The organism is Pseudoalteromonas sp. J2K-J031 (assembly GCF_058197095.2).
Map to the genome: position 1 here is coordinate 3,742,843 of NZ_CM200279.1, position 57,671 is coordinate 3,800,513.

A 57,671-nucleotide genomic window follows, 5' to 3' on the forward strand; every position below is an offset into this window, starting at 1 on the left:
CGCGTAGTGGCAATCCAAATTCTGTCCTGTGGGTCAGCCATAAAACCACGAACATCAGGGTTCTGTAATGGCGCATTCGGGTAATTAAACCGGCTAACATAACCGAGTTGTTTGATGTGAGCTTTTAAAAAGTTAACCCCGCCCGACTCTGAACCAATCCAAAGATTATCTCTGTCGTCAAACGCTAATGATAAAACCATATCGTCTGCCAAACTATCACCTAGCTGGTCATTATGATAATAATGTGACGTTTGTTTACCATCAAGATTAAAGCTTTTTACTCCATCGTTCGACCCAGTCCAAATACGATTATCATTAAACGCGAGGCTATGAATGATATTACTTTCTTTATGTGAAATGGCGCGCTGCCACAATAACTCAAACTCTGTATTATTTTGGTAAACTTGCAATACCCCATCTTGGCGACCAATCACTAACTTTTGATCTGCCGCTAATAAGCTCACAGCAGCTTCGGTGGTCAATTGCATAACATGCTTGTCACTTAAACGATAAACATAGACACCTTGGTATGTCGCAAAAAATAAATTATCTCCATTGAGGGCTAGTTGATTAATCTTATTATTTTTTTCAATATCTATTGGCTCAATGGCCAAGGTGCTGACGTTTAAATAATACCCCCCATCGCTTTGGGTACCGACAAACACAGCCTCTGCGTTGCAAGCTAAGGTAGTAACCTGATCGGATGGAATTTCTTGTTGATAACGCTTGAGATAAGACTTAAATAGTCCGGTGTCAAAATTATAAAAACTTAATCCTGTGCTTGTACCTATCCACAGCCCCTGATGCGGAACCACGCATAACGCATTGATAAAATTACCAGCAAGGAAATCTTTGCGCTCAGGCACCGCAAAAAATTGTTTAAACTCATAACCATCAAACCGATTTAAACCAGCTTGAGTGCCTAACCAAATAAACCCAGTTTGATCTTGTGCAATGGCGGTAACAGAAACCTGACTCAAACCTTCAGTATGACTGTAATGAGACATAGTTTGATGCACCTGCTCAAACACAGGCAGCTTTGCCAAAGCCCCCAAACTAAAAAATAGCAAAAATAAGTAAGCTAATCTCAAGCGTTAAAAGCCAAAAAAATGAACAGTTTTATAAGTGTAGTAGAAAAGATTTAGCGGATTGGAAAAATATTAACCCTGTTTTTATGCGTTAAAGACCCTCCAGATAACTCACTGTTGTGCTAATCGCCACCACCTGAGTCACCACTACCATCGCAACTGTTATCGCTTAACGAAGAATGACTACTCCATAGACTGCCATCTGCATCAGCGTGCTTATTTGCAGTGGCTTTGCTAGCCGTTTTAAAAATAGCTAAATACATCAAACCAATGATAAATATGATAAACAAGCTCACAACCCAACGACCAGATTGAACCCCAGCGGCTATCGCTATAATAATAAAAACAACCATTAAAAACTTAAGTAATGTTTTCATACTATTTCCTAAAAAACTCAGTCAAACTCAAGATTAGATCTTATTAGTTAAATAGATTATTTTTTTATAACAGAACAAGCTTAATCGACTACGCTCAAAATACGTTAACAATGTAAAAAATACTGACAAAAGCAACGATCCGATAGCAACAAATACCAAACCATGAAGTAAAAAATTAATCGCAATCACAATAAATAACAGCGTAAATAATACATAGATATTCAGCTCTGTTGACATAACCACTCCTACAACCTGAGTTAAAAAATGCTGATACAGTGAGCCTAACACCGAGCGATAGTGAAAATTACACTTAGTGTTTAAAGGTTAATAACGGTGATACAAGGCGAGAAAATATGTGGGCTATGCATAAGATAATCTTAAACATAACCCTTTGAGCGGGCAAAATTGTGAATAATTTTTTATTTTATAACGTTGAAACGCATCGCTTTATATGATTTGAAAGATCAATAAAATCAAAACATAAACTCATAAAGTATCAATTGATCAACTTAACCATAATCTTTTATGGCTGCTACTTTCTAAATCAGCCCACGATTAGGTAATGAAAAATATATTGTATTTATAACTTAATCTTCTTTACCGCAAGTGCCGCTTTACCACCTTGCTCATCGGTTAAAGAAGGCACTAAATAAATTGCAGAGATATTAGCTAGTTTTAAGCCTTTATCTAACGAACTTGCTGGTGTCCATGAAGGGCGCTTAAACTGCTCGAATGTTAACGTTTGCGTTTGCCATTGCTCTGCTTTTGGCAAAACAGCTTGGTAGTGGGCGTAACTATTATCACCTTCTTTACCGTAATCCGATTGTGAAAGCTTCACTATGAGTGGTTGATCACTTTGATAATGAATTTCAATGGTTTCTGTTGCTGTTAAATTGCCATGCGGCAAAGTATAAATCAGCTCAACCCATGAGTTATTTTGTTTATCAACACGCGGCACGCGCTCAAACTCAATGCTAATAGCCCCATCTTTTAAACCATGAAAATGTGCAGCACTCCCATGAGGATCAACTGCATAGCTCCAATCGTTTATATCTAATGCTGAATGTGCCGCAACTGCTGCACCAAAAAGCAGAATCCCTGCCAAAACAGCCTGTTTTATAGTCATCTCATTTACCTTTTTTATTCTATTTTCAGCACGATATCATGATTTCTTTCAGGCTAGAATGAGCGGTTTGTCTTAAAAGGCGCACAATAAATAACGTTAAGCCTGAACAGCCAGTTTATTTTAAAGAACGAAGTTTAAATACAAATAAAAAACCCGCTGGGAGGCGGGTTTGATACTTCAGATATTTTTTACTTCATAATCTTATAGCTTGGCAGTCACTGTTTTAACATTCAGTGGACGCTCCACTTTAGCAAGCTGCTTACTAATGTCACTTGCGCCGTGATCAGCGGCAAACTGCGATAAACTTAAACCATTACATTTAACACTTTGTGAGATAAAACGCATATTTTGCTGGCTTTGGCGTACAATGCGATGAAGTTTACCTTTACTGCCCGATGCTACTGCAAGGCAAATTTGGGTTTCTATACTCTCATCAGTGCCTGAAAACTCAGCAGCGTTTACATTAAAAGCACCGAGTGCTGCGATGGTTAATACTGCTATGGTTAATTTTTTCACTTTCATTCCCTCGTTCAAAAAACATTAATATTTCAATATTTTGAAGCGTTGTGCTTCGTGGTTGAGGTAAGAATAGAGCAGCGTTTGCAATCGTTTTTAACTTAAGTGAGCAGTGGTGAATTTCGGTGATTGAGGGTCAATTTTAGTGATTTAGTGACATCCTTCGCTCATTATCTAAAGTAGTTGCCATTTTTTAGGCTGTAACCACCCCTATAAACGCTTTTAAATGACGCTACGCCTGCACTACATACACGAAAAAAGTGACTAAACAGACTCATATTTAAAGTTCAAGTAAGTGGGCTTTTATGGCTTTATGTTTGGTCATAACGCTGTAGAAAGTTATAAATATCAATGAAATAATTACTTCCATAAGTAAAATCTATCGTATGCACACTTTCATCGTTGCCAATCAGCTCACAGGTATTACCCGATGAGGTAATAAAGCGCTGTGTTGGCAGCGCATGTTGTTGCCAGCTTAATCCGGTAAGCGGATCTTGTAATACATTAAAAAACATTAATACCGGAGCGTCGGAGCTATCCGAGGTTAAATTTTGTCTTTGCCACTGTTCTAACGCAGCTCCTGTCGAAATAACCGCTGCAACACTTGCTGATACACCAAAAAACTCTGGATTTTCAGACCACGTATCGGCTTCAAGCGCTGCAATTAGCGCCATTACGCCACCCGCCGATTTCCCCATTAACATCACTCGATTTGTATCAATACCATATTTTTCACTGTGATATTTTAAAAACCGTATTGCATTACTTAAATCTTCGGTCGCGTGATCGATAGCTAACCTTTGGTACTCAAAAGCAAGGTCTTGCAATACTTGGCTGGTTAAGCGGTAATTAATCGTCGCAGTAGCAAAACCTAGTTGAGCGTATTGCTGAGCATTTTCTTGCAGTGTTTCTTTATTACCAGAATAAAAATTACCGCCATGAATAAAAATAATTAAGGGCCGAGGCTCTGCTTTGGGAGGTAGATACAAATCTAAGGTTAAATTTAGCGTATTACTGCCACGTTCAGACACAATATTCAGCGCCGAACTATATTGCTCACCTTGGTAATTGTCTTGTTGGCTATAGGTTAAATCTAAATAAGATGTCAGCTCACTTTGCTGATATTTAAGCGGTATTTGCTCATTACCCGCTGTCACATTTGGCGAGATCACTGGGGCGCTGGCGCCTGAACCGCCGCACCCCACTAATAAAACAATACAAACAACTAACCACCAGCGACAAACACGCATGCTGCGCTCCTTTTGCTTAATCTTTAAAGATACGCAAACATGAGGCAAAAAGATTCATCGCAGGCTTTATAACCAGTTTTTATCGCTAGACTCGGCTTGATACAAAGCAATATTCATAAACTGGTTCACTAAACACGCTGGTAAATAAGGTACTTTTAACTTGCCGCAGGCCAGCTGTATCTGCAAACTGGCAAGACCCAAACGCTTCATCATAGGGGTTTGTGTTTTTTGTACTTGTTGAATTTTATATAACGAAAATGCCGTTATTTGCGAACCTATTAATCCGGTACGAACAAATGCGCGCTCACCATCACTATAAATACCATAGCGCTTATAACGCAGCCAACATAATACTAATCCAACAGCTAAAAATTCGAGTAGCAAAATCCAATGCAATCCAGCCCCTATAAAATAGACTAACGTCGTGAGCAATAAACCCGGTAACAACCAAAACAGCGTAAAGTTTTTACGCAAATATTGACTGTGGATAGGCACAAAAGGGATCGCTTTTAAATCACATGGCTGCCAACATAAATCAAAGGCTTGCTGCAACTGCAGCCTATCAAGCACAGGTATAATAAATAATTGGCCTTTTTTAGTCTGACCGTATTGGCTATTTTCGACTTGTTTACAACTAAGCGTAAAACGCTTTAAAAACAATCCCATCCAATTCTGTTTTACTTCAATGGCTTGAATTTTATTGGTATTAAGCGACATTTGATGACGCTCAAGCAACCCTGCAACACGTTTAAGTTTGCCAGCACTAAAGTAAAGTTGGTAATTATAAAAACGCAGTAGGGAGCCTAAAATAGATACACTTAAAAAGAATGCCACCAGCGCTAATACTACCGTTGTAATTGCAAGCGCGCCCGCGGCAGCAGCATTGGGCACAAACTGCTCATAAATTACCACTAGGGGTTTAACAAATTCTTGCTTAGTAAAGCGCACAATATGCTCACTAAATGGCGCAGCAACCACCAACACCACCGCCATCATTGATGACATTAAACCAAACTTTGCCACTTCTTTATTTTTTAAACTAAAAATCGGCTGTTCATCGACTTCAATCGCCACAGGCTCAGCAGCTGACACTAAAGGCGATTGCTGTTGTTTATAACTAAATACGCTTTCACGCATTAATATCGCAGCCGTTTCGCCAATTCCCGGCAAGCCCACCTCTTGTTTTGATGATCCTGCGGCATCAAAGGTGCAGTTAACCAATTTAAAAGGCTTAAAATAAAAAGGCACTGCAATATTAATATTCTGAATTTTGGCAAAATTCAGCGTAATACGTTCCTTTTTAAAGACACCTTTTTTTAAGATGACTTCGTGATCACTCACTTTAAAGCGAAAGTTTAAGTAATAAAGCACCGAATAAATCACTAATAAAGCGCCCAATACAGCAGCCCCAATTAATCCCCAAAAGAGTTTACGCTCCACCTGAGTAATAAACACCACAGCGACAGGAGCGATGTTCATAAGGCCATCTTTCACGAATCGCACTACAAAATGCAGCACAAAATACACCATGGCTACGGGCGATAACTTTTGCCATGCATGTAAAGATGCACCGTTATTCATCTGCATGCTCTTGTTTTAAAATAAACTGGCGAATTTGGCTGGCGCGTTCAACATTGAGCCCATTAATTTCAAGATCTGCGCCCATGCCACCTGCGGTAAATAATTTTAAACTCGATAGCCCTAACTTGCGCTCAACTGGATTACGATGAGTTTCAATATGTTGTACTCGGTTAAAGGGCACAATAATCACTTTTTGCCAAAACACCCCTTTTTTTAATAAAAAGTCATGTTCTCGCAACGCAATGCCGGTGCGTTTTACCGCAAGCCCAATAAACCAAAAAATATAGCAATTAATCACGATCAGTAAGCTACCAAGCCCGATTGCAAGCTCTAAGTTCGCTTGCCCTAAAAAGAACAACCCAACGCCAAGCAGTAATGAAAAAGGCAACAAAAACAAAAAAGTACTGATTCTGTATTCCTTTGTAGCATCATGATCTAATGGCGCAAATTCAACCTGTTCAATATCAGGTAATTGCGCAAGAGAAATGGGGAAATTACTAAACATATTTTATTTTCTTAATTATTTTGCTTTGTTATAGCGCGAGTTATAAAAATAGTAACGAAAAATTTGTGCCTAGAAATAAAAATAGCCCTTTGTTTTGTACGCTCAGTATCCATTTTGAACTACCTACTGCATCAGTCTCGTTTAAAAAAATACAGAGGCAAACCTGTAATAAGCACTACTTTTGAGCAATAACTTGCAGCTCAAACTGCTGATCTAAATAACTTTCTTGTAATGCCTGTGGCCACAAACCTTTAGTTTGACCATTAGCTCGCGCAATTTCGCCAATTCGCCCAGGGTTATAGGGTAAGACTTCGGCTGTTTGAAAAGCAGCGATGTCATCTTCATAAGCAACAAGCGGTGAAATAATGTGCCAACCTTTGCGTTTAAGCTCAGCAATTAAATCACCAATAAACAACGCGGTTATATCCATTTCATGCAGCAATAAAACATGTTTAGGTGAGCGACCTAATTGCTTCATTGCCAGCTCATCATACGCCTCAATGCTTTGCATCATCATGTCGACGTAATACCTGCTCATGCGAGCCAAATCGACTTTAACGCCATCTTTTATCGCATTTTGAAACTGATTTTCGATATACCAATCATATGTATTGACCGTCACATAGCCATTTTTATAACCTGTAGCTGCAAGGGCGGCACGCATTCCATCACGCTTTTCAACCGTATCGCCCTCGCGTAAATAAGGAAAACGAAATAGCTTAATCATGGTGTTAAATTGCAAGAGTTCGCGGTCAGCTTGCTGAAAATTAGCGATATATTGCGCAAGCGTTACAGCATTAAAATCAGGGTGATCATGAGTATGATTCGCAATTAAATGACCCGCATCACTATATGCTTTTAAACGTGCCGTGCCTTCTTGAGTTAAATTCGCACTGACACTAAAAAAAGCAACTTGTGCCACATCATAAGCTTTAAGTGCTGCAACTAACCGACTTGCCCGTGTTGGACCATCTAAATAACCCGATGCTGCGCGCGGAGAGTCATCCAAGGTCAATGCGATGTATTTAGTGGAACTGTTAGCAGGTGTACTTGTACTGTGTGCAAAAAAGGCCACGAACAATAGGCAAGTGAAGATTAAATTTTTCATAGTATTAAGCCGACTGAGGTATCTAAAAATAAAAGCTAAACGAGCTTAGCTGCTCATTTTTATTAGAGGAATTAAGGTGAAGCTGTTATTGTAAATTAACACTTTCAAGTACCGTCATTATGATACCAACGCCTAACATAGCCAATTGCTGACTCAAATAAGCAGCGATAAACAGCCACAGCGCTTTGTATAAAAAGATAACCCACCTTATTTTTCATCTTACTGCCTTTATTTTTAATTTTATTTAACAATAGATTAGCTCAACAAAGTAAGCGTAAAAGCAATAAAATACAATCGATTTAAAACGATTATGGCCACTTAACATTTGGTAAGGTTTCAAAACCTGGTTTGGCAAAATAGTAGCCTTGCATTAATTCAATGCCAGCCTCTTTAAGCCAGAGCATTTCGGCTTGGGTTTCAATACCTTCAGCCAAAGGCGTGATATTTAAATCGCGGAAAATATTTAAGCAGTTACGAACGATTGATTGGCGGATCCAGTCGCTATCGATATTGCGAATAAGCTCCATATCTAGTTTAACGATATTAGTTTGAAAATTAGCCAATAAATCTAACCCCGAATAACCTGCCCCAAAATCGTCAATTGCAGTAATAAAACCAAGCGCACGGTAATATTCAACGATTCGTTGAACGTGCTTACTGTCGACTATTTTTTCAACTTCGGTGAATTCAAACATAATTTTATCGGTTGGAAAATTATATTTTTTGGCGGCCATAAGGGTGGTTTTAATGCAGCGCTCGGGTTGATAAATTGCATTAGGTAAAAAGTTAATGCTAAGCATTGAATCAAGCTCAAGCTCTGCAGCCAATGCAATGGCTTTAATACGGCATTGTTGATCAAAACTATAGCGATTTTCATCATTAACTTGCTCAATCACTGAAAAGGCCGATTCATTATTTAAGCCACGTACTAAAGCTTCGTAACCAAAAATAGTGTTTGTTTGGCAATTTACAATCGGCTGAAACGCCATGGTAAAATCAAAATCAAGCTTGTCGACCTCAGCACATTTGCTACAGCCTAAGGTATTGTGTATCGGTAAACTATCTTGCATATTGCGCCATTCCTAAATAAGCAACTTCGCTTTAAAGCTAGTCGCAAATACACAAATAAACAAACCTGTTTATTGTTATTCACCGTTCAGTATCTAACGAGTTTCAAATAGTAAAAAACACAAACTTAACCTTCCAATACATTGAATTTAAATAATTAAAAAATTTGTTATTATAAAAACACATCTTACTCAGTAGTTAGAGCGCGCTTAATTAATGACAATGCCGGCTTAAGAGGTGGATATTGCTGACTAAACTCCGTTGTTTGCATGCCAATCACCGGAAATTCATACAAACTTTGGGTATACGTTTTTTGTGTTGCGCTGGTTAAAAGAAACTGCACAAATTGGTTAGCGTATTTTACATTAGGCGCATAACGCGTAATTGCTACGGTTGTTGTTGATACCGGAGTAAACCCTTGCGCTGTGACTAGCCAATGTAATTGCAGCTTATTTGTTACTTCGCGGTCTTTTTTATTATCTGAGGCTTTGAGCATCTCAAAATAATAATGGTTCGCTAACGCAAATTGGCACTTTCCTTCAGCCAATGCTTTTAGCTGATCTCGATCACCACCGGATGGCCGTTTAGCTAATAATTTATCCTTACTTTGTAACCAGTTAATATCCGACTGATTCGCTGTTGCACTTAATGTGCTAATTAACGTTGTATTGTAACTATGGCGCCAATCACGAATACAAAACTGACCATGATAAATAGGATTGCTTAACTCACTAAACGAGGTGGGGATGGGCAATTGTGTTTGGGTATGAGTGAATAACGCGCGCGCGCGAATTGAAACACTTACCCAATGACGTTTGTCATCATATAAATCAGGATTAAGCTTAGCCAGCCCAGCAAAATCATCAAATGGCTGCAGCAAGTCTTGAGCATGATTGAGCTGCGCCAAATCAGAAGTTAATAACACATCAGCCTGGCTAGTCTCACCGTCTTCAGCTAAACGACGCAGTAAATAATCTGATTTACCGTGCACTAAATTAACTCGGATCCCCGTTTCCTTTTCAAATGCTTGAATCACTGGCGCAATGATTTCCTGCTGACGAAACGAATAAATGTTTAATTCTTGTACCGGTTTGCTTAATACTTCAGCGGTTGGAAGTAAAAAGAGGGCTAAAAAAAATAAATGACTTTTCTTCATTGCAAATAGTAATTATTATCAATTGCAACAAGCATACTGATGAAATTAAATAAGTCTAGATCATGGCAGCATTTTATTTAAAGGTAAAAAATTTTGCTTTAGCGATAAGTTGCTATTGTGGATTTGCAGCTGTTGTTATCTTTTGCGCCAACGCATTGAATCAACATTATAAAAAAATAGAACAGCAAACATTACACAATCAACTTTCAGCGCATGCTCAAGTATTCTCAAATACGTTACAGCACGCAGCCAATCAACTGTATTCATTCGATAGTTATTTATTAGGTAAAGAAACCGAAATAAAAACCAACCGCCAGTTTAACCATTTAGCAGAATCATACTTGCAAGGGCTTAATTTTGCTGCCAGCTTTGAAATGTTAGTGGTTTTTTCTGAACAACACGCAGCGCAAGTATCGCAATTGGCGCAGCAAAGTGGCCAATTTGATTTCCGATTGTCGCTCCCAGACACCCTTAATGAACCACTGTTAGCCGTACTAAAAGCTGCACCAATGACGGATTATGGCCATAACATTGGCCAAGTTGTCTCGATTGATCCTAATTTATGGCTAAAGTTGTCAACAAAACAACAGGTTAGAGCGCTGCGCTGGCCAGCAGAACAAGCGCAATGGAGTTTATTACTCAATCATACTAAAACCGATAATATGCAAATAATGCTCGGCATAAGGCTAGAGCTGGCAAAATTACTTGAGGATTTGTATCAACAAGTATTCGCCGATCACCACCACCACATCCGCGTCATTGAAAAAAACAAAGAAGTGTTTAACTCCGATTGGAATGCCCAATTTAACCTTGCTCATTTACCCGCAGCAGCACAGCTTAATCTCAATTTTTTTGGTCAAGAGCTAGAGCTACTGCTTTATACCGAAGCTAGTTTAACTCCACCCTTTATCACTAATCGGATGCTCACTATTTTATTGGTGAGCTTTATTGCCATGATCACGGGATTGATGGTACTGCTTTACCTAATATCTTTACATGGTCGCCATGAAAAAATAAACCGCTTAGTAATTGAGCGCACCGCTTCGCTCAAACAAGCCAATAATCAGCTGGTCCAGTCGTCTAATCAGAGGGTACAAGCGCTTGAGTTAAAATTAACGGCAGAGCAAAAATATAAAAAATTGTTTTTAAACACCCAAGAAGGTCTATTTGTCCTAAACGAAGCCGACCAAATAATCGACTACAACCCCGCCTTTGCCGAGTTGCTGTCATTACCCTCAGCCCAACAAACGCATACATTAAGTACGTTTATTTATTGCTCTGAAAAATATCAGCTTTGGCAAACAAGCTTAAAACAAAAAAGCCAACCGAGCTTAATCGAATGGCTTGCTAAAAAAGGAGACGGCGACACTGTATGGTTAAGACAAAGCGGGAGCTGGATGCAACAAGATAATCATTGGTATTATGAAGGTCGCCTCACCGACATCACGCAAATTAAGCTTTTTAATGAACAACTAAAATACAAAGCAGAGCACGACAACCTCACTGACTTACTCAATCGCCATCGCTTTTTAGATGAGATCAATCACACCAGAAGCCAAGTAAAAGCCGTGTATTACCTAATTTATATCGACCTAGATCGCTTTAAACTGATTAATGACACGTTAGGCCATTTGGCAGGTGATAAATTACTGATCGAATTTTCGCGCCGCATGACATTGTTAATGGGTCATTATGCAGAAATTGCTCGCTTGGGTGGCGATGAATTTGCGGTACTATTTAATGCCAACAAGCTTACAAGCCCCATCGAAATATTATGCGAAGATATTTTGATGCAAATTAGAAGGCCATTTATTTACCAACAGCACAGTTTAACGGTAAGCGGTAGCTTGGGTATTCGTCGCTATTCAGTACCTTGTCAAACTCTCGATGCCGAAAAATTACTTCATGATGCCGATATTGCCATGTATGAGGCAAAACGGGCGGGTAAAGATTGCTTTAGTATTTTCTCAACAAAAATAGCACGCACAGTAACCCGAAAGCTCACCATAGAACGGGCGCTGCAACACATTGATTTAAACACTGAGTTATTATTGTTATTTCAGCCATTATTTTGCACCCACAACAACAAAAAAGTCATTGGTTATGAAGCCTTATTACGCTGGCAACACTCGGTATTAGGTGCAATTAGCCCTGCTGAATTTATTCCGATCGCTGAAGAGTCGGGCAAAATAATCCCCCTTGGTTTATGGGTGTGTGAGCAAGCTTTATCGTTTTTTCATCAGATTAAGCAAAATGCCCCGCATCAAGATGTATTTATAAATATTAATGTATCTCCCATTCAATTAGAGCACGAAGGATTTGTCGGACAACTCATTAAAAAAGTCGCCTCATTTGGGCTTTCACCTCACAACATCAACATTGAAATCACTGAATCAGCCATGATGACCGAAGAAGACCGCCTCATCACGCCCTTAAGTTACTTATATGAGCAAGGGTTTGGCATTCATATTGATGATTTTGGTACAGGATACAGTTCACTCGCCCGCTTAAAAGCACTACCTTTGAGTGGCATAAAAATAGATCGCAGCTTTATTCAAGATATTGCGCAGTGCAATGAATCCTTGCAGCTTGTACAAGCTATTTGTGCGATTGCAGATACCTTCAACTTAAAAGTGACTGCTGAAGGGGTCGAAACAATTGAACAAATTCATATTTTACAATCACTTTATTGCCAACAGATCCAAGGGTTTTATCTTGCCAAACCATTAAACTCTCTTGATGCTCAATTACTCATATTAAACAATCATCGCAAAACGGCATAACCCCAAGCCAAGGACGGCAGCCACTTTTTTAAAACCACCTGCTTACCCACCCAAAAAAACTATCACTCACTAAACCAATTGATTAAAGCAGGTTTCGGATCATCACTCTTGAGCAAACAGGCCGTATTGCCTACAATAGCGCATGTTTTATTCACTAAAGACCAAGACAATGACTGATACAACAAAACCAGCTTTACCCGATCGCCTTTCAATCAACCCGCGCAGCCCGCATTATGTCGCTGAAGTTATCGAACACGACATCGGTATTCGTCTAAATGGCAAAGAACGTAATGATGTTGAAGAATATTGCATCAGCGAAGGCTGGGTAAAAGTGGCATCACCAAAGGCGTTAGACCGTCGTGGCCAACCACTTTTATTAACAGCTAAAGGCACAGTTGAAGCCTTTTACCGTTAATACTGAGCGCGCTTATTGCACTCATTAGGTTAGGCGATGTTACATCCTGTGTCTCATCGCCATTAGCGACAAACCGCTGCGTTTGTCGCTAATAACCCTGCATCTTGCTGCTATTTGTTACAAAATAAACACTCCAAAATCAATTACAACCACCCTTTTTGCCTTGCTATTCGGGCAGCATCAATTCGGTTCATGGCATTGAGTTTGCTAATGGCTTCGGATAGGTAATTTCGCGCTGTGCCTTCGGCAATATAAAGTGCAGCTGCAATATCATGAGTATTTTTACCCTCTGCGGCTAGGCGTAATGCTTGGCGCTCTTTATCGCTGAGCGGATCTTGGTCGCCCAATGAATTGAGCAATAATTCGCTGTCAATCACCCGCTTGCCAGCCATCACTTGGTTAATGGCATGAATGAGCTCTTCAACTGGCGCATCTTTTAGTAAAAATCCACCAACACCGGCATCTATTGCACGCTTTACGTAACCGGCACGGCCAAACGTGGTGATCATCACCACCTTGGTGGCTAATTTTTGTTGTTGAATATACTGCGCGAGCTCAATACCTGTTTGCCCTGGCATTTCAATGTCGCTCAGCAATAAGTCAAAAGGTGTTTGCTTTAATAATTTAAGCGCGGCTTGTCCATCTGCCGCTTCTGTTACAGTAAAATCCCCTTCTAAACGCAATAAACACGCCAGCGCGGTGCGCACCATAGCTTGATCTTCAGCCAGTAAAATATTCATGGGTTATTCCTGTAATGTGAGGGTTATGGTGGCGCAAAAGCCGTTTTTTTGGGTGAGCACCAGTTGGCCGCCAATTGCGGCTAATCGCTCACGCATACCGGTCACACCATTTCCTTCGTTGATGCTGCTGCTGTGGCCATTATCATTAAAACGTATTTGAAACTCTTTATTGCTGCGGCTAAAGTGCAGCTGGCACACATCACCTTTGCTGTGGCGAATGACATTGGTGACTAACTCCGTTAATACCAAAATTAGGGTGGTTTCTTGGCGCGGTTGCAAACTTGGGACTTCACCAACTAATTCACTCGAAAAACCCGCATCGCGCAATAAGTTAAATAGTTTTGCGACCTCAGCGGTTAAACCTAAATGCTTATACCCAGACACACTGTGCCTTACTTGGCTAAGCGCAGCACGGGCAATATCGCTTAATTCCTGCAGTTGCTGCTGCGCAACTTCTACCTGATTATGCCCAAGTAATTTATTTGCTAAATCCGCCTTTAATACAATGCTCGACAAGGTATGGCCTAAAATATCGTGCAAATCACGGGCGATGCGCTCTCGCTCTACCATCGCGGCAAGCTGTTTAATTTCGTCTTCACTTTGCTGCTGCGCTAAGCGCTGTTTTAGCCTTGCTTGCTCAACCCAACCAAGCGCACTGACTCCCAAGATAATCGGAATACCAAAGGTTAAAAACTCAGTCCACGCAACAGTAAAAACATGATTGAGCGCAAAAATCAATGCAACTAAAGCAACCATTAAGGTTAAGTAACGCCTTAACGAATAAGCAAAACCGATAAAAAATCCGGCATAGGCAAACATTGAAATAGTGCCCGGATTAATCGGAGTAAGTGCACTTGCTACCACTACAATACCAATAATAGGCAGCACCATTTGCTCTCGTGTGCAGCGATATGCCCAAAAATAACAATATAAAAAAGCACTTAAACCGCCCGCCATAGCCAACCATTGCCACTGCGTAAAGGTGACAAAAAACAAAGGCGCAAAGAAAAAGATCAGATTACCTAAGTAGATCCAGCTCATTTTTTGTTGGAGTTTATCGTTATTTTTCATGGTGTTTCTAATTAATCGACATACCAGCAGTCTACTGCGCTTTACAAAAAAAGCACAGTGACAAACGTCATATCGAGACCTGACTTATGTCACCGCGTAATGCTGACATCTGTGACCTGTGCGCGCGTTTTTTTGTAACTAATATGGCGGCATACCGTTTCAAAACCCTTTAATTATTTCGGAGCACTTATTATGAATCATTTAACATCTTCAATTAAAACCGCACTTTTTGCCATCAGTATCACAAGCGCCGCTTTTACACTGCCAGCATGGGCAAACACCCATTTGCCACAACAAACAAGCAGCGAATTATCAGCTCAAGCAACAACACAATGTGCTTGTTTTAACGTTGAAGTATTTGGCCAAGGTCCTGCACTTATTTTGATACCCGGACTCACGTCAACCGGTGAGGTATGGCAACACACTGTTGACGCACTCAAGGGCGATTATCAACTGCACGTATTAACACTGGCTGGTTTTGGCGGGGTAAAAGCGCTGCCAGCCCAAAGTTGGGGCGAGGGTTACTTAGCTAAACAACAGCAAGCCATCATCAACTATATTGATGCGCAAAAGTTAGATAAACCAATTATTATTGGCCATTCGTTAGGAGGGTATCTTGCGCTAAATTTAGCTGTTTTTGCGCCCGATTTAATCGGTGGAGCAATTAATGTCGATGGCCTACCGGCGCTAGGTGCTTTATTTGCAGAGCACATACCAGCCAATGGCGACGGGCAAAAAGCAGCATCGCCACGCAATTTTGACCCAGTGGAAATGGCAAAAGGCATGGCCAGTGAGCCACAGTGGCAACAACGCATTGCCAATGACATGCGCCGCGCCGATGGCATGACCAGCGGCCGTGTGATGGGTGAGCTAATGCAAGCTGATTTGCGACCCGCACTTGCAACAATGCGTGTGCCAGTTTTAACCTTGGGCGCACTGCAAAATGGCGCACCTTATTCAACACCTGAGCAAGTAGAAGCGAGCTATAAAAGCCAATTAGCCAACGCTCCTGCGCAATATCACAGCTTTGCTTTTGCCCGAGAGTCCAAGCACTTTATTATGGCCGACGCCCCAACATGGCTAAATCAGCAAATTGAAACCTTTGTGCAACAGCATGCCAAAAAAGGCTAGCAGATTAAATACTCAAACGAACGGCGTTAAAAGCAAATTGTCGCGATAAAACACGACCTACAACACCCGTTCCATCAAGCCATTTTATCGCCGTAAACGCATGGTAGGTCGTCGTTTACGGCGACGAAAACCACAAAATGCTTATAGACAATGCATTATGTTCAAAAGTAATACTAACAGTGATATATTCAAACAAATCAATATGTTTGGAAATACATCATGTCGTCAATCGCATCTAACACTTCTCTTAAAACAGCCATAACAACTGGCAAACTGATCCCTTTAGTTGGCGCTGGGGTATCGATGTCGATTAAAGATAACAATGGCAACAGCGTTTTCCCGAGCTGGGTAAAATTACTACAGAACGCGGCAATGCTATTAAATACTGAAGATGCCGAACTCGTAAACCAAGCAATTGACGCTGGCATGCTTTTAGAAGCTGCTCAAGAAGCAAAAAAGCATCTCATAGGAAATCGTTGGTATCTATTCCTTGAATCACAATTTAATCCAGACCTAATCAAGTGTGACTCAAGCAGCTTTGAGCTACCAAAAGCGTTGTGGCAACTCAGCAATCGGTTTATCACTTTGAATTATGACAACTTGCTAAAACATACCTCAGGGGCTTCAAATACCAAAATCATTACAAACTCTTCAGATGCAACACTAAACACATTTCGCTCAACAACTGAATCAAAAATGATTTGGCACCTACACGGTCATATTGATACACCTGAGGAACTGATCCTAACCTTTGATAGTTATAAGCATTTTTATGTCGAAGAAAAATACAAAGCTGCAATGGATGTTCTTAAATCTGTTCTAGCAACACAAAGTCTATTGTTTATTGGTTGTAGCCTAAAGGATGCTGAGTTACTGGCTGAATTAAGCAAACAGTTTGAGCTCTTTGCTGGTAATACTCCGGCGCATTTTGCGCTAGTGCATCAAAAAGAAGAACCGCTAATTAAACTGAAACTTAAAGACATACCAAACATAAAAATTCTGACGTTTTCTGATTTTGGCCAGCCTTTAGTCGATACCATCAATGAAATCTCATCGTTAAAAGCCGCCATACCTCAGCTTGAAAATACCCCCATATCTCAACCGCCAGCTAAAATAGTAAACCAACCAAACCAACAGCAAATAGCCTATTTAAGTGCTAAACCCTTTGGCGAAACGTTAGGTGATTTTACCGCAGTTGAAAAAGCACTTAAAAATAAGCCGCCTTATGATATTTCAAGCTTTGCACTTTCATTGGCAAACTTACAATCCTTAAGTGACGTGAACTACCTGGTGTTGGCGTGCCAGTTTAAAAATGACAAACTCATTATTGAAAACGACCACTGTGGTAGTGAGCGCATCACGCTAAACGAGTTAGAAAACAACCTCGCACTCGATGCACTTCATGGCATTATCGTTATTTGTGATCAACTCCCTTCACGCGTAGCTTTAAGTGATATCATACTGCCTATCATTTTTATTCCTGAACTGTTAGCAGTAAAAAACCTCAACAACTTGTGGTTTCAGCTGTTTAAAAAGCAGTCGTTTTCACAATTTGAACAACATGGCTTGTTATGGAATCCCAGCCAATTTATTTTGGGCGACACACTTAAATCACTTAACGGTCAGTGGCTGTCAGCAACCAACAAACTGCCTGCAGAATTATCCAAAGATGAAATAGCCAAGTTCATTGGCCGCAAACAAGACCTTGAGGAAGTTAGCCGAAGATTATTTCAAGCCCAGTTACATCATGAACACTTAACCATTTTGGGTACAGGTGGTTTGGGGAAAACCTCTTTAGTCAAAAAACTGGCCTACGAATATAACGAACGAAAGCTGTTTGCAGGTGGTATCTTTTTTATTGATTGTGAGCATGCAACCAGTTATCAGCAGTTTCACCGCCATATTGCCGAGGCATTTGACTTAGCCGATGCTGTTGACGTGATTGGGCATCTCACTCAAAATCCAGAATTAGGCCAAGGTCAACGCCTGATTATTATCGATAACGCCGAAAGCTTATTGCTACTGGCAGAAAAAAACAAAATCCTTGCATTGATTGGACAAATCAATCAACTCGCTACCTTGCTTATTACCAGCAGAGAAAACCTCAATATAGCGTCAGAAACAACCTATCAGTTGCGTGATTTTGTAGCGGATGAAGCGCTACAGTTATTTGCTAGTAAAGCGAAAAGAAAATTTACCGCTGAAGAAAGCGTATTTTTAAAAGAGCATATTTTAAAAGAGTATTTAGATCATAACCCACTGGCGATTGCCTTGGTGGCCAGTTCCATGATTCAAGGTAAAAAACTTGAAACCTTAAGGGATGATTTAAAAACAAATTTTTTTGAATTAACACAACAAAACTCGAATTATGAAATAGGCGCCACTGAGAGCAACATTGACCGTCGAGATTCTATTTATAACAGCATTGATTACTCATATCGGCAGCTAACCGATTCAGCAAAAGAAGCGCTGATTAAGTTGTCGTACTTTCCCGATGGTATTAATTTAGAAGCATTTAAAAAACTCACCGCGCAAGATGCAAAAGCTAGGGGCAAAAACCCAATTAAAGATTTCACCATTAAAGCGTTACAAGATAAATCTTTAATCCAAACCAACCAGCAGCATATTCGCCTACACCCATTAGTGACACGTTTTGCAAAAAATAAAATAAATCCAACAGAAGAATTCACATACTTGCAGGCTATTTTTGACTTTCAGCTTAGTTTTGTAAGAGCGTTGCTCGAGCTAAATCGTAATTATGATTTAACAAAGCGAATGGTTGCCCTTAAGTTCAGCCAAACACAAGTAAATAACTTTTGTTTTATGTTAGAAAAGCTCAATCCAGCGTTTAATCATCAAGATATTGTGAGTTTTGTCGATGGCGTAGATAGATTACTGTCGGGACTTGAGATATTCCAAATACCTCATGACGCACTTAAACACTCGATAAATTTATTTTCAAACAATGCTGAATTACATCGATGCCTAAAAACTGCCCTCTTAACATGGCAATACTACTTAGGCGACTTTTCTGCCGCCTATAGCGAGCTACAAGATATATTACCTGTTGAACAATGGTTAACACTCGACAGTAACAAGCCGATTGAAAACGTTACTTTTAACTCTGCCGCAGCCATATACGGCAATGAAGGCATGGCTTACGAGGAGGCTGTTTATGACAACAATCAGTCTTACACTATGCTGCAATATCCAGACTCACTATCATCTCTAGGTGTATTTAATCTAAAACTGGTACAGGTTTGTTTAGAAAACGTCACTTCACTGTATGTAAAATGGGCAAACAATACGCTAGAGCTGCCAGAGCTAAACCGATATTTATCGACTTTACCACCTAAAGTACATATCGAAATAGCAAAGATACTGAGCTTAAAAGCCAAATTAACCCCGCTTGATGCAGATGAAGTAAGTAAACTTGTGGTGGTCAACCCGTATACGCAAGGCGTAAAACAGTTATTACAAGCCCTGCATAACGAAAATAACACCGATGCAAAATCGCTTTTTCAACAAGCGTTATCGCACCTTAAACACATCAAATTTGCTTATACTGAAGCGCTACTCGATTATGCCACTTGGTTAAATGCACAAGGTGATGCTGATTTTGCGGTTATTTATCAACAAGGTTTAAACTTAGCCAAGCAATACCATTATCGCTTTTTACAACACGGCTTTTTACAACTCACATCGGCAATAAAAACACCCTATAACGAAACAGACTACCCACTACCCAACGGTGAAGATTTTAGTGCCTATATTGAGTTATCTATAAAGTATTGTAAAAAAGAAAATAAGCTTAAGTAACTAACGTATCGCGATAAATCACGACCTACAACACCCGTTCCATCAAGCCCTTTTGCTTAAGTGAACACATAGTAGGTCGTCGTTTACGGCGACAAAAACCACTAAACAGCGTGATTTTAACGCTCATTTAAAAACACATTGTCGCGATAAATCACGACCTACAGCACAAATTCCATCAAGCCCTTTTGCTTATGAGAACCCATTGTAGGTCGTCGTTTACGGCGACAAAAACCACTTATTCGGCTTTGAGAGTAAACGTTACCGCGCAATGATCGCTCAGCATCGCAGTTTCACTTTTATCGGCAAAATAACGCATCTGCACATTTGTCGGTATTGCTTGGCTAAAACCACCCGCAAACAGGTGATCGATCGGCGCTGGGTAACGCGGGTGACAACCCACCACATCTTGCGTAATGTGTTTCAGCGTTGATGCTGCGCCATTGCTGTTATTGGCTAACTCTTGCATCAAACGGTTGTTGTCGGTCGCTAAACGATGATTAAAATCACCCATTACGATATACGGTTGTTTGCTGGCTTCTTTGCGCTCAAACCACTTATCAAGCCACACGGCTTGTTTAGCAAACGTTGGGCATGCTTTACGATCGCTTTTTTCGTAGTCATCAACAAAACAGCCACTTTTAAGGTGCACATTCAGCACTTCGGTTGCGCCATCGGCGGTATCAACCGTCACCGACAAACCATAGCGTAAGCCATTTAAGCCAAGCGCCAATTCATCGTAATGATGGGTATTAAGGACTGAAATTGATTTACGAACTGCAAACGCTACTTTTTGCTGCGTTGAGGTATTACCATTTTCACGGCAGCTGTACACGTCACTGTCGGCACGCTTAGAAATAATAATTTGCCATTGGTCTTCAGGGAAAACTTGCGCAACAGCTTTAACTGATGCGACTTCTTGCAACGCAACAATATCGGCATCAAGGCTTGCAGCATAGGCTTGCATTGCCGCTATTTCGGCTTTGCTGCGTGGCTTGCAACCCGTATCAGCAGGATAAGCTAAATGCTCAACATTCCAAGTAGCAAAGCTTAACGTGTTAATTGATGGTGTAATACTTGATGATGTGGCATTACTGGCTGCTTCTTTTGGCCCAAAACACGCGGTTAATTGGGTAAGTGCCAAAGCGGCAAATAATGCACGAACACATTTAGAGTTGATATTTTGCATGGTGTTTTCCGTTAGTGTGTTGCTTAATGCGAACAATGACTACAATGTACAAACTTTTCGGCGCAAACTCTCACTTTTGCGACCAAGTGATACCAATCACGATAAGTAAGTGATCAAAAATAGCGTAGGAAAAACGCTTGAGAACAAGGCAGATTTTTTAGATAAGTAGTTATTCTACAATCAAAAAATCTAACGAAGTTATCGAGTGTTTTAACAAGCTAGGGTGATCAGTTATTTATTACGATTGGTATGATACTGCACTACAAAAATAGGCATCACATAACAAAAAAGGAGCTATCGCTCCTTTTATTCATGTTTACCTATAGCGGATTAATTATTTCGCCAGCCTGCCCATACATCATCTTCGGGGTTTATTTTGTTTTTATTTTTTTTCTTTTTACCAGTGCCTTCAGGTTTGGCCATTGGTTTTTCAACCATGTTTTCTGCGCTTGGTTCATCTACTAAAAAGCCAGGTACTAACTCACGTTCAAGGCGAATTTTGTTTTTCTTTTCAATAACGCTGAAATGATGATAATCATCCTGATCAATCAGTGATAACGCCAAACCAACCTCACCTGCACGACCGCTTCGGCCAATGCGGTGCATATAATCAGCTGGGCTGCGCGGTAAATTATAATTAATCACCACAGGTAGCTTTTCAATATCCAAGCCACGGGCAGCAATATCGGTGGCAATTAAAATATCAATTTCGCCGGCTTTAAACTCTTCAAGCACGCGCGTACGCGCCGATTGGCCTTTATCACCATGAAATACCTTAGCGCTAATGCCACGTTTTTCGAGTTTTTGGGCTAAGTGCTCACAATGGTTTTTAGCATTTACAAAAATGAGGGCTTGCCGCCATTTGTGCTCGCTAATTAAATGCGCTAATAATTCGGTTTTTGCACCCTTGTTAACAGTAAAAACGCGCTGCACTACAGTGCTGGCATCGCTGCTTTGCACTTGAATTTCAACCGGATTGGTCAGCAAGGTTTGCGTTAAGCTTTGCACTTGTTCAGGAAACGTTGCCGAAAACAATAAGGTTTGTTTTTTTGCTGGCATTAACGCCAATAATTGGCTGAGCTCTTCGGTAAAACCAAGGCCCAACATACGGTCTGCTTCATCAAGCACTAAGGTGCTGACCTTATCAAGCTTAATGGCATTGCTTGCAATAAGGTCGAGTAATCGACCGGGCGTTGCCACTAAAATATCGCTACCACCACGTAATGCTTGCATTTGTGCATTAACCGACACACCACCAAACACCGCCACCGTTTTAATTGCACCATTAAAATGCGCGGCATACGACTTAATGCTATTGGCTACTTGGGTCGCCAGTTCGCGTGTTGGCACTAATATCAGCCCTGCAACATAATTACCTTTATTGCTCGCAACCGATGTTTTGCCCAGCTGTTGTAAATAAAGCTGCTGCAACATTGGCAATGCAAATGTTGCCGTTTTACCCGAGCCCGTATTTGCCCCAGCAATTAAGTCACGCCCCGCCAATACACTTGGGATCGCCTGCGCTTGAATAGGGGTTGGCTGTTGGTATTCCAGCTCAATCAGTCGCGCTAATAAAGGAGGTATAAGACCAAGTTCGGTAAAGTTGCTGGGCGGTGTGGCTGAGGTCATGAAAGGTAAGTACTCATTGCTGAAAAATAGCCGCTAATTTTAGCGTATTTAAGGTAAGTTTGGTTAGTATTATTAAATAAAAACACTGTGAGGCTTAAACTTTCAATCACGCTCAATAAGAGGTTTGTTAACTCATGAGATTAATATAAAGATGAAAACTATTATCTCACTTGTAGTATTTAGCGGGGTTCGAAGATGTATATACAGGCTGATTTAGCCTCTTTTGTTTCGCTTTTAGGTCATCAACGATTAATGCTCATCCACCAATTTCTTTTGCATCTGCGCATCAAGTAGCGCTTGCTCGCGCTGCATAAAAGAATGAGTCAATTCAGTTTGCAACTTAATCGTATCAGGGTGGATTAATGCTTGCTGTAAGGCATTTAAAACTTCGGGTTCTGTACCCAGTGTTAGTGCTAAATGCAGGCCTTGACTGGCAAATTCACCCTCATTAAATACGGCAAGTTGCTCTAAGATATTAAGACTGTAACCTAACGAAGCAAGCTTACCAGATACCGCAAAGGTTGTGCCGACAAACCTGTGAACCCGCCCTTTAATTAATGCATTTAGCGCTTGAGTTGAATTTAAAGCTTCTAAAACATTTTCGCGATGAAAATGAGCATAAATACTCGGTATTTTATGAGAATCACGTTCAATAGCCACTTGTATTGGTTTGCCTTCTGGGTCAATACCACCTCGCAGCTTCCAAACATATTGTTGCCCCGTATAAACCGAGGTTAACCAAATAAATTGTGCGCTGCGCTGTGGTGTTTTTGAAATAGATAAAATTAAGATGTTAGGCTGCTGCGCATCTTTTTCGATAATGCGCGCCCAAGGTTTAGGGGTAAATTGCGCACTGAGACCCGCTTGTTTAACGAGCGCCTGTGCAAAGTCATACACAGGGCCATAGCCAAAACCGCTGTCGTTGATCATCTGAAAAGGTGGGTTATGTTCAAAGACCACACTTAAAGGCTTTGCTTGTATTGATATTGCTACCAAGCACAAGGCCAGAAGACATTTTTTCATGCGTCGCCTTTTATAAACCTCTGGGTAAAAAGAGAATAGACAGTTTTAAATAGCTGTGAATTCTCAGCTCCTATTAATATCACTTCCTATCAATAGAGTTCCCTGTCGAACTTGCTTTTTTAGTATTGAATACACCCTTAAATTTGTCTCTTTTTCGTAATAAAAATAAAGATATAAATCGTCTGCAATCGTTAAAGCCGTATGAATTAGTACTTGGCAAATATCACTTTGTGCTTCAGAACCGCAATATTGACCCCAAGCGCATGGCTAATCCTTTAGATAATAAGACGCCATTCAAACTAACAGAGTTTTAGACACAAAAAAAGCGCATTTAGCGCTTTTTTACATTAACAGAAACATCACAACCTATTGAATTTACTCAACTGTTACAGACTTTGCTAAGTTACGTGGTTGGTCAACATCGGTACCTTTAATCACCGCTACATAGTATGAAAGTAACTGTAATGGGATTGTATAGACAACTGGGGCGATGATGTCTTCAACATGGTTTACATTAACGGCACGCAAAGTTGCATCTGATTTAAATTCAGAGTCGCTATCAGCGAATACATAAATGATGCCGCCACGCGCGCGCACTTCTTCAACGTTTGATTTAAGCTTTTCGAGTAACTCGTTATTTGGCGCAACCACGATGATTGGCATGTCGGCATCAATCAGTGCCAACGGGCCATGTTTAAGCTCACCTGCCGCATAGGCTTCGGCGTGAATGTACGAAATTTCTTTGAGCTTAAGCGCGCCTTCCATTGCAATTGGATATTGCGAGCCACGGCCTAAAAATAGCGCGTGATGTTTGTCGGCAAACTCTTCGGCTAATACTTCGATAGATTGAGCAAGGCCAAGCGCCTCTTCTAACTTGTTTGGTAAGGTTTTGATTGCTTGCACAATATGCGCTTGTTCCAACCCTTTTTCTTGTGCTATTGCTGCTGTTAGCATCAATAAGCCAACAAGTTGCGTCGTAAAGGCTTTGGTTGAAGCAACGCCAATTTCAGCACCTGCTTTGGTCATAAAGGCCAAATCAGATTCACGCACTAATGACGAGCCAGCCACATTACAAATGGTCATTGATGCCATGTAGCCTTGCTCTTTAGCTAAACGCAACGCCGCTAAGGTATCAGCTGTTTCGCCCGATTGTGAAATCGTTACTAATAGGCTGTTTGGGTGTACATACGATGAGCGATAACGAAACTCAGAGGCAATTTCAACATTACAGCTCACACCGGCATATTGCTCTAACCAGTAACGCGCCACCATACCTGAGTGGTATGACGTACCACAGGCAATAATTTGCACGTGTTTTACATCTTTAAAAATATCGTTGGCATTTTTTTGATTATTTGAGCCATCAGAAAACGAACCAAATGCATCAAGTGCTACGCCAGTATCAGTTAAACGGCCTTCAAGAGTATTGCGCACTGCAACAGGTTGCTCGTAAATTTCTTTGAGCATGTAATGGCGGTAGTCGCCTTTGCCTGAGTTATCTTGAGTGATACTTGATTCATGTACGGCGCGCTCAACAGCATTACCGTTTGCATCAAAAATTTCGACTGTTTCACGGGTAATACGGGCAACATCACCTTCTTCTAAGAAGATAAATGAACGTGTGACGGCCAATAAAGCCAGTTGATCAGATGCAATAAAGTTTTCGCCTAAACCTAAACCAATCACCAGCGGGCTACCTGAACGCGCAACGATAATTTCGTTTTCGTTACTTTTATCAAAAATAACCGTACCGTACGCACCTTCGAATAATTTAACTGCTTTTTGCACCGCGGCTAAAAGCGAATCTGTGCTTTGGCGCAATTGATGAATAGTGTGCACCATCACTTCGGTATCGGTATCCGATAAAAACTCATAGCCAGCCGCTTTTAATTGAGTGCGTAACTTTTCATGATTTTCAATAATACCGTTGTGCACGAGTGCTAACTGGTTATGCGATAGATGAGGGTGAGCGTTCGCTTCTGTTACACCACCATGAGTTGCCCAGCGTGTATGTGCAATGCCAGTTGTTCCTTTAACACCTGAGGCTGCTAAAGCGTGCTCAAGATTGACTACTTTACCCACCGCTTTTACGCTATTGAGTTCACCTGCGTTGCATAACGCAACACCGGCTGAGTCGTATCCTCGGTATTCAAGGCGTTTTAAGCCTTCAACTAAAATTTTATTTACTGGACGTTCTGCAACGGCTCCAACGATTCCACACATAGTTTGTTCTCCTGCACGGTATGTGTTTTGTTTTTAGCCGCAGTGTTGTCGGCTGCATTTACTAAAAACAATTCGGTTAAAAATCAATTTAAACTGAGGTTCATCAGTTTGTGATTATTCGGTTACTTCTGCGCAAATTAATTGCACCCCACAGCCACTAATGGCTATGCGCATCTCTGAGGCTAAATGGCTATCGGTAATAAGGGTGGTCACTTCGGCCCACGGCAATTCTAAATTTGGAATTTTACGGCCAATTTTATCTGACTCGACCAGTACAATTACTTCTCGTGCTGCTTGTGCCATCACTTGGCTTAAACCAATTAATTCGTTAAAGGTTGTAGTGCCTCTTTCAACATCAATGCCATCGGCACCAATAAAGAGCTGATCGAAATCATAAGAACGCAATACATTCTCTGCGACTTGCCCTTGAAAGGATTCTGAATGCGGATCCCACGTGCCACCGGTCATCAATAATGTTGGCTCGTTTTCAAGTGATAACAAACGGTTAGCAACGTTAATTGCATTGGTCATGACCACTAAACCACGCTTGTTTGCCAGCTCTGGAATAAGGGCTGCGGTTGTACGGCCACTATCAATAATAATGCGGTTATGGTCTTTAATCAGTGCCGCTGCGGCTTTAGCAATTGCCATTTTGCGAAGGGAATCGCGTTTATCGTTGCTTTTTGCAACGATTTCTTGTGGTAACGCCATCGCACCACCATAACGGCGCAATAGCAGGCCACTTTTTTCAAGTGCGGTTAAATCCTTTCGGATCGTCACTTCGGACGTTTCAAATTCAATTGCTAACTCATCAACACTCACTTCACCGTACTGATTGACTCGCCCTAAAATTGTATGGCGGCGCTGCTGCGTATTTCGTTTAGTCATTAATTTATTTCATCATAAAAAATACCGCCAACGCGGTGAAAACACACTTATCACATCAAGTAGAGCACTAAGTGAAACATTAAGTTTCGTTTCGAAAGTTAGGCGAGTTTAAATGAAACTATAAATTTGGCAAGGAAGAGATCAAAAAAAGCGCAAAAAAATGCGCTTTATATTTGAAACATCTGTGTAGGATGGATGTATATAATGACTACTTTTTGATTTTAAGTACCACATACTCAATAGGTTACATTCCTTTTATGCGTGCTAATTGCTATGGGCATTTACAAAAAGCTAAAAGGCATTGTGATTATCAGTAAGTCAAAAATCGTATAGTCGTTTTAGTTAAAGTCACTGTAATCAGCAATACATTGCGTACCACGAATTAAATAACAGCGCTTTTAGCAAGGCCGCGTATTACTACGCAGCCGATTTTGAAACGATTAATCGTTAGATGTAATGCGCTTGTCGCAACGAGCTGGCATTATGTAACAAAGATCTTGAGGTTGTGGGTCTTTCACAACTACAGGCTCGCCAGTTAACGTGCTTGTTGCTGAAAGCAGTGGAAGAAGTAATGTAATTACAAGTTGATGTAGCATATTTATTAACCTTCTTTTAAGTTGTTATTTAAAAAATCAGTTCAGACTCAAATCTATTGCTAAACAAAGCTTTAAACAATAACTAATGCGTAACTAACATCAAACTTATCGGTTATTTTACCCTGATACATAAAATAAAAAGAGCTCTATTCTATAACTAGCTTTACAACCTCAGAAGTAACATTCTTAGTTTGTGGCATTAGGAAATAAGTGTTGCTTGCATCTATAGAAAATTCGGGTTTCACTTCGTTATAAATAAACTGATGAGTTTCAATGGAGGGATTATTGCGATCATCAATATTTAATTGATAAAAAGTAGTATTGACCAAATCATGTGAGCTCCAGTAAATATAATTATTTTTTACTGCCCACTGCGTATTAAGCTCCTTTGATAATGAATAATTTAACGAAAGCATTTTTTTATCTAATGAGTTATAAAAAAACAACTTTCCATTCGCATCACCAATAATATAGTCATCGCCAAATGGACGAATATATCGAGCGTCATTAATAAGTAGTTCGACACTCTTATTTTGAATATCGTAGGTATACGCCCCCCAGCGATCATAATTTTTAGTGGTAAACAAAATATTCCCACCATCCTCAGTAAAAGAAGCATCTCCAATAAAATCATCGCCTGATGTAATAAATTCAAGATTTATTTGATTAGGATCCAACAAAGCAAAGCGACGATTAATTTTAACTAAAATTTTACCCGACTTAGGATCAGCTTCAATTACAGAAAGGTCGTACTCTGTTGCAATAATCGACTCAAAACCTTCAATGTCTAAATTCAAAAAACCCAGTTGAGTAATTCCATCACTTTTGAGTAAAGCTAAAGTTTTATCGCCAAAATAACTCATTTGGTAAATATCTTTTTGTAAAATTCGTCTAGTAGTAAAATCTTTAAATGGTAATTTTTTTTCTACAAATAATTGCTTTTGCATACCCAAACTAACAGCTAGTACTTGCCCATAAATCGAATCTAAATTACCTAGCTCAACATTTTCAGCTAATTGCACTGATTCATACCCAGTTGCCAAGTTAACTTGTACAAGTTTATTCCGCTCTAGAATTAATAAAGTATCATTATTTAGCCAAGTAATATCATATACTCCAGCTTCCTGAGGCCTTCTAATTAAGACCTCTTGAGTTTTCAAATCAATAACTCGAATCTCATCGTTATGGCTAAGTAAGTTTGTTCTCAAGACAGCTAGCTTTATTCCATCAAATGAGACATCGCCTTTTATATCAAGGCTTTCAGACTGTGAAGATGCTGTAATCGTTTTTATTTCTTTATTCTTAATATCATATTCATAAATCAAAAATGGTTGCTCAGCAGTCTTTTTCCCTGCAAAAAAAATGTTATTAGATACTCGCGCAGTAAACACATCAGAAATAACAGCATAGTTATCTGCAATTACCTCAACAGAACTATTTCCACTTTTAATATTTATACGATTAAGAGAGGAGTTATTTTGAGTCGAGTCTGAGAAATACAAATACTGATTGTCTGCCGAAAAAGCGAGCGCCCCTGGTAAGTGAGCTTGTTGAGTGATTGGCCTAAAATCAAAATCCGATTGATGTTTTACAAATATTTGAAAGCCGGCTTCATTTTGCACTTGGCCTGAAAATGCCAGATAGCTGCCATCGGCTGATTGAGTCACCGCTATTTTATCGCCGGGTAACGTATTCACAACGTGGGTTTGAATCGTGGGCGGGGAAAACCAAGGTTTAACCCAGTACCCTATAATAGCTATGCATAATAGAAATAACGCTAAAAGAACAAACTTAAGCCTACTAGGCTTTACCGTCGCGGGCTCGCTCTGATCTATCTGAGGGTCTTTTATTGTTTCGTGATCTTGTTTTGAGTTGAGGTGTTCAGTGGATTCGATTGCATTTAAGGCAACTGCGCCTGAAGTTTCTGGAAAGGGTGGCTCAACTGAAGATTGCGAAATAGCCTCAACGTTATGCTCAACAGCGCAAATAAGTTTATAGCCACGCTTGGGCAGTGATTGGATATAAGTGGGATTTTTGTGATCATCATTCATCAAGATGCGAATTTTACTGATGATGCGGCGCACCGCTGCATCAGACACGCAACGGCCTTGCCAAATATTTTCGTGCAACTCTGCCATTGAGATATAACGATTATGGTGCTGGCAAAAATAGGCCAGTACTTCACACACTTTAGGCTCAAGGACTACACGCTGGTTATCGCAACTGAGCACCATCTCTTCTACATCTAATTGATAGCGACCAATTTGAATCACTGACTACCCTTTTTTATTATTATTAATAAACTTTAAACAGCCTCTGATAGTAACCCAACTACCCTTGTTTTACTAACAACATCCTACCCAACCCAACAAACACTAAGTCAATGAAAAATATAAAGGTTACGCTTTAATTACACACAAATCACATAGCGATTATTGTTCAAATTCAATTATCGGTTAATTTAAGATAACGTTTAAAGCTTACAAACGTAAAGTGAAAGTTTTGAGTGAAAAAGATAATAAAAACAACCTCTGAGGGCTGTTCGGCACTTAAAATACGGTGCAAGGCGGTTTTTTCATGATTACTGACTCTAAATAGGTTTCCCTAAGTTTGGCGCACATTTATCTTTTTTAGATGGCGCCTTTTTTTACTGATCACTCAACAACAGCAATTTTGACCTGTAACACAGGTTGATTAGGCGCTAAATAAACAGGAAGGTTTATATTATGACAGCTACCAATATGCCTCAACGATCAGCACACAACTCACAATACTCTCCTAATGCCATAGAGCAAACCACCGCGCAAATGATTAAAGTGAGAAGAGTATTATTTGCTGTGCCTGCTATTTTGCTGTTTACCTTAATATTTTTAAGCATTAGTACTTATATATCAAAGCAGAACAATCAAATTAAAATATCCCCCGACAACTACCATACGTTAGTTATGTCGCAGCCAGTTAAGATCACAAAGCAGTTATTAGCTACGGGTGAAAAAGCGCAAAAAAACCAACCTTTGTTAGCCCTTGAGGTGCAATATGGGCAAGCAAATAGCGCGAATCTTAACTTTAACGCACCCGATACTGGCTATTTTTTTCATGCTAAAAACGCTAATCACATTACAAAAGCCAATCAACCAATAGGGTATTTATTAAAAAAATCAGACGTGAATGAGTTCTCTTTTTTAATCAAAAATAAGCCTGGCAACATGGGATCTATTGGTGATCAGGTCAAAATCACCATCAATGATAAAACCATTATCGGTAAGGTATCGATGGTGATCGGTTCATTTTCGAAACAAGAATGGCAAAAAATATTTATTAAATTTAATAACGAGCGCTATTTATCGTTGCTTGCCCCCGATGCAGCAATGACGCTTGAACTCGTGCAAGAGCCTATCGAGCACTAACATTATCAGTGACCCGTTTTGCCACGATTGCAAATCTAAATAACTTCAATATTGGATCAAAAATCACTTATCTAACACTGAGGTTAAATAACGCAATATTGGTGACTCTAATTTTTTGCTTTATCATCCGCGTATCACCCGCTTATTGAATTAAAAGTATGTCGATTTTCATTCCATTTAATAGCCTCACCCCTGAGCTTATTGCAACCCGCAAACACAGCCACGAAGTGTGCCGTACCTTTGCCAAAAGCCCGAGTAAAGGTAATTTAAAACGTATTAAAACGCTTTTTGCCCATTGCGGCGAACATGTGATGATCGAGCCGCAATTTCATTGTGATTACGGCAGCCACATCAGCATTGGTGATCGTACCTTCATTAATATCAACTGCACCATTTTAGATGCACCAACTAATGACGCCGCTATCACCATTGGCGCAGATTGTTTAATTGGCCCAAACGTTCAACTGTTAGCAGTCTCTCATGCAATAAATCCAGCAGAGCGGTTAGAAAAAGGTAACTTTGCAGCGCCAATAACTATAGGCAATAACGTATGGATTGGGGCTGGAGTAATTATGCTTGCAGGCGTGTCGATTGGCGATAACGCTGTGGTAGGTGCGGGTTCAGTGGTAACCAAAAATATTGCAGCGAATACCGTTTTTGCGGGTAACCCAGCGGTAAAAATAAGAGATATTTAATGTTGTCGGACTAGCACTTTTTAAGTTGTAGGTCGTCGTTCACAGCGATAAGTTCAACGACTAATTCGACTGCAATATGCAAAAATAATACGTTCGTTTGTCATCGCTGTTGAGCTAAAGCCCAACCTACGGCAACTAAAAAACGCGCAGCTTCAATAGCAGGTCGGCATTGATGCCGACACTGTATTTTAGGCTTTATTCATATCGCAAAATTAAAGACGGGCGAGTACTGGCGGCTTTGAGTGCAAGGCTTGCGACGGTCAGCCATGTGATGACGGCAACGGCAACAGCAGCTAAGGCATACACCCAAAAAGCTTGCTCAATACGGTCGTTAAAGTTCGCAAGCCAATCGCCCACCAGCCAATACGTTAACGGGTAAGCAATCGCGATACTCACAGCGACCAACAACAAGAACTCTTTGGCGAGCAGGTTAACTATGCTAAAACGTGATGCGCCCAGCACTTTGCGAATACCCACTTCTTTTTGGCGACGAAGAGTAGAGAAAGACGCTAAACCAAAAGTGCCAACGCAGGCTAAAAACACAGCTAAACCAGAGAAAATACTGACTAGTTGCGCGGTGCGGGCATCACTTTGGTAAATCGCTTGGTAGTTTTGTGCCACGAATTCAATTTTAGGGTCGTAAATATCCAGCATGTCGCCAAGTACTTGCGTAAGTTGGTTTTTCACATTGGCGAATTGCGCCATATCAATATCAATCAACAGGCGGCCTGTCCAACTTGAGGTATAACCACAAATAAACAGCGTTGACGGTTGTGCTTGGCGCATCGAGCCTACTTTTACATCTTTTACCACGCCCACTATTTTTAATTGAAATGGATTGCGGCCATCAGAGGCTGTCCACACTTTACCTAGTGCTTGCTCTGGGCTGCTATAACCCGCTTGTTTAACTAACGATTCGGTTAACAATACCGAGGCGGTTGCCTGGTTATTGCTATCAACGGCATACCAATCGGCGGCGGTTTGTTGGCTAAAATCACGCCCTGCAATTAAGGTTAAACCGGTGCGGCTTACCGCATCCATCCCGACGCCAATAAAAGGTAAAACCTGATCTTGAAACTGACCATTATCCGCGCTGACTTGCATAGAGGAATTAAACGTGTCTGTGAGTGAAATATCAATAATGCCCACTTGTTTCACCCCCGTAATGGCGGCTACCCGTTGTAATAGCGCATTATTTTGCTTGTAAAACACATCACCTGCATCCAGGTCCGATACTTGTAACTTCGCCTCTTTGCTGTAGCCCACAGGTAAGTGTTGTAAGAACTGTAACTGTTGTTGTAGCAACAAAGCGCCAATGATCAACGAAACCGATAGCGCCGATTGCAGCACCAACAAGCTTTTGCGCACGACAATTGCACTGCGGCCACGCTGTAGGTCACCACTAAGTACCCGTTTGGCACTAAAGGCTGAAATAAATAATGCTGGGTAAGCACCCGCCAACACGCCAACAGCTAGCGCAATCCCGGTCACCGCCACCATAAAGGGCGATACATAATCCAAGGCCAAATTGCGGTCAACAAGTTGATTAAACTGCGGTAAACATAGCTCAACCAACATACAGGCAATCAATGCGGCCAACGCAGTAATGAGGACTGATTCTATTAAAAATTGGCTAATGATTTGGCTTCGGCTCGCCCCTAACGCTTTACGCACCCCCACTTCTTTAGCCCGTTTTGCCGCTTGCGCAATACTCATATTAATAAAGTTAAAACTCGCCAACACCACCAGCAACAGGCTTAATCCGATACAAATTTGTACCGTACTTTGCGAGCCGTTAGTTTTTAATTCGTATTGCGAATCGCTGGTTAAATGAATATCCGTCAGCGCCTGTAAAGAAATGGACACCATATTCGGCGCATCGGGGTACACCAAGTTGCCATAGCGGGAATTTAATGCTTCGGTAATGCCCACAACATCGCTTTGCGGTGCTAAACGGAGGTACACATAACCTGAATTGTTTTGATACGCTTTGTTACGAGTAGACTCCTTCACTAACGCATTAAAAGCGAAATGGGTGTTTTCGGGTAAATCAGCAAATACCGCAGCGACCGTCCAACGGGTGTCGCCTTGCAATAATGTTTCACCCAAGGCATTTTTATTGCCAAACAGCCATTGCGCAGTACGTTGGCTAAGGGCCATCGTATTCGGTTGAGTCAGTACCCTAGCAAGATCACCTGCTAGCACATCCAACTGCATAAAGTCGGTTAAATTGGCGCTGGCTCCCATCACGCCTTCGAGTTTATAGCCCACGCCATTGATTTTATATTCTGCACCTGGCGGCAGCATTTCTAAATGAAACTGATCTTCAATGGCAGCGATATCGGCCATTGTCGCCAACGCAGTGGCGCTCGCAATAGGCGCGCCCATACCTAACGTTGGAAAGTCTTGATACACCCGATACACCCGCTCGGCGTTAGGTTGTTGTTGGTCATATGACATTTCATATACCGTAAACATCGCCACTAAAATGGCCGCCGCCAACCCTACGCTTAAACCCATTACATTGAGTAAAAAGTGTTGTTTTTGCTGCTTAAATGCCCGCAGTGCGGTAATTAAATAATTAGCGATCATGTTAAGCCACCTCAGCCTGAGTGTTGAACTGTTGGTCTTGTTGCGTATTGGCTTTATCTACCATTACTTGGCCATCTAATAAGCGCACTAAACGGTCGGCATAGGCGCCTTCTTTTTCTGAGTGCGTGACCATAATAACCGTAGTGCCTTCGCGGTTCAGTTCGCGCAGCATCGCCATCACTTCATCACCATTTTTTGAATCTAAATTACCGGTTGGCTCATCGGCTAAAATTAATTTAGGGTTGATCACTAAGGCACGAGCCACCGCAACCCGCTGTTGCTGACCGCCTGAAAGCTGCTGGGGTAAATGCTCGGCACGGTGGTCGATACCCACACGCTTTAAAATCGCTTCCACACGTTGTTTACGCTCACTTTTTGAAATTTTTTGATATTGCAGTGGCAGCTCAACATTTTGATAAACAGTCAGTTCATCAATTAAGTTAAAGCTTTGAAAAACAAAACCAATCGAGGCTTTACGTAGTTCAGCCAGTTGTTTTTCGTTGAAACCAGCAATGTCGGTGCCCGCAAACTCAAAACTACCCGCTGAAGGTGAATCGAGCATGCCTAAAATAGATAAGAGCGTAGATTTACCACAGCCTGAGGGGCCCATAATGGCGAGAAACTCACCTTGGTTAACGGTTAAATTAATATTATTCAGTGCAGTTGTTTCAATATCTTGAGTACGAAATACACGGCTTAGGTTAGTGAGCTTAATCATGGTTAGTCTTCCTTAATTCTGTTTTAAATTCTGTTTAATGCTTGGCTTAATTCTTGATTTTATTCTTGATTTAACTTTTATTTAGTACTGCATATTCACTTAATTAATCTTGAGTTGATCAGCTTTATCAAAGTTGCTGTAGCTTGAGGTGACCACTTTATCGCCCACTTGTAATCCTGCTAATACTTCAAAATAATCTTGATTCTTTTTGCCCAAGCGAATATCACGGCGTACCGCTTTATCGCTGCCTTGCTCCAGCACATATACCCAGTTACCGCCAGAGTTGGTAAAGAAAGCACCGCGGCTAAGCAGTAAGGCGTTGTTTTTGTTATCACCTAACATCAATTCAACATCAATGCTTTGCCCGCGTTTTACGCCTTTTGTATTGGTCGGTAAATCAACCTCTATCTGAAATTGCGACTGCTGTACACGGCTATCAATTTTGCTCACTTTAGCCTCAACAATGCTGCCTTCAAGTTCCACCATTACAGCCATGTCGCGTTGCACTTGGTTGAGGTAAAATTCATCTAAACGCACCACCAGTTTGTATTCATTCGGAATATCAATTTGCCCCAAGCGCGCACCACGGTTTTTTGATTCGCCAATTTCGACATCCAGCTCACTTAAATAGCCCGCCACAGGCGCTTTAACCAATAAGTTATCGAGGTTATCACGGGCAAATTGCAGGTTTTTTTCTAGCATTTTGGCGCTGTCGGCAAGCTGCGCCACTTGCACTTCACGAATCGAATTTTCTTGTTTTTGCCGCTCAAGCGTCAGCTCTTTACGGGCTTGGTAATAGCTTAAATCTTGTTTTATGGCATCGAGGGTATCTTGCGCCACCACCCCTTTGCTGACCAAAGGCTCAGTTTGTTTTAATTTGCGTGATAAATGGCTAATTTGTAGGTCAATTTCCAGTAAATCACGGCGCAAATTTAAACGGTTGGTTTCCATATTCATTTGCGTATTGCGTAAAAAGTTAAGTTGCTCAGTCACTTGTGCTTCGCGGCTCATCACATCTAATTGCAATGCAGTATTACTTAAACGCACTAAGGCTTGGCCTTTTTCTACGTATTCGCCTTGCTCAACCAAGCGTTCTTCTACTTGGCCACCCGCAATGCTGTCGAGGTAAATACTGGTTTTTGGTACCACTTGGCCGCGCAAACTCAGTGCGTCTTTAAAGGCGCCTTGCTTAACGGTGCTAATGGTTAAACTGCTTAAGGCAATATTTTGGCTACGGCCTGAATTATCGTTATTCACAAAGCCATACGCGGCGGCGGCAACGGTGAGTGCAATTGCTGCTACGGCAAACTTTTTCACATATTTTTGTGTCGTTGAACGTTCAATTTTCTTATCCATGATGCCACCTGCTTGATACTGTGTGTTGCTAAATACTCATACAATTACCCATAGATAGTACAAATGCCGTGCCAGTTTTTATTTTTGTTAAATAACAATTGGTTAGGGTTAATATTGAATTTATCACTTTATTAAAATGTCCATTAATGAACACTCTAAAATTTCTAATCGTCCATTTATGGACACTTGAATAGGTTTTGAGGTAGGCTAAAACCATACTAACCAAGGTACAGAGTCACTGATGAAACAAGCGGGTTCCATTTTAATTGTTGATGACAATCCCGATATTCTTATCGCGGCGCGTTTACTGCTTAAACAGCATTATCAAAGTGTTAAAACCACCGATAACCCGTTTGATATTGAAGGCATCATTAGCCAACAAAAAACCAGCGACCAGCCTATCGATATCATTTTGCTCGACATGAATTTCAGCCAAGATGCCATTAGTGGCCAAGAAGGCTTTTATTGGCTGAAAAAAATCATCGCCCAAGACCCAAGTATTGTGGTGTTGCTAATGACCGCCTACAGCGATATTCAACTGGCGGTTGATGCCATCAAGGCGGGCGCATCGGATTTTATTGCCAAACCGTGGCAAAACGACCAATTATTAGCGGCAGTGGCCGCGGCGTTTTCGCACGCGCAAGACAAACAACAAGTGGGCCAGCTGACTCGGCAAACCCAAGGGCTTAGCCAAGCGCTCAACCAAAGCATCGGCGGGCAACCTTTTGCTTTTTTAGGGCAAAGTGAAGCCATGGCTGAAGTATTTCAAACCATTGAAAAAGCAGCACAAACAGACGCCAACATTCTCATTACTGGCGAAAGTGGCACCGGTAAAGAGCTTACCGCCCATGCCATTCACCAAGCCAGCCAGCGCCGCGATAACACCTTTATCAGCCTCGACATGGGCGCGGTGGCGCACAGCTTGTTTGAAAGCGAGCTGTTCGGCCATAAAAAAGGCGCCTTTACCGATGCCAAAACCGACCGCATGGGTAAATTTGAACTGGCGCAAAATGGCAGTTTATTTTTAGATGAGCTGGGCAATTTACCCCTTGAACAGCAAGCTAAACTGTTGGCTGCGTTGCAAAACCGCCAAGTAACGCCTGTTGGCGGCAGCAAAGCCATTAACGTCGATATTCGCCTCATTTGCGCCACCAACGACAACCTACAAGATGCGGTGAGTGAAGGGCGTTTTCGCCAAGATTTGCTATATCGCATTAATACCGTTGAAATTCGCCTGCCGCCACTGCGTGAACGCAGCGAAGATATTCCGCTTTTGGCCGAATACTATCTCGCCCATTTTGCGCAAAAATACAAACGCAGCCTCAGTATTGACCCAAACGATATGCACGCTTTATGCGCTTATTCTTGGCCTGGTAATGTCCGAGAACTCGCCCATGCCATTGAACGCGCAGTGATTTTAACCGAAGGTGAAGTGCTCGACATTCGCACTGTGATCGGCAGCCAAACTCCCTCAGCAACCGAAACACGTTCAACCCTAGAATCATTAAGTTACGATACGTTTGATTTAGAAGTGCTCGAACAACGCGCCGTGCGCGCTGCGCTGAAACATCACCAAGGCAATGTCAGCCATGCCGCCAAAGCACTTGGCCTTACCCGTGGCGCACTGTATCGCCGCCTTGAAAAGTATGGGCTTTAATATGCATGCTTACCTCCCTCTTAGCGGCGTGATTGCTGCACTTATCGTATTATCGGGCGCCAGCACCGTATTGGCGTTACAACACGGGTTTTCGGCCGCACTGTTGTTGCTGATCCTAATAATAATGGCGTTAGTCGGCCAATTATTTAACCTGTTTAAACGCCAACAAAAACAAGCCGAAATGGTGATACGGGCACTGGCTAATGGCGACAGCACCTTAGGCCTTGGCCAACAGCACCCGATGCGCCAGCAGTTTGATGAAGTAAAACATCGCATCCAAAGCGCACGCTTTAATGCCGAACAACAAGCGCAGTTTTTACAAGCATTGCTCATTCATGTCGATTTAGCCGTGTTGGTATGTGATAACGAGGGCGCAGTGATTGAATCCAACCCTGCGGTGAGTAAATTACTTGGCCAATCTGTTAAACAGCTAAGCGATTTAGGCGCCATTGGCGAGCTGATTTTAACGGCCGAACGCAACCTGCGTACCACCTGCCCGTGGCAACATGGTGAACAACAAGACACCCTCTCGGTACAACTGAGTATTGCGACCATTCAAGGTAAAACCCGCCGCGTGGTGAGCTTGCAGTCGATTCACGACCAATTGCAACACAAAGAACAACAAGCCTATAAACGCTTAACCAAAGTACTCACTCACGAAATTGCCAACTCCATTACACCGCTGTCGTCACTTGCGCAAACTTGCACCGCGTTATTACCAAATGAGCTGCGCTTTAACGACGCTGAAGATAAACAAGACTTACAACTAGCGCTCAACACGTTAGCCTCACGTACCCAGCATTTAGGCGAATTTATCACCCGTTTTCGCCAAATTAGCAGCCTACCTAAAGCTAATTTAGCACCAGTACAACTAGGCGATGTGCTTGAACGCATTATTACCCTGTTTCAACAGCAAGCTCAGGCACAACACACCACCTTAGCCCTTGAAATCCACAGCCCACAACTGGTATTACTCGACAGCAGCCAAATTGAACAAGTTTTAATTAATTTAGTGAAAAACGCCCTCGAAGTGCTCGCCCTGCAATACCAACATGCAACCGCAACAACAGCCAAACCCGCAGCCATCACCCTTACGCTGGGCCAAAACAGCGCGCAGCAAGTGTACATCGACGTCGCCGATACTGGTCCTGGCATTGCCGAACATGTGGTCGACATGATTTTTGTGCCGTTTTTTACCACTAAACAACAAGGCTCCGGCATCGGCCTCAGCCTCAGTCGGCAAATTATGCTCAACCACGGTGGTGATTTAATTTACATACAACGCGAGCAAGGTGCGTGTTTTAGGTGCGTATTTGGCTGAGGGGCTGATTGAGGCATTGAGGTAAGAAGACTAACCACCGAAGGCACAGAGAAGCACCGAGGAAAGAAAAAATAAATGAGGTTTTCTCGGTGAGCGCAGCGCTCGGTGTTCTCAGTGGTAAAAATATGCATGTAGGTCGGCATTTATGCCGACAAAATAAAGAAATTAATCATGAATTAAAACTAACGTTGAATGCCTAACGCGTTACGCAGTGTTTCAATATCTTTATGGTGTCCCAAAATTATTGCACTAGCTATCCAAAATATTTAGGTACACTTTTAATTTGGCATTATTTATAGTTAAGCCTCTAATCATCCGTTACTAATAAAAATAAATCACTATGGATAATCAACACTTACCGATTGATGCAGCCGCGCCTAACAGCGACTTAGCAAGTCAGACCAAGCAACCTTGGTTTACCAATGAGCGGTTGAATTTGTTATTGGCTATTTGCGCCATTGTTATTTCTGCCGCCTCCTTTTACGCCACGTTTATTCAAGCCAGTGCCGCCGAACGCCAAGTTAAAGCCGCCACTTGGCCTTGGCTTGAGATCAGTACCGGTAACTTTAATGAAGACGAAAAACGCGAAGAAATTTCATTTGCGCTGAAAAACTCAGGGGCGGGTCCTGCGCTGATAAAATATGTGCGCTTTAACTATCAAAATCAGACCTATTCCGATATCCATCAATTACTCGATGCTTGTTGCTTTGATACCCAGACTTACTACCAACAACTTAAAGAATTACAGAAAAAATCGCCCGATATTGATTTTTTTAAAGAGTTTGGCTGGATCATGACCTCCAGCACTAACAACCGTTTATTAGCAAGTGGCGAAAACATATCAATGCTGACATTCTCGAAAACCACTCACAACAAAGTCTTGTGGGAAAAATTAAATACCGCACGCTTTAAAACCAGCACAGAACTCTGTTATTGCTCAGTGCTAGAGCAATGTTATCTCAGCGATGGTCGAGGTGAAGTGAAAGAAGTTGAGCATTGCCAGGTGAGCACTCGAGACACTCAGCTTACTCCCAATAAAAATATCACTGCTACAGCAAAAGAGAGCGCTAAAGCAACAAACAACCCTTAACCTTGTTAATTAAAGACCCACTATCGGAGCTGTTCGGTGTGCCCATTGTTCTATTGCGACTAACTCTTAACACAGCACACCCCAGCTAATCTCACCAAGTAACGAGATTAGCTTTTAACTCAATGATTTAAAATCATAAATACACCAAGCCATAGCTCATCTTCTGTTAATAACGCGTCTCGTCATTGCTAAAGAAGATCAGAGTATAAAAAGTACACTCTCATCTTTAACCCACTTAAATGATAATGATTTTCAACCTCACTTCTGTTACCATTTTTGTTTATTGGGAAGCTCAGTTTTCAAGCAATCATAAATGACTCTCTTCAGTGCTGCGCTTGTACGCTAATCGGACAGTAAAAATGATCGTACTCTATTGAATCGCTCAAAACCTACTGGATGAAGAATATTTCGTAGCCAATCGCGTCCGTAACCCTCGTTTAGGCAAACCAAGAGAATTTGCTTTAACTGTACGCGGCGTTTTTGACTGGTAAACACATTCACCCTCCTAGATTAAAGTGCAGGCTATACAAGTACCTTTACCGTCAATTTAGGAAAAGATTAATTTAACTCTGTAGTAAGGATATAAACATGGGGTTTTTCTTTCTATTACCAGCCTATTGGCTTTGCGGCATGTTACTGTACGCCACCAGCCCTAGGCAGCAATTTATTCGCAACCAAGGCTTTCAACCTCCACGTTGGTCTGCGGTATTAGCTATGTGTGTTTTGGGCTTCAGTACTGTGTACTTGCTTACCCAGGCACTATTTACGTTACCGCTTGCGCTCATCTTTACCTTGCTGGGTTTTATGTTTTTTATTCCAGCCCCGGTTTTCTTGCTTAATCACAAACCCGATTGGGCAGCAGCCAGTGCTGTTTTTGTTTGCATACTGGCAATTGTTTTAGAACTTTTGGGAGGTGCCTAATGTGGCATAAAACCTTTGCCGGTCTATTGGCTGGAATTGTGGTGATGATCTTAGTCCCCAGCACATTAAGCTTGTTGTTCCCTAATTTTATTAACTTATTTTTAGCCCTATCGCTAGTTATCGCCTTAACTGCGTGGGCAGGAATAATGACTTGGTGTTATGCGGCCAACAGCCACAAAGAAGCTTGGTTAAGAGCGGCCAAGTTAGCATTGCCTACAATCACTATTTTTGTGGCGACATTTTTTCTGGCTGCGGGGCCAACATTATGAATAAATCCACCTTAAAAAACCTGACACATGCCCATGCTTGGCTTGGTTTAATCATTTCAGGCATCTTAATGATTGTATTTGTCTGTGGTTCGATCTCTTTTTTCCGCGAAAATGTTGTCCTCTGGGATATGCAATATGATGCGCCGAACCTACAACTAACAGAGCAACGAGCCCAAGTACCCGTTGCAACTATTGCGCAAAAAATCACTGAACAGGGGCACCTTTTCCCTGATGATCATGGCGTGTTTATCGAGTTTCCAACCGATGCTCAACCGTATTACGTTAGCTACTTTGAAATAGAAACACCAGAAGGTGAGCATGTTGATATCAATCAAAGCTTCGATCCTTTCACGGGTGAGCAACTTTCACTCGATCAGGCCGATTATTATTTAGGCCATATGCTGTACAAAATGCATATCAACCTAATGCTTGATACTGGTGGGACTGAACTCGTCGGGCTAATTTCGTTATTGTTTTTTGTCATGGTGTTATCTGGTTGCTTACTGGTATTGAAAAAAATCATCAGCCATTACTACCAATACAGAACCGCAAGACGAAAAGACATTTATCTTGATGGCCATACCCTAATTGGCATCAGCGCACTCCCCTTCACGTTTATTTATGCCCTAACAGGAGTGATGTTCAATTTGAGTATCATTTTGCAGGCCGGGTTTGGTTTTGCTGTTTTTAAAGGCAATATTCCGGCACTGATGGAGACCGCTGACTTTTATAGCCCCCCTAGAATTACGCAATTAGCAGGGGAGCCTTCTGATTTAACGCGCCTTGACGAAATAGTGGCTGATTCCTCCCATCGTCATCCTGATAAAAACGTGTATTTCATCAATATATTTGTGCCAAATGATGCCAACTCGCAAGTCGAAGTTGGTCTGACACAACCACACAGCTTTGAGCGAATTACCCGCCTCACTTATCAACTTAATAATGCCACATTTATTAAAGAATATGCCCCCAGCCAATCTGCCACAGCAGGCACGTATGATGTATTAAGTACCTTGCATACTGCAGAGTTTGGCAGTAACGCCTTAAAAATGCTCTATTTCATACTAGGACTAAGCTGTTGTTATTTAATTTTAACTGGCAATTTAATCTGGCTTGAAAAGCGCGAACAAAATCGCCAACAAAGTCAACGCGGTTTGCATTTTGTCAAAGCCATGACAATTGCACTATCGAGTGGCACCTTAATCGCCGTTGCGAGTTGCTTTATTGCAGCGCGTTTTGCACCACAATCACTGTCACAAGTCAGTCTTTTACCAGCCATATTTTGGGGCGTCTTGCTCGTTTGTTTAGTGCATGCACTACTTAGCTCACATGTACGAAAAACCATGTTGCAGCAACTCAGCATCGCGGGTTTATTCTTTGTTATCTGCCCTGTTTATGATGCGGTAACTTGGTTATCTGGCCACTCCATGGCTCATTACCTAATCTCAGACGTAATTTTAGTGAATGCAGCCCTACTCCTAGTGAGCCTGCTATGTGTAATGCTAGTCAAACACCATAACGCACGCGTGTTAGCCTACAGTAACAAACCCGCACTCCTATAACCCTCAAAAACAAGGCAAGCGACCAAGCTTGCCTTGTTTGAGTATCTTTCACTCTTTGAGTCAATTCAGCAGCCAACTGATTGCGCTTATTTGAACTGCGAATCACGTCAGCCACTCTCCACTTTGATTGTAAATATCCTTCAATAACCACAAATGATAATGCATACTATTCGCATTTACATTTTGGTGTCAGCCATTGGTTTTTTATCTTGACTAGGAGGTCGCTTGTTATTTAAATCTACGTTCAAACTATCCATTCTTACTCTTTGTATGGTCAACTCTTGGTGTTTTGCCGAAGAAGACAAAACAACCGAAGAATTAGAGACCATTGAAATATATGGAAAAAGCTATCGCTCAACCGGAACAAAGTCGGGGTTAACGCCGATGGAATCGCCGATGAGTTTTGAGGTTTATGACAATAAATTATTGCAACTACGCCAAGTTGATAGCGTGAATGAGGCCTTGCGATATGTGCCAGGGGTAACACCTGAAAGCCGCGGTGTAGCCACTTTATTTGACCAATATACGATTCGAGGGTTTGAAAGTTATCGAAATTATTATGACGGACTGCCTTTACAATACAATTTAGCCTACAACCTTGCGCCACAAGTTGATGCCTTTGCCACTGAGAGTGTTGAAGTCCTAAAAGGGCCCACCTCGGTTTTATATGGTTCAGCCCCTCCAGGAGGGATGGTTAACCAAACAGCAAAAATGCCACAAACACACAGCCAACATAATATTCGCGCCCGTATCGGGACTAAAGCTTTAGCCGAACTAGCCCTCGACAGCACGGGTGCAATGTCTGAATCTGCGAACTATCGTTTGATTGCTTTGGCACGAAGTCGCGATGGTCAGCAGCACACAACACAAGAGCAGCGCACGCTCATCGCCCCATCCGTAACTTGGGCCATCAGTGACAAAACCAGTTTAAACGTCAATCTCTACTATCAAGATGATCCCGACATGCTGCCTTCATCCTCTCTCCCAGGTGTTGGTACAGTTTACAGCGCCAGCTATGGCAAATTGGATTCCAATGCGTATGCGGGTGATAAAAATTGGACGATGTTTGAACGCGAAGTCACCATGATGGGCTACAAACTCAATCATGAATTTGATGACAATAGTGCTTTTTTGCAAAATTTCCGCTACACCCAAGGTGATTCCACTTTACGAAACACTTACGGAAAAGGGTTGGCCGATGGCGATAAAATTTATAAACGCAGTGCCTATCAGACGCTTGAAGACATCGAAGGGTTTGTGATCGACAATCAATACGCATGGCAACTCAAGACAGGTTCAATTGAGCATAACCTTTTAATCGGCTTCGAATATCAAACTCTTGATTCTACCTTTGAGTATAACGATACCTTTGGTAACAACACCCCTGCAATCGATTTATCTCAACCTAATTACGATTTATTTGATGTTGACCAATTACCATTTGATACGTACCACCAATTAAGTCGCCTCACGCAACAACAGCGTGGTTATTATCTGCAAAACGAGCTATCTCAAGATCAGTTCACCGCCATTGTTGGCTTGCGTTACGATGATTTTTCAAGCCTCAGTGACGATAATGAAGGCGGTTACGAAAGTGAAACACACATCAATCAAAATGAACTGAGTATGCGTTTAGCTGCCATTTATACCTTTAACAATGGCGTGGCTCCTTATTTAAGTTATTCCGAATCCTTTGAGCCCACAGCCGGTAAAGACTCAATTACCGGCAAAGCCTTTAAACCCACCACCGCCAGCCAAATTGAGGCCGGTGTTAAATATCAAAATGAGTCTGATACAACACGAGTCACCGCGGCCATTTTTGATTTAGATAAGAAAAATATCATTACCAGCACCCCTGATTTTATGAAGAAAACCCAAAGTGGTGCAGTTCAATCAAGAGGTGTTGAAATTAGCGTTTTCCAACAGCTTGGCGAGCAAATCGATCTGACCGCCAATGTGACTCAATTAGATATCACAGTCACTGAAAATCCAAATGATCCTAGTTTAATTGGCAACACGCCAATTTGGGTTGCAGAACAGCAAGCATCCTTATGGCTCAATTACTACCTCAGCTCTAATTTTGAGCTTAATGGGGGCCTGCGTTATGTGGGTGAAAGCCAGCTCGATAAACACAATTCGGATGTCATTGCAGCCTATACCTTGATTGATTTTGCGGCCTCTTACGATTTCAGCGATCAATATCGACTGGGCTTAGCTGTCAGTAATCTCACTGACAAACGTTATGTTGGCAGCTGTGTTGATATCAGACGTTGTTGGATGGGGGCTGAACGCAGCATTGAATTAACACTCAACGCTTCGTTTTAATTCACACCTTAGTTTAGGCAACTCATTCCTCTGAATGAGTTGCCTAAAGATTTAACCGCTCGTTCATCGGTCAACCAAGCCGTTTATCGCGAAAAAGTACACTTTATCACTTGTTCAAGTGCCGCTTTGCAGCGTTTCATACACTGCCCTTATCACCAAAAATTAGGGCGTTGTCGATATGAAATATATTTTATTAAGCGTATTACTTTGCACATTTAGCTCATTTGCAAGCACCGGTAATATCAGTGTGCGTAACCTCAATCAAATGCAAAATAGCGCCAACAGCGTGCTGTTTGCCGCGCAAGATAGCCACAGTTATTTTTTTGCCTTAGATGCCGATTATGAAAATAAGGGCTTTCGTTTTGCCGCAACCGCTTGGCACGAAAAACGTGATGGCCAAACCAGCGAGCATAAACTGGAGCTTGCTGAGTTTTTATATGATTTTTCGATTGCAGATTGGCAGCTCTCGCTGGGTAAAAAAAAGGTCGATTGGGGCGTCGGTTATGGCTTTCGCCCGCTTGATTTGTTCTCACCTATTGACCCCCTAGCTATCAATACTGCGGTTGCAGCGGGGACTTGGCAATTCAGCGCAGATTGGTTTAGCAGCGATGGTACATGGACAACACTGTGCAATCAAAGCCAAGCATTTTACAAAGTAGCCGGGCAACAACAAGATAAAAGCCTGGGCTGTGGCGCACGTTATTATGGTTATTTTGATCAGTGGGAATTACAAGGTTTAGCGCATTACGACCAAGATATGAAATTGCGTTTTGGTGGCAGCGCATTAAGTGTTCTCAACGACAGCCTTGAAGTACATGCCTCAATCCTGTGGCAACACACTTATTTAGGGGCACAATTTACGCCACCAGAGTTAACCGCAACCGAGTTTGTTAATCCGGTCGAATCGCTTTGGCAACAGGGTTGTGGTTGAATTAGCAGGACACTTTAATAAAGGAATATAATGCCATTATTGAGGTGAATATGACTAAACGAATAAATAAGCAGTATCCAAACGATTTTAAACAAGAAGCAGTGGCTTTGGTGCTTGAGCAAGGTTACACAATAGTTCAAGCAGCCGCTTCTTTAGGTATCACAGATAAAATCCTTTACAGCTGGGTTTCTAAACACAAAAAGCAGGCACAAGGTGATACCTTATCTGTCGATGAACGCACCGAACTTATGCTGTTACGCAAAGAGAATAAACGCTTATTAATGGAGCGTGAAATCCTAAAAAAGGCCAGCGCCTTCTTTGCGAAAGAAATGAAGTAAGGTACTCATTTATCAAGACTCTTGTGTCGAAATATCCTACTTCGATGGCGTGCAAAGTGATGCAGGTCAGTACATCAGCGTATTACGTTTGGCTTAAAAGTCCTGGTGAGCTTATCACTGCCGATACACTCGCATTGTTTCGTCGAGCTAAAGCATTATTCAAGGCCAGTCGGAACAGCCTAGGTAGTCGAGAGTTAGCTAAAGCGCTACGCAAAGAAGGGTTTAGTATCACACGTTATCGCACCATTAAGTTAATGGCGCGACTGAAGCTGCATGTGACGCAACGTCTGGCTTATAAGGTCACCACAAAGCGTAAGTACAGTGAGAGTGTGGCTGACAATTTGCTTAATATGAATTTTAATCCTGTGGGGCCAAACCAAGTTTGGGCAGGTGATGTGAGCTATCTTAAAACAGGCGAAGGTTGGCTGTATCTCGCAGTGGTAATGGATTTGTATTCTCGCAGAATCGTCGGCTGGAACATATCTAAGCGAATGACGCGAAGCTTAGTGGAGAAAGCATTTTTAAAGGCTTACAACTTGCGCAAACCACCTAAAGGCTTGGTATTTCATAGCGATAGAGGTTCGCAATATACCAGTAAAGGTTATCGACGTTTATTAAAACAATTGGGCTGTCGAGCAAGTATGGGTGATGTGGGAGCATGTTGGGACAATGCTGTTGTAGAGCGATTTTTTGGTAGTTTAAAGCATGACTGGTTGTTAAAAGTACCACAGCCAACCCGTCAACATATGCGTGATGATGTGGCGGAATATATGAAATATTACAATGTAGAACGACTGCATTCGGCAAATGCTGATCAGTCACCGATAGATTTTGAAATCTCTTTTAGAAAAGTGTCCGGTTGGAGTTGACCAGAACAGGCGCTCATTGCCATTGAGCCAAAAACAGCCAGTAAAATGCTGAGCGCTCTTACTTCGTTATTACGCCAAAGTCTGACCCGCACCCGTGATGAATGGCTGACCATTAATCAAGAACTCAAATTTAACCGTGCTTATTTAGCAATCCAACAAATGCGGTTGGGCGATCGGCTGCAGACCCAGTTTGATATCACCGACCAACTGGGCGATACCATGCTGCTGCCCCCCATGTTGTTACAACCCTTAATTGAAAATGCGGTGGTACATGGTATTGAACCGTTAAAAAACGGTGGCTTACTGAGCTTAGCCATTGCGGTGCACAATAATAAGCTGCAATTCACCATTTACAACGACTGCCAAAAGCACGAGCCACATACACACAAAGGCCATAATATTGGCCTACAAAATATTAAAGATCGCCTCACCCAACTCTATGGCGATGCGGCGCAATTCTCGTTTTCCTATGTTGAAAATGGGGTAAAAGTTTATATGGAGATACCCATTAATGTCACAAGTTTACACAGCGCTCATCGCGGATGATGAGCCCTTATTACGCCGTCATTTAACTCATCTACTGGGTGATCTTTGGCCTGAACTCACCATTATTGCACAAGCGAGTGATGGCGAAGATGCGTGGGAAAAAGTACTAGAGACTGAACCTGATATTGCATTTTTAGATATTCGCATGCCGGCGCTTGACGGCATTAGTTTGTGTAAACGCTTTACGGGATTAGCTAAAATTCCACATGTTGTTTTTACCACAGCGTACGACCAACACGCTGTTGAAGCATTTGAAAACCAAGCGATTGATTATTTATTAAAACCCATTGAAGAAGAACGACTCAACAAAACGATTCTAAGGCTCAAAACCCAATTAGCAAAAAACCAACAGCAAGCGCCCGAAACTAATCATCATACTGAACAACAAAAACTGCTCGCCTTACTCGAAAAAGTAATGCCAGCACCTGCAGCAGCAAGCCAACTGAAATGGATCCGCGCCAGTAAAAATAATGTGATTCATATGATTGACATTGCTGACGTTGATTATTTTTTAGCCGAAGATAAATACACAACCGTTAGTTGCGCGAATGAGAAATTTTTAATTAAAACCACGATTACCAGCTTAGCTGAACAACTCAATGTTGATGAGTTTTGGCGCGTACACCGCAATTGCATTGTGCGTGTTAGCCAAATAGCAAAAGTTGAACGCGATTTTTCGGGATATGTGTTTATTTATTTAAAAACCAACACCGAAAGTGGGCAGCCCATCAGGCTGCAAGTTAGCCGCAGCTATCAGCATCTTTTTAAGCAAATGTAAGGCAGCGATATTGTTAACAAAACAAAGTAACAACTTGTTTAGCATGATGATTATGCTGATAAGCCAAGGCGCTCTTTGATTTTTAAACACCACTGTGGGTAGTTAAATAAATAGGCGCTTTAACTAAACAACCTCAATACTGGATAATAAATCAATACGTCGTTAAATCTGTTATCCAGAACTGAGGTTAAATAACGTGGTTTGCCTTTTTTATTGCGACGTACGATCATCGTATGACCATGCGCCGCAAACTAGACCCATAGCCCCCCAAATACTGCCCCATTAAGCGTGAAAAAAAACGCTCTAAACGCTTTATAAATCCCTTAAAGATTGCTGAATGGGTTGATTTAGCAATTTTTTCAACGGCAGCATCATTGCCACCATCGATAAACTCGCCGTAATCACCATAGCAATAACCGCTGCGGTTAAATCAAATTGCAGTGGATTGTCTGCGGGTCGATTTAGCAAAATAAAAAGCCCTAAGCTTAATGCAAGCGCAAAAGTTAACGCAGCGGCACTGTGTTTTACTCGCTTTAGCATGATATAACTTTCACACGCCCCTATTGCCAACAAAACGCTAATCGTTTGTTTATCAACGCGTAACTGCGCTTGAATTTGATACCACAAACCACTAAAAACGCCACCTGCAATAACAACCGCGACCAATAAGGCAAACCATACTAAATCTTGAGATTGCTGATCAAACACTGCAAGGACCTCATCAAGCGCGATTGGCTTTGATAGTTTTGCATTGGGCGCTTGCGATTTAAGCCAGCTCGCCAACTGTCCGTTATCACTTGTCGAAGCCGACTGTAAAACAGTGAACGTTGCAAGGGTGTTTTCTTGCAAACTATCGATTGGTAAATAAAGCGTTGGTTGCACACTTTGAGAGCGCCCCCAGTGTGGGATGTCTTCGACAATGCCCACAATGGTGAACGTTTGTTTAGCTAAACCATATTGAATGCTTGAACCAATTAAAGATAAACCCTCGCCTTTTTGGCGCAAACGCTCGGCAAACGTGCGATTAATAACGACACCTGTTTGCCACTGATTTTGCTCAAGCCCAGTCACGCTTGCATTGAGTAAGGTAAAAAGCGCTGGGCTCGCATGCAAAGTAGCAATATTTATCTCTTGGGCATTGTGTGAGTCTTTAAACTCATAGCGGTAAAGTTGTTCAAATGGTGATGACAACACAGCGATTCTATCGCTGTTTTTATCTTGGGCTAACAACTGCCGCCAAGATATTGGGAAGTGGCCCGCATCAACATTAATTTGCGTTGCTGATAAATCAACTCTGGTTTGCTGGTAGTGCTCCCATTGGCTTTTTAGCACATAAGCGAGGCTATAAATCGCGATTAACGCGGCACTAAGTTGCACGACTAAAATGCCTTGGCTCAGTAACTTTTGCCAAACTGAGGCGCCCTTATTCGTAAGCCTAGTAAATAAGTCTTTTTTTAATAAATTAAGTAACGGTATGCAAGAACACGCTAGCAAAGTGATTACCACAAGCAATACCGTGCTTACTAACACCGCCCCGTTTAATACGATATCTTGCTGATTGAAGTATTGCTGATAACCCGCCGAACTTTGCACCATGTTACTTAAGCTATACAGACAAGGGTAAAGCAATATACAAACAGCTACAGCCATCATCAGGGTAAAACGAGTAACCGAACGGAAAAAATCGGTGTTTTGTGCGCCCAATAGCCTTAATGTGCGCAGCTCATCAGCAATTAAAATGGCGCGACTGCTCGAAAGTGAAAATAAGGTAAAAGTGAGAATGAGCCATAGCGACAACACCAAACCAAGCAGTAATTGCCAAGCGACTGTCATGCTCTGACGTGCTTTAGGGTCAAACTGTACCCCTGATAAAATCGTCAGTGGCAACGTTGACTTGCCAAACGACATCCCTTTAACGGTTAAATCGAGTTCAGCCAACTGCGCTGCGGCTTGGCTTGGTTCAAACTCACCCGATGCCGAAACAATGCCATAGTAAATAGGTGCTGCTAATAAAAACCTATCTAGCATAGTGCCACCAGCAAACGGCGCAGAGTACTGGAGCATTTCTTCTGGTAGCCACGCGTCGAGCAATTGTGTTCCAACTTGGTCGTACTGTTTATCGAGCACCCCCAGCACAGGTAGGCCCTGCGGCAAACGCTTAAAGCCAAACACCTTACTCACAACATGTGGGTCGCTATTTAAAGACGTTTGCCAAAAGCGATGCGTCAACCAAATACCAACGACACTACTTGGAGGTATTTCAAGACCAATATTTTGTGCTGAATTAGCCGAAAAAACAGCGGCATTAATGGCGTTAAATTGCTGGCTATCAAGTGTTAAAGCATACTTTTTAAACACCAGCCAAGACACGCTTTCAACCATAGGCAGTTCTTTGATTTTTTCTAACACTTGTCGACTGACTGAGCTTAAATCGTTATTTTCAAGCAATCGGCCAACGGTATAAAATGGTTTGTCGCTATTTGTCCAAGGTGGGTTTTCATCAAACAGCATACCTCCCAAACGTAGCGTAATAGCTAATAATGCCGCACAAAAAGCAAAGCCAAATAAAATTAAGATCAGTTTAAGATACTGACCTCGCCAACGTCGCCATTCACAAGTCAGCTCAAAAAGCGCATTATTCGCCGTCATAGGATATTTTCCCATCGAGAATACGGATCTTGCGCCGACAACGCGCTGCTACATTTTCATCATGGGTGACAACCAATACGGTTGTGCCCGCTTGAGATAATGACAATAACAGGTTCATCACTTCTTCACCGGTTTTTTGGTCTAGGTTTCCGGTTGGTTCATCCGCAAGGATCAGCGCAGGGTTATTCACTAATGCGCGCGCAATGGCCACGCGCTGCTGCTGACCACCCGATAACTGTTCGGGCGTGCTATCACTTTTATCTGCCAAGCCCACTTGTGCTAATACTGACTGCGCTCGTGCAAGATACGCATTTGCCTTAATGTCAGGATTAAAACGCATCGGTTGAATCACATTCTCAAGCACAGTCATGCTAGAAATCAGGTTAAAGTTTTGAAAAATCCAACCTATATGACGGTTTCTTAACTGACTTTTTTGTTTTTTAGACAGCAAGGTAACATTGTGTGACCGCAATAAATACTCACCAGCACACGGTTCATCTAACAAACCAATAATCGACAGTAACGTTGACTTACCACTGCCTGAAGGGCCTAAAATGGCGATAGACTCGCCATCATGAATGGTTAAATCAATATCGTTTAAAACAGCACCGCCATTTGCGGCTAGAGCAAATGACTTCTTAACATTGTTAAGAGCAATTAAAGTATTCACGCTAATATCCTTTAGCTATTTTTATAATTATATTTTTATTGTCGAGCGAGTAAGAGGCAGCGCTTTTAATACCTGATCCCCCACTTCAAGCCCTGCCAACACTTCGATAAACTCACTGCCTTGCATGCCGATTGTCACTGATTTTTGCAGCACTTGTTCACCATCAAACACATACACTGCTTGATGCGGCTCGCCTGCTTTAATGTATAAAGGTTTAACCACACGCAGCGTATTGGCTTTACTTGCCAGTAATACTTCAGCCGACACAGACAAATTATTAACCGCGGAAGACGGGATTTGCTCAGAAAAAACCGCCTCAAACTTGATTTGATTGGCTTCTACATTCGGGTGAATACGCACCACCTGCGCCAAATAGGACTTGCCTTTAATGGCAATGTTAACCTGCAATCCTGGTGACAAAATGTCGATTGCATTGGCTGGGGCTAATAACTGAGCAAACAAACTATTTTGACTCGATAACTTAGCCAGTACCGTTCCCTTTGTAACGGCCTGACCGACTTCAATATCGTCTAATAATTCGGTTAAAATCCCAGATTGGCTTGTTTTGATAATTAAGTTATTTACGTCTTCTTGCATCATGGCCAATTGCTGTTTTTCACTTTCAAGCTCAAGGTCAAGTGCCTGTGTTTCAAACTTAAGCGTATTTTGAAATGCCGCCTCACTGCGCTTGGTTAAATCTAGCTTTAAACGCAATTGCTCTAGCCCTGTTTTGGCTCGTAAATAGTCAAGTTCACTAAGTAACTGCCCTTGGTACAACTTACTGAGAGTGTCTATTTCTAATTCTGAAAATTTAAGCTCACTGGCTGCCATCGCTAAATCATTTTGTAATTGAGTGGCTTCGCGCTGCAATTTGGCCAGCGCTGAAACATGCTTAGCTTGCGCCTTTTGCCAGTTTAAAGTGGCAATTTGTAACTGACGTAATAACTGTGGATTCGAAAGGGTGATAATCGCGGTATTGGCTTCAACATGTGCCCCGGGCAATATATTGAGTTCACTGACATGCCCATCAATCTGAGCCACTAAACTATTGGATGCCCTCGGTGTTAACCGCCCAAATACCGCTAATTTTTGCTCAACAGGCCCATGTTCAACGTTTGCCAATTGCAGTTCGCTGCTCTGCTCTTTAAATAATTGGCTAGCAATAAACCCAATCACCATAACCACCAGCAAAACGCCTGCAAAAATAAAGATCCACCGTGTTAATTGGCGGCTTTGAGAGTCTTGTTCGGGGATGGTGAGCATGTAAAATCCTTATGCTTTTATGGGTAAAAACAACTCTATTGAGGTACAAGGCCAATAGTTGGAACTTGAATTAAATACCATGGGATTGTTTTTTGTGCTTGCAGTAGCTTAGCTGCTAGCTGTCTTCGACTGACTGTTCGCTCTAGAAATGACCTCATATTGGGGTCTTCCGATGGCCCATAATTCCCCTGTTCATTCACATTCAAATCAAAATATAAGAATAAATAATTTGAGTGTGATTGAGCTGGCAGATTAATATTTACGAAAGAAATCAGCGCCTTTTCATCTAATATTATTTCGGTAACATCATTTTGTAATACCTCTTTTAGATTTGGAAAAAGCGAAACGGCTTCCTGCCCCTTTAAAATAACCCCTTTTTTTACATCATAAAGGTATCCCACTCGCTGAAAGGCCCTTAAACCTCGGCTTAAAAAGAACTGCTCAAACGTATCAAACCGCTTTGTTGTGCCCCTTCTCCACTTTTCAATACTGTGTGCCTGTTCGGTATAACGAGATAAATGCTCAGGGTTAGCCTGTTCGGCCTGAGTTTGCGATGAAACACTAGATAAAATAAAGCTAATTAAAAAAATAATGGGTTTCATAAAAATCCTTTTTGAATTTATGAAAAGTGGCAAACCACAAAGAGCTTGCCATTTTGCTAATTATTAACCGCAGTTAATAACACATGGATCATCTACGGTACATGTTGCAGTACCGCCTCCAGGTGTTTCTGCATAACATACAAAATTCCCACTCTGCCAGCCACACACGCTATCACCGCATGCAGCATACACTCCATAACTTGTACCCGTTAAAATAAGAGCAGCTAGTGCTGTTTTAATTGCTTTTTTATTTTTAAATTTCCTTATAAGTTAACAAAATTACCCAATTAAGGGAACCCAAGGTTAGCAAAACATTAAAAAAAAACATTTATTTAACTAAAAATCTATATTAACCCGTTTAATTTCAGTTTTTATATTGTTTGAACTCGCTCATTGAGTAAACACCCTATCAATCGCAATTTTAACTATAAACTCAGTGATATTTGATAATTGGCTTGGCCATGCTCTGCGGTGGTAAATGAGCCCGAACCTTTAAAAGCGGCCAACTCATCCGTGCCAGACCCTGCAACAATGCTAAACGTAGAACTTGCGACACCCGCGACAAATTGCCCTTGGTGTTGTAAAACCAAGGTGCCGGTTTGGCCATTTATAGTGCCGCTAAAGGTTTCAAAACCAACAAATTGCGCTGTGCCATCGGGTTGATAACTCATTAAATACCTCAGCTCACTTGTACCTTGGGCATCGCCGCTATATTGCTGGGTAATAATCGCCTGACTTTGTTTAGCGCCATTGTCACTTTCGCTATAGGGCGTTTCTTGCCAGTTAGTGATCTGAAACGTGCCTGTAAGTTGTGTTTGTGTCATATCTCGCTCCGTTTATATTTAAATTGTACCGTTATGTCGTATTGCCTATTAGTGAGCCAAATATTAGCGATGAGTATCGCTGCTGAATGACCTTTAAGCTGAGCATTAGTATAGGCATTAACTTTGTTAGTCTTGACTTTAAAGTCCACGCCCTTGCGTAAATAAGCTGCATGGTTAACACCACAAAACAAGCATGGGGATTTCACTATCTCTTGTTTTTATTTTGGTCTTTTTAAGGTGACTCATCGCCAAAGCCCGCTATCTGGCGCAAATCGAGTTTCAGCAATCAAACTCTCGCTTAAAATACGCCATTGTATTTTTTTGCTCACCTGATATGCCACTCAACTCTGCTGTTCGCCAATGTATTGCCGAAAATTTAGAACTGTTTGAAGGTAAAACCGATCATTTGTATTTAGATACCAATGGCTATCCAACGATAGGTATTGGTCATTGCGTTGCAAACTTAGGAGCTTTTACACAATTACCAATGATCCGTATTCGTGATGGCAAACTTGCATCCGAACAAGAAAAAATAGTCGAATACCAAGCTATCAAACAAAAACCTGCAGGCTACCATGCCTCGTGGTATCACGCCTTTTGTAAGTTGCGCTTACCAGAGCAATCCATTGTTAACATTCATGAAGATCACTTGCACAGTTTTCACAACGAATTACGCCACATTTTTAAACGCAGCCGAGGTTACAACTGTGACTTCGAACAACTACCAAGCCCTGTACAAATTGCCCTGTTCGATTTAGCTTATAATGTTGGCATTACAAATTTACAGCATAAATGGCCCAAATTGCATCAGGCCATTAAACAACAAAACTGGCATTTAGCCGCACAAGAAAGTAACCGAAAAGGCATTCAAGCTGCCCGCAATGAACACATTAAGCAGCTATTTTTAAGCGCTGCAGGGAAACACAGTGCTAAGCCATTTATTTCCAAGCCAACAAAACAGCAACGAGGCCATATAACTCAGTCTTCGTTGCTTAAAAAAGCCCTCAGCTGGCTTGTTGCATGGCTAATAAAAAAGCTTAAACGCCGATTTAAATAAGCTATAAACCTCTATTCTCATTTAGGTTTATAGCGAGCTTACGCACAAAACCGTTACTTAAAGACGACTGGTAAAGTGCTTTTTTGATAAGTACGTAACTCTGGCGGCGTCCATTGGCCTTGCTTAAGATATTGGGTGGACACCTGCATTTTGTTATCTTTAAGTCGGCTGGTGGATTTCACTTCGGTAATCCCCTCATCAGAGCCTGTTACCGCTTCATAAGCGACAAACTCACCGCTATCGAGCACTTCTATTCGGCCTTGAGTGTAAAACCCTGCAGTAGTGAAATAATAAAAAATCAGACTTTTTTGGCTTTTATCCCAAAATATTAAAGACTCGCCACCATATAGGCCGTTATTAATCGAGTGTAATGTCCGAATAGCCGTGCCATTTAACGCACGCTCAAAGCGGCTAACATCCTGCATCGGCTCTTTGCCTTCAAGTACGGGAAAATCAGCTTGCCATGTCCCAAGGTAAGGCTCAAACACCGACAAATGAGAGTCTAGCGACTCAGCTTGAGCAGTCGCGCACACAACAGCACACAACAATAACGTGATCACATTACGCACATATTTAATCATTACACTATCAACCTAAAGATAATTATCATCACTGTAGCATAGCGATAAAAAACGCCATCTTAAAGATGGCGTTTTATTTTAGCGTTGCTTAATTTTTTATTACTTCTTAACCGGTCGCTGCCAGCCATCAAGATTACGTTGCTTGCCACGTGCCACAGCAAGCTGTTTATCGTTAACCGAGGTTGTGATCACTGAGCCTGCGCCAATTGTTGCCATAGTGCCAATGTTGACAGGTGCGACAAGTGATGAATTTGAGCCAATAAAGGCGTTATCACCGATGATGGTTTGTGATTTATTAACACCATCGTAGTTGCACGTAATAGTACCTGCACCAATATTTACTTTTTCACCAATTTCCGCATCACCTAAATACGTTAGGTGGTTGGCTTTTGAACCTTTACCTAGGCGGGTTTTTTTCATTTCAACGAAGTTGCCCACGTGTGAGTCTTCTTCCATCACTGAGCCTGGGCGTAAACGTGCATAAGGGCCAACTGTGCATTTAGCTGCTACAGAGGCATCTTCAATCATGGAGTTAGCTTTAATCACAACACCGTCACCTATGGTGCAGTTTTTCAATACACAGTTCGGGCCTATCACCACGTTGTGACCTAACGTAACATTTCCTTCAAAAATAACGTTGATATCAATTAAAACATCTTCGCCTGTTGTAACGTTACCACGGACATCAATACGAGTCGGATCAGCAAGCGTTGCACCATTAAGCATTAAGGTTTCGGCTTGCCATTGCTGGAATGCGCGCTCTAGGCCAGCGAGTTGCACACGGTTATTCGCGCCTTCAACTTCCATTGGATGATCAGGATGCGCTGAGGTGATTTCAATCCCATCTGCATGTGCCATCGCCACTATATCGGTTAGGTAATATTCACCTTGCGCGTTGTTGTTTGATAAACGACTGAGCCAGCCTTTTAATAACCCACCGTTAACCGCCATAATGCCTGTATTCACTTCGGTGATGGCTAACTGCGCAGGATTGGCATCTTTTTGTTCAATAATGCCCACCAGCTTGCCGTTATCACGTAACATGCGGCCATAGCCATTTGGGTTGGTTAAATGCACAGTCAAAACAGCTAAGCCATTTTTAGGAGTAACAGCAAGTAAACGCTCAAGCGTTGATTGGCGTGTCAGAGGCACATCGCCATATAAAACCAATACTGTGTCGGCATCATTGATATGTGGAACAGCTTGCGCCACCGCATGGCCAGTCCCTAGTTGCTCGGCTTGTAATACCCAGTTAGCTTCGTTATGAGCCAGTTGCTCAAGTAACAACTCACCGCCGTGACCATAAACCAAGTTAGTGGTGGTTGCACCGAGCGCTTTGGCGTTATCAATGACATGTTGCACCATGGCTTT

At 41.7% G+C, this 57,671-nt stretch carries 48 protein-coding genes (2 of these 48 only partly in view); 18 read left to right on the top strand and 30 right to left on the bottom strand.

Annotated elements, in window-relative coordinates; translation table 11 throughout:
• The 11 genes from AC3KZC_RS17005 to AC3KZC_RS17055 all read right to left on the bottom strand — a co-directional run.
• Positions 1-1,007, bottom strand: the 5' end (the start) of a protein-coding gene (locus AC3KZC_RS17005; protein ID WP_490578625.1) for a sensor histidine kinase. 2,566 nt of this gene lie to the left of the window's left edge; only the first 1,007 of its 3,573 coding nucleotides appear in the window; it begins with the start codon at positions 1,005-1,007; its stop codon lies off the left edge, out of view.
• A gap of 203 nt (positions 1,008-1,210) precedes the next feature.
• Complete coding sequence (locus AC3KZC_RS17010; RefSeq protein WP_490578626.1) at positions 1,211-1,465, bottom strand: hypothetical protein; 255 nt, start codon at positions 1,463-1,465, stop codon at positions 1,211-1,213.
• A gap of 33 nt (positions 1,466-1,498) precedes the next feature.
• Complete coding sequence (locus AC3KZC_RS17015; RefSeq protein ID WP_490578627.1) at positions 1,499-1,702, bottom strand: hypothetical protein; 204 nt, start codon at positions 1,700-1,702, stop codon at positions 1,499-1,501.
• A 343-nt stretch (positions 1,703-2,045) separates the two neighbouring features.
• Positions 2,046-2,591, bottom strand: a complete 546-nt coding sequence (locus tag AC3KZC_RS17020) for a CIA30 family protein (RefSeq protein ID WP_490578628.1) — start codon at positions 2,589-2,591, stop codon at positions 2,046-2,048.
• Between the two features lie 201 nt (positions 2,592-2,792).
• A complete protein-coding gene (locus AC3KZC_RS17025; RefSeq protein ID WP_490578629.1) occupies positions 2,793-3,113 on the bottom strand; it encodes a DUF3718 domain-containing protein in 321 nt (106 codons plus the stop codon).
• A 305-nt stretch (positions 3,114-3,418) separates the two neighbouring features.
• Positions 3,419-4,357, bottom strand: a complete 939-nt coding sequence (locus AC3KZC_RS17030) for a carboxylesterase family protein (protein WP_490578630.1) — start codon at positions 4,355-4,357, stop codon at positions 3,419-3,421.
• A gap of 66 nt (positions 4,358-4,423) precedes the next feature.
• Complete coding sequence (locus AC3KZC_RS17035) at positions 4,424-5,938, bottom strand: PH domain-containing protein (protein WP_490578631.1); 1,515 nt, start codon at positions 5,936-5,938, stop codon at positions 4,424-4,426.
• Positions 5,931-6,443 carry a PH domain-containing protein gene (locus AC3KZC_RS17040; RefSeq protein ID WP_490578632.1) on the bottom strand — a complete coding sequence of 171 codons (513 nt, stop codon included), beginning with the start codon at positions 6,441-6,443 and terminating at the stop codon, positions 5,931-5,933. Before AC3KZC_RS17040 ends, AC3KZC_RS17035 begins: the two co-directional genes overlap by 8 nt.
• A 175-nt stretch (positions 6,444-6,618) precedes the next feature.
• The gene (locus tag AC3KZC_RS17045) at positions 6,619-7,551 is read right to left on the bottom strand and encodes a polysaccharide deacetylase family protein (RefSeq protein WP_490578633.1); all 933 of its coding nucleotides are present in this window, start codon (positions 7,549-7,551) and stop codon (positions 6,619-6,621) included.
• A 308-nt stretch (positions 7,552-7,859) separates the two neighbouring features.
• Positions 7,860-8,621 (bottom strand): EAL domain-containing protein, encoded by a 762-nt coding sequence (locus AC3KZC_RS17050; protein ID WP_490578634.1) that lies wholly within the window; start codon positions 8,619-8,621, stop codon positions 7,860-7,862.
• 185 nt (positions 8,622-8,806) lie between these two features.
• The gene (locus AC3KZC_RS17055; RefSeq protein WP_490578635.1) at positions 8,807-9,775 is read right to left on the bottom strand and encodes an extracellular solute-binding protein; all 969 of its coding nucleotides are present in this window, start codon (positions 9,773-9,775) and stop codon (positions 8,807-8,809) included.
• 62 nt (positions 9,776-9,837) lie between these two features.
• On the opposite strand from AC3KZC_RS17055, the gene AC3KZC_RS17060 reads away from it, so the two are divergent.
• Both AC3KZC_RS17060 and AC3KZC_RS17065 read left to right on the top strand, forming a co-directional pair.
• Positions 9,838-12,558: a putative bifunctional diguanylate cyclase/phosphodiesterase gene (locus AC3KZC_RS17060; protein ID WP_490578636.1), complete on the top strand. Its 2,721-nt coding sequence runs from the start codon at positions 9,838-9,840 to the stop codon at positions 12,556-12,558.
• 169 nt (positions 12,559-12,727) lie between these two features.
• Positions 12,728-12,973, top strand: coding sequence for a DUF3297 family protein (locus AC3KZC_RS17065; RefSeq protein ID WP_490578637.1), 246 nt, complete (start codon positions 12,728-12,730; stop codon positions 12,971-12,973).
• 143 nt (positions 12,974-13,116) lie between these two features.
• Here AC3KZC_RS17065 and AC3KZC_RS17070 read toward each other — a convergent pair whose 3' ends face one another.
• Together AC3KZC_RS17070 and AC3KZC_RS17075 are read right to left on the bottom strand one after the other, a co-directional pair.
• Entirely contained in the window at positions 13,117-13,713 is a 597-nt protein-coding gene (locus AC3KZC_RS17070; RefSeq protein ID WP_490578638.1) for a response regulator transcription factor, read from the bottom strand.
• 3 nt (positions 13,714-13,716) lie between these two features.
• Positions 13,717-14,784, bottom strand: a complete 1,068-nt coding sequence (locus tag AC3KZC_RS17075; RefSeq protein WP_490578639.1) for a sensor histidine kinase — start codon at positions 14,782-14,784, stop codon at positions 13,717-13,719.
• 192 nt (positions 14,785-14,976) lie between these two features.
• On the opposite strand from AC3KZC_RS17075, the gene AC3KZC_RS17080 reads away from it, so the two are divergent.
• Positions 14,977-15,915, top strand: coding sequence for an alpha/beta fold hydrolase (locus tag AC3KZC_RS17080; protein ID WP_490578640.1), 939 nt, complete (start codon positions 14,977-14,979; stop codon positions 15,913-15,915).
• A 219-nt stretch (positions 15,916-16,134) separates the two neighbouring features.
• Positions 16,135-19,734 carry an SIR2 family protein gene (locus tag AC3KZC_RS17085; protein WP_490578641.1) on the top strand — a complete coding sequence of 1,200 codons (3,600 nt, stop codon included), beginning with the start codon at positions 16,135-16,137 and terminating at the stop codon, positions 19,732-19,734.
• Positions 19,735-19,969: 235 nt separating this feature from the next.
• Here the strand turns inward: AC3KZC_RS17085 and AC3KZC_RS17090 are convergent, their stop codons facing one another.
• The 7 genes from AC3KZC_RS17090 to AC3KZC_RS17120 all read right to left on the bottom strand — a co-directional run bounded on the left by AC3KZC_RS17090 (position 19,970) and on the right by AC3KZC_RS17120 (position 29,513).
• A complete protein-coding gene (locus tag AC3KZC_RS17090) occupies positions 19,970-20,920 on the bottom strand; it encodes an endonuclease/exonuclease/phosphatase family protein (RefSeq protein WP_490578642.1) in 951 nt (316 codons plus the stop codon).
• 330 nt (positions 20,921-21,250) lie between these two features.
• A complete protein-coding gene (locus AC3KZC_RS17095; protein WP_490578643.1) occupies positions 21,251-22,549 on the bottom strand; it encodes a DEAD/DEAH box helicase in 1,299 nt (432 codons plus the stop codon).
• A 249-nt stretch (positions 22,550-22,798) separates the two neighbouring features.
• Complete coding sequence (locus AC3KZC_RS17100; protein ID WP_490578644.1) at positions 22,799-23,572, bottom strand: substrate-binding periplasmic protein; 774 nt, start codon at positions 23,570-23,572, stop codon at positions 22,799-22,801.
• A 375-nt stretch (positions 23,573-23,947) separates the two neighbouring features.
• Positions 23,948-25,795, bottom strand: a complete 1,848-nt coding sequence (gene glmS, locus AC3KZC_RS17105; protein WP_490578645.1) for a glutamine--fructose-6-phosphate transaminase (isomerizing) — start codon at positions 25,793-25,795, stop codon at positions 23,948-23,950.
• A gap of 114 nt (positions 25,796-25,909) precedes the next feature.
• Positions 25,910-26,683: a DeoR/GlpR family DNA-binding transcription regulator gene (locus tag AC3KZC_RS17110; protein WP_490578646.1), complete on the bottom strand. Its 774-nt coding sequence runs from the start codon at positions 26,681-26,683 to the stop codon at positions 25,910-25,912.
• A gap of 440 nt (positions 26,684-27,123) precedes the next feature.
• Positions 27,124-27,279, bottom strand: coding sequence for a hypothetical protein (locus tag AC3KZC_RS17115; RefSeq protein ID WP_490578647.1), 156 nt, complete (start codon positions 27,277-27,279; stop codon positions 27,124-27,126).
• A gap of 146 nt (positions 27,280-27,425) precedes the next feature.
• Positions 27,426-29,513 (bottom strand): winged helix-turn-helix domain-containing protein, encoded by a 2,088-nt coding sequence (locus AC3KZC_RS17120; RefSeq protein ID WP_490578658.1) that lies wholly within the window; start codon positions 29,511-29,513, stop codon positions 27,426-27,428.
• A gap of 492 nt (positions 29,514-30,005) precedes the next feature.
• Here AC3KZC_RS17120 and AC3KZC_RS17125 point away from each other — a divergent pair, with 492 nt between their 5' ends.
• Positions 30,006-30,686 carry a hypothetical protein gene (locus AC3KZC_RS17125; RefSeq protein ID WP_490578648.1) on the top strand — a complete coding sequence of 227 codons (681 nt, stop codon included), beginning with the start codon at positions 30,006-30,008 and terminating at the stop codon, positions 30,684-30,686.
• Positions 30,687-30,844: 158 nt separating this feature from the next.
• Positions 30,845-31,381, top strand: a complete 537-nt coding sequence (locus tag AC3KZC_RS17130) for a sugar O-acetyltransferase (RefSeq protein ID WP_490578649.1) — start codon at positions 30,845-30,847, stop codon at positions 31,379-31,381.
• Positions 31,382-31,576: 195 nt separating this feature from the next.
• Here AC3KZC_RS17130 and AC3KZC_RS17135 read toward each other — a convergent pair whose 3' ends face one another.
• The 3 genes from AC3KZC_RS17135 to AC3KZC_RS17145 all read right to left on the bottom strand — a co-directional run bounded on the left by AC3KZC_RS17135 (position 31,577) and on the right by AC3KZC_RS17145 (position 36,047).
• The gene (locus tag AC3KZC_RS17135; RefSeq protein WP_490578650.1) at positions 31,577-33,973 is read right to left on the bottom strand and encodes an FtsX-like permease family protein; all 2,397 of its coding nucleotides are present in this window, start codon (positions 33,971-33,973) and stop codon (positions 31,577-31,579) included.
• Position 33,974: 1 nt separating this feature from the next.
• Positions 33,975-34,691: an ABC transporter ATP-binding protein gene (locus AC3KZC_RS17140; protein WP_490578651.1), complete on the bottom strand. Its 717-nt coding sequence runs from the start codon at positions 34,689-34,691 to the stop codon at positions 33,975-33,977.
• A 99-nt stretch (positions 34,692-34,790) separates the two neighbouring features.
• Positions 34,791-36,047, bottom strand: a complete 1,257-nt coding sequence (locus tag AC3KZC_RS17145) for an efflux RND transporter periplasmic adaptor subunit (RefSeq protein WP_490578652.1) — start codon at positions 36,045-36,047, stop codon at positions 34,791-34,793.
• Positions 36,048-36,288: 241 nt separating this feature from the next.
• Between AC3KZC_RS17145 and AC3KZC_RS17150 the strand changes: the two genes are divergently transcribed.
• The 11 genes from AC3KZC_RS17150 (at position 36,289) to AC3KZC_RS17200 (ending at position 48,654) form a co-directional block, all read left to right on the top strand.
• Positions 36,289-37,704 (top strand): sigma-54-dependent transcriptional regulator, encoded by a 1,416-nt coding sequence (locus AC3KZC_RS17150; protein WP_490578653.1) that lies wholly within the window; start codon positions 36,289-36,291, stop codon positions 37,702-37,704.
• Position 37,705: 1 nt separating this feature from the next.
• Entirely contained in the window at positions 37,706-39,025 is a 1,320-nt protein-coding gene (locus AC3KZC_RS17155; protein ID WP_490578659.1) for a sensor histidine kinase, read from the top strand.
• A gap of 340 nt (positions 39,026-39,365) precedes the next feature.
• The gene (locus AC3KZC_RS17160; RefSeq protein WP_490578654.1) at positions 39,366-40,115 is read left to right on the top strand and encodes a hypothetical protein; all 750 of its coding nucleotides are present in this window, start codon (positions 39,366-39,368) and stop codon (positions 40,113-40,115) included.
• A 588-nt stretch (positions 40,116-40,703) separates the two neighbouring features.
• Positions 40,704-41,036, top strand: coding sequence for a hypothetical protein (locus tag AC3KZC_RS17165; RefSeq protein WP_490311321.1), 333 nt, complete (start codon positions 40,704-40,706; stop codon positions 41,034-41,036).
• Entirely contained in the window at positions 41,036-41,305 is a 270-nt protein-coding gene (locus tag AC3KZC_RS17170; RefSeq protein ID WP_490311320.1) for a hypothetical protein, read from the top strand. Before AC3KZC_RS17165 ends, AC3KZC_RS17170 begins: the two co-directional genes overlap by 1 nt.
• On the top strand, positions 41,302-42,867 hold the full coding sequence (locus AC3KZC_RS17175; RefSeq protein WP_490578655.1) for a PepSY-associated TM helix domain-containing protein: 1,566 nt from the start codon (positions 41,302-41,304) through the stop codon (positions 42,865-42,867). The genes AC3KZC_RS17170 and AC3KZC_RS17175 overlap by 4 nt, the downstream gene beginning before the upstream one ends.
• A 225-nt stretch (positions 42,868-43,092) precedes the next feature.
• Positions 43,093-45,192, top strand: coding sequence for a TonB-dependent siderophore receptor (locus AC3KZC_RS17180; RefSeq protein WP_490578656.1), 2,100 nt, complete (start codon positions 43,093-43,095; stop codon positions 45,190-45,192).
• Positions 45,193-45,370: 178 nt separating this feature from the next.
• On the top strand, positions 45,371-46,123 hold the full coding sequence (locus tag AC3KZC_RS17185; protein WP_490578657.1) for a hypothetical protein: 753 nt from the start codon (positions 45,371-45,373) through the stop codon (positions 46,121-46,123).
• 50 nt (positions 46,124-46,173) lie between these two features.
• A protein-coding gene (locus AC3KZC_RS17190) for an IS3 family transposase (protein WP_518525887.1) occupies positions 46,174-47,330 on the top strand; the annotation gives its coding sequence in 2 pieces (ribosomal slippage) (positions 46,174-46,420 and positions 46,420-47,330; 1,158 coding nt in all).
• A 21-nt stretch (positions 47,331-47,351) separates the two neighbouring features.
• Positions 47,352-47,876, top strand: a complete 525-nt coding sequence (locus AC3KZC_RS17195; RefSeq protein ID WP_518525924.1) for a histidine kinase — start codon at positions 47,352-47,354, stop codon at positions 47,874-47,876.
• A complete protein-coding gene (locus AC3KZC_RS17200; protein WP_490579774.1) occupies positions 47,842-48,654 on the top strand; it encodes a LytR/AlgR family response regulator transcription factor in 813 nt (270 codons plus the stop codon). The genes AC3KZC_RS17195 and AC3KZC_RS17200 overlap by 35 nt, the downstream gene beginning before the upstream one ends.
• 312 nt (positions 48,655-48,966) lie before the next feature.
• Here AC3KZC_RS17200 and AC3KZC_RS17205 read toward each other — a convergent pair whose 3' ends face one another.
• The 5 genes from AC3KZC_RS17205 to AC3KZC_RS17225 all read right to left on the bottom strand — a co-directional run bounded on the left by AC3KZC_RS17205 (position 48,967) and on the right by AC3KZC_RS17225 (position 54,662).
• Positions 48,967-51,303: an ABC transporter permease gene (locus AC3KZC_RS17205; RefSeq protein WP_490579773.1), complete on the bottom strand. Its 2,337-nt coding sequence runs from the start codon at positions 51,301-51,303 to the stop codon at positions 48,967-48,969.
• Entirely contained in the window at positions 51,290-51,973 is a 684-nt protein-coding gene (locus tag AC3KZC_RS17210) for an ABC transporter ATP-binding protein (RefSeq protein ID WP_490579772.1), read from the bottom strand. Before AC3KZC_RS17210 ends, AC3KZC_RS17205 begins: the two co-directional genes overlap by 14 nt.
• A gap of 27 nt (positions 51,974-52,000) precedes the next feature.
• The gene (locus tag AC3KZC_RS17215; protein WP_490579771.1) at positions 52,001-53,236 is read right to left on the bottom strand and encodes an efflux RND transporter periplasmic adaptor subunit; all 1,236 of its coding nucleotides are present in this window, start codon (positions 53,234-53,236) and stop codon (positions 52,001-52,003) included.
• Positions 53,237-53,271: 35 nt separating this feature from the next.
• On the bottom strand, positions 53,272-53,838 hold the full coding sequence (locus tag AC3KZC_RS17220; protein ID WP_490579770.1) for a hypothetical protein: 567 nt from the start codon (positions 53,836-53,838) through the stop codon (positions 53,272-53,274).
• A 425-nt stretch (positions 53,839-54,263) separates the two neighbouring features.
• Positions 54,264-54,662 (bottom strand): DUF3224 domain-containing protein, encoded by a 399-nt coding sequence (locus AC3KZC_RS17225; protein WP_490579769.1) that lies wholly within the window; start codon positions 54,660-54,662, stop codon positions 54,264-54,266.
• A 334-nt stretch (positions 54,663-54,996) separates the two neighbouring features.
• On the opposite strand from AC3KZC_RS17225, the gene AC3KZC_RS17230 reads away from it, so the two are divergent.
• Positions 54,997-55,719, top strand: a complete 723-nt coding sequence (locus AC3KZC_RS17230) for a lysozyme family protein (RefSeq protein ID WP_490579768.1) — start codon at positions 54,997-54,999, stop codon at positions 55,717-55,719.
• A gap of 53 nt (positions 55,720-55,772) precedes the next feature.
• Here the strand turns inward: AC3KZC_RS17230 and AC3KZC_RS17235 are convergent, their stop codons facing one another.
• Together AC3KZC_RS17235 and glmU are read right to left on the bottom strand one after the other, a co-directional pair.
• Entirely contained in the window at positions 55,773-56,297 is a 525-nt protein-coding gene (locus tag AC3KZC_RS17235) for a hypothetical protein (RefSeq protein ID WP_490579777.1), read from the bottom strand.
• A 102-nt stretch (positions 56,298-56,399) separates the two neighbouring features.
• On the bottom strand, positions 56,400-57,671 hold the 3' portion of the coding sequence (gene glmU, locus AC3KZC_RS17240) for a bifunctional UDP-N-acetylglucosamine diphosphorylase/glucosamine-1-phosphate N-acetyltransferase GlmU (RefSeq protein ID WP_490579767.1). Its footprint extends 87 nt past the window's final position; 1,272 of the gene's 1,359 nt are visible here — the last part of the coding sequence; the start codon falls outside the window, past its right edge; it ends in the stop codon at positions 56,400-56,402.

Coding starts and splice junctions, on each gene's coding strand:
- AC3KZC_RS17010 (WP_490578626.1), bottom strand. CDS start 1,465: ATGAAAACATTACTTAAGTTTTTAATGGTTGTTTTTATTATTATAGCG.
- AC3KZC_RS17015 (WP_490578627.1), bottom strand. CDS start 1,702: ATGTCAACAGAGCTGAATATCTATGTATTATTTACGCTGTTATTTATT.
- AC3KZC_RS17020 (WP_490578628.1), bottom strand. CDS start 2,591: ATGACTATAAAACAGGCTGTTTTGGCAGGGATTCTGCTTTTTGGTGCA.
- AC3KZC_RS17025 (WP_490578629.1), bottom strand. CDS start 3,113: ATGAAAGTGAAAAAATTAACCATAGCAGTATTAACCATCGCAGCACTC.
- AC3KZC_RS17030 (WP_490578630.1), bottom strand. CDS start 4,357: ATGCGTGTTTGTCGCTGGTGGTTAGTTGTTTGTATTGTTTTATTAGTG.
- AC3KZC_RS17035 (WP_490578631.1), bottom strand. CDS start 5,938: ATGAATAACGGTGCATCTTTACATGCATGGCAAAAGTTATCGCCCGTA.
- AC3KZC_RS17040 (WP_490578632.1), bottom strand. CDS start 6,443: ATGTTTAGTAATTTCCCCATTTCTCTTGCGCAATTACCTGATATTGAA.
- AC3KZC_RS17045 (WP_490578633.1), bottom strand. CDS start 7,551: ATGAAAAATTTAATCTTCACTTGCCTATTGTTCGTGGCCTTTTTTGCA.
- AC3KZC_RS17050 (WP_490578634.1), bottom strand. CDS start 8,621: ATGCAAGATAGTTTACCGATACACAATACCTTAGGCTGTAGCAAATGT.
- AC3KZC_RS17055 (WP_490578635.1), bottom strand. CDS start 9,775: ATGAAGAAAAGTCATTTATTTTTTTTAGCCCTCTTTTTACTTCCAACC.
- AC3KZC_RS17060 (WP_490578636.1), top strand. CDS start 9,838: ATGGCAGCATTTTATTTAAAGGTAAAAAATTTTGCTTTAGCGATAAGT.
- AC3KZC_RS17065 (WP_490578637.1), top strand. CDS start 12,728: ATGACTGATACAACAAAACCAGCTTTACCCGATCGCCTTTCAATCAAC.
- AC3KZC_RS17070 (WP_490578638.1), bottom strand. CDS start 13,713: ATGAATATTTTACTGGCTGAAGATCAAGCTATGGTGCGCACCGCGCTG.
- AC3KZC_RS17075 (WP_490578639.1), bottom strand. CDS start 14,784: ATGAAAAATAACGATAAACTCCAACAAAAAATGAGCTGGATCTACTTA.
- AC3KZC_RS17080 (WP_490578640.1), top strand. CDS start 14,977: ATGAATCATTTAACATCTTCAATTAAAACCGCACTTTTTGCCATCAGT.
- AC3KZC_RS17085 (WP_490578641.1), top strand. CDS start 16,135: ATGTCGTCAATCGCATCTAACACTTCTCTTAAAACAGCCATAACAACT.
- AC3KZC_RS17090 (WP_490578642.1), bottom strand. CDS start 20,920: ATGCAAAATATCAACTCTAAATGTGTTCGTGCATTATTTGCCGCTTTG.
- AC3KZC_RS17095 (WP_490578643.1), bottom strand. CDS start 22,549: ATGACCTCAGCCACACCGCCCAGCAACTTTACCGAACTTGGTCTTATA.
- AC3KZC_RS17100 (WP_490578644.1), bottom strand. CDS start 23,572: ATGAAAAAATGTCTTCTGGCCTTGTGCTTGGTAGCAATATCAATACAA.
- glmS (WP_490578645.1), bottom strand. CDS start 25,795: ATGTGTGGAATCGTTGGAGCCGTTGCAGAACGTCCAGTAAATAAAATT.
- AC3KZC_RS17110 (WP_490578646.1), bottom strand. CDS start 26,683: ATGACTAAACGAAATACGCAGCAGCGCCGCCATACAATTTTAGGGCGA.
- AC3KZC_RS17115 (WP_490578647.1), bottom strand. CDS start 27,279: ATGCTACATCAACTTGTAATTACATTACTTCTTCCACTGCTTTCAGCA.
- AC3KZC_RS17120 (WP_490578658.1), bottom strand. CDS start 29,513: ATGGTGCTCAGTTGCGATAACCAGCGTGTAGTCCTTGAGCCTAAAGTG.
- AC3KZC_RS17125 (WP_490578648.1), top strand. CDS start 30,006: ATGACAGCTACCAATATGCCTCAACGATCAGCACACAACTCACAATAC.
- AC3KZC_RS17130 (WP_490578649.1), top strand. CDS start 30,845: ATGTCGATTTTCATTCCATTTAATAGCCTCACCCCTGAGCTTATTGCA.
- AC3KZC_RS17135 (WP_490578650.1), bottom strand. CDS start 33,973: ATGATCGCTAATTATTTAATTACCGCACTGCGGGCATTTAAGCAGCAA.
- AC3KZC_RS17140 (WP_490578651.1), bottom strand. CDS start 34,691: ATGATTAAGCTCACTAACCTAAGCCGTGTATTTCGTACTCAAGATATT.
- AC3KZC_RS17145 (WP_490578652.1), bottom strand. CDS start 36,047: ATGGATAAGAAAATTGAACGTTCAACGACACAAAAATATGTGAAAAAG.
- AC3KZC_RS17150 (WP_490578653.1), top strand. CDS start 36,289: ATGAAACAAGCGGGTTCCATTTTAATTGTTGATGACAATCCCGATATT.
- AC3KZC_RS17155 (WP_490578659.1), top strand. CDS start 37,706: ATGCATGCTTACCTCCCTCTTAGCGGCGTGATTGCTGCACTTATCGTA.
- AC3KZC_RS17160 (WP_490578654.1), top strand. CDS start 39,366: ATGGATAATCAACACTTACCGATTGATGCAGCCGCGCCTAACAGCGAC.
- AC3KZC_RS17165 (WP_490311321.1), top strand. CDS start 40,704: ATGGGGTTTTTCTTTCTATTACCAGCCTATTGGCTTTGCGGCATGTTA.
- AC3KZC_RS17170 (WP_490311320.1), top strand. CDS start 41,036: ATGTGGCATAAAACCTTTGCCGGTCTATTGGCTGGAATTGTGGTGATG.
- AC3KZC_RS17175 (WP_490578655.1), top strand. CDS start 41,302: ATGAATAAATCCACCTTAAAAAACCTGACACATGCCCATGCTTGGCTT.
- AC3KZC_RS17185 (WP_490578657.1), top strand. CDS start 45,371: ATGAAATATATTTTATTAAGCGTATTACTTTGCACATTTAGCTCATTT.
- AC3KZC_RS17200 (WP_490579774.1), top strand. CDS start 47,842: ATGTCACAAGTTTACACAGCGCTCATCGCGGATGATGAGCCCTTATTA.
- AC3KZC_RS17205 (WP_490579773.1), bottom strand. CDS start 51,303: ATGACGGCGAATAATGCGCTTTTTGAGCTGACTTGTGAATGGCGACGT.
- AC3KZC_RS17215 (WP_490579771.1), bottom strand. CDS start 53,236: ATGCTCACCATCCCCGAACAAGACTCTCAAAGCCGCCAATTAACACGG.
- AC3KZC_RS17220 (WP_490579770.1), bottom strand. CDS start 53,838: ATGAAACCCATTATTTTTTTAATTAGCTTTATTTTATCTAGTGTTTCA.
- AC3KZC_RS17225 (WP_490579769.1), bottom strand. CDS start 54,662: ATGACACAAACACAACTTACAGGCACGTTTCAGATCACTAACTGGCAA.
- AC3KZC_RS17230 (WP_490579768.1), top strand. CDS start 54,997: ATGCCACTCAACTCTGCTGTTCGCCAATGTATTGCCGAAAATTTAGAA.